The organism is Isoptericola sp. Y581 (assembly GCF_059445475.1).
On the sequence record NZ_JCAIUK010000012.1, the window covers coordinates 1 to 57,671 of the forward strand.

Sequence of the window (57,671 nt, forward strand, 5' to 3'; positions counted from 1 at the left end):
TGGTACTGCCCTCGAGAGGGGGTGGGAGAGTAGGACGCCGCCGGACATCTATTCACGAGAGGCCCACCCCTGACCCGGGGTGGGCCTTTCGCATGTCCGGAGTTCGGTACTGCGGTGGATGCGTTGGAGGAGATGAGCTACGCGCGGTCCGTGTGCGGAGGGACCGGCCGAGGCGCGGGCTGGCTCGCGTCCGGTAGTGCGTCCTCTCACACCGGTGACCGAGCACGACGCCGTCCTGGAGGACGGTGGCGTGGGAGAATACGGCTTGTGTCGGCGTCGGAAGGAACACCGTGAACGATTCACCACGGGACAAGAGCAAGGGCGGTACCGGCGATCGCTCGTCGTCGTCCCGTGGCGGGAATCCCCGTTCGGGAGCGCGCGACGGGAGCCGCGGTGCGTCGGGGTCTGCAGCGGGGGCCCGCCCCAGGAGCGGGGAGGCTCCGAAGGGGCGGGGCAGCGGGGTTGCCGGCCGACGGGATCAGGACGACCGGGCTCAGTCGCCCCGGGGCGGGCGGTCCGCGGAGCGGGGTCCCGCTCGGTCTGACCGGGGTCCTGCTCGGTCTGACCAGGGTGCTGCTCGCAGCGACCGGGGTCGCGGATCGGACGACCGGGCGCGGGAGTACCGCAGGCCTGATGAGCGGCAGCGCGACGACCATGGTCGCTCCGACTATCGCCGGCGGGACGACCAGGGTCGACCTGACGACCGCCGGCGGGACGACCAGGGTCGACCTGACGACCGGCGGCGGGACGACCGTGGACGTGCAGGCGGGGGACCGTCGACGTCTGGCGGGTACCGGGACGGTGGCCGGCGGCAGGACTCGTCGCGCGGATCCGGCTCGGCGTCCGGACGTCCGGAGGGCCGTGAAGCGAGGTACCGCGGCGGGCCCGAGGGCGGTCGTTCCGGTGAGCGCCGGCCCAGCGAAGGGCGCGTGGGGAACGACCGCCGCGATTCGCCGGACGGTCGACGCGACGCGGGCGACGGCCGCGACCGGTTCGAGGGGCAGCGGGACCGGCGCGACAGCCGGGAGCGGACGAGCGCCCCGCGCGACGACCGTCGTGACTCGCGGGAGCGGCCCGACGGCCGCAGCGACGGTTTCCGGGGTTCTGCACCTCGTGGGCCGCGCGGGGCGGAGAGCACGACGGCACGCCGGCCCGCGGGCGGCGGGGCCCGCGGTGGAGCCGCAGCGCGCGGGACGCAGTCCGCGCCGACGTCCGACCGTCGGCCGCGGGTCGCGGAGCCGGAGATCGACGAGGACGTGACGATGGGACAGCTCGGGCGCGACGTCCGCGGCCGTCTGCGCGGGCTGACCAAGGAGAACGCCGAGCGGATCGGGCTGCACCTGGTGATGGCCGGGCGGCTCCTCGACACCGACCCGGAGAAGGCCTACGAGCACGCGCAGGCTGCGGTGCGGCGAGGCGGGCGCGTGGACGTGGTGCGCGAGGCTGCCGGTATCGCGGCGTACCGCACGGCGCGGTTCGCGGAGGCGCTGCGCGAGCTGCGCACCGTACGCCGGCTGAACGGGTCGTCGGAGCACCTGCCGCTCATGGCCGACGCCGAGCGCGGGCTGGGCCGCCCGGAGCGTGCCCTTGCCCTGGCAGCGAGCGAGGAGGCGAGGACCCTCGACGCAGACGGGCGCACGGAGCTCGCGATCGTGGCGAGCGGCGCACGGGCTGACCTCGGCGAGTACGCCGCGGCACTGGCGGTCCTCGACCGCATCCCCGCGGCGGAGCGCCGCGGGGACCTGGGGCTGCGCGTGCTCCAGGCGCGCGCCTTCGCGTTGGAGGCCGCAGGGCGCACCGCCGAGGCGACCGAGATCCTGGCCGGGGTGGACCCTGCGGCGCTCGAGCGCGCGTCCGGCGTCCCCGAGGACGACGACGAGGTCGTGGTCTACGACACGTACGACGACGAGCTCGCGGAGGCCGAGACTCCCGAGGCGGGGGACGACGCCGGCAGCATGGACGACGCCGCGCCAGGGACGGGTGCCGGGGCCGAGCCCACGGCCGGTGAGGTTCCGGAGGACGCGGACACCGAGGAGGCATCGAGCACCGAGGAGGCATCGAGCACCGACGAGGCCACGGACGCGGTCGAGCCCGAGGGGGAGCCGGCCGACGAGGGGGCGAGCGTCTCCGACGATCGAGACGCGGTATGACGGCGACGCTCCAGGGCTGCTCCGGCCCGCTCGCGGCGGCACACGACCTCGCGCTGGTGGACCTGGACGGGGTCGCGTACCGCGGCCATCTGCCGATCCCGCACGCGTCGGAGAGCCTGGCCGCGGCGCGGGAGACAGGGATGCGCCTCGTCTTCGTCACGAACAACGCCTCCCGCGAGCCCGAGGAGGTGGCCGACCAGCTCACGGGTCTGGCCATCCCCACGGCTGCGGACGAGGTCATGACGGCTGCGCAGGCCTGCGCGGCGTTGCTGCGGACCCGCCTCGCACCCGGGGCGCGTGTCCTCGTGGTGGGCGGCGCGGGCCTGCGGACGGCGGTCGCCAGGGCCGGCCTGACCGTCGTGGACTCCGCAGACGACGACCCGGCGGCGGTAGCCCAGGGCTACGCCACGGGCCTCGCGTGGAGCGACCTGGCCGAGGCCGCATACGCGGTCGCGGGCGGCGCCTGGCACGTGGCGAGCAACCTGGACCTCTCACTCCCGACGGCGCGCGGGTTCGCGCCCGGGAACGGTGCCCTGGTGGGAGCCGTCGTGGCCGCGACGGGCGTGCAGCCCGACAGCGCGGGCAAGCCGTCGCCGACCATGTACCGGCTGGCGGTGGACCGGGCGGGCGCCGAGCACCCGCTGGTGATCGGCGACCGCCTCGACACCGACCTGGCGGGCGCGCGCTCGGGCGGGTACCCGGGGCTGCACGTGCTCACGGGCGTCTCATCGGCCCGCGACGCCGTGCTGGCGGAGCCCGCGCTGCGCCCGGACTTCCTGGGCGGCGACCTGCGTGCGCTGCTCGAGCCGCACCCCCTGCCCGTCCGTGACGGGGAGGGCTGGTGGACCTGCACGGACCGCGCGGCGCGGGTCACCGACGGGCGCCTGGAGCTGGACCGACAGGGACCGGCCGGGATCGACGTCGTCCGGTCCGCGTGCGCGGCCGCGTGGGCCGCCGCCGACACCGGTGCCTCCGTGGATCCTGACTCCGTCCCGGAGCTGCGGGCCTGACACCGGCCCCGCGGCCTGCGGGTCGGCTGTGGGTCGTGCGCGGTGACGTCGCCGGCAGCAGGTAGCGTGGACCCGGACCTCGGCCGGCGGCGTCCGCGTCGCCTGGACCGGCGGTCCCCGTGCATTTCGCACCGTGCGAACCCGCGACCCGCGAGCGACAGGGAGGGACGATGACGCAGGACTCGGCGCTGCCCGACGCGACGTCCGACCACCCCGAGGGTCCCGATGGCCCGGCCCACGACGAAGGTCTTGAGGGCCTCGAGGGGCTCGACGAGGTCCCCGTGAGCGAGCACGTGGCCCGGTTCACGCAGGTCCACGACGCCCTGCGCGCCCGCCTCGACGGGCAGCCGGACCAGGAGCCGGACCAGGAGCCGGGGAGCGGCGCCGGGCCGCACGCGGGATCGGCGCGTTGATGCCGGCTGTGCGCGTGGACACGGAGCTCGTCCGCCGTGGCCTGGCCCGGTCGCGACGGCAGGCCGCGGAGCTGATCGGCTCGGGCCGGGTGCGCCTCGGCGACCGGGCCGTCACCAAGGCATCCGTGCCGGTTCCTGCCGGGACGCTCGTGACAGTGCTCGACGACCCGAACGACGCGGGGTACGCCTCGCGCGCGGGAGGGAAGCTGGCCGGCGCCCTCGACGCACTCGATGCCGACCCGGAGGGCCGTGCGCTGGTGCGTGCGATCGACGGCGGGTGGTGCCTCGACGTCGGCGCGTCCACCGGCGGCTTCACCGACGTCCTCCTGCGGCGCGGCGCGCGCCGCGTGGTCGCGCTCGACGTCGGGCACGGGCAGCTGGTCCCGTCGCTGCGGGAGGACCCGCGGGTCACCGTGGTGGAGGGCTTCAACCTGCGCGACCTGACACCTGCGGACCTCGAGCACGCCCCGGACGTCGTCGTGGGCGACCTGTCGTTCATCTCGCTGGCGCTGGTGCTCGGGCCGCTCGCGGCGGTCCTCGCACCCGAGGGGCATGCGCTGCTGCTGGTCAAGCCCCAGTTCGAGGTGGGGCGCGAGCGGCTGGGCACCGGCGGCGTCGTGCGCGACCCGGGCCTGCACGTCGACGCCGTGCGCACGGTGGTGCAGGCGGCGGCGGGGCGCGGCCTCGTGGCACGCGCGGTGGTGCCGAGCCCGCTGCCCGGTCCCAGCGGCAACCGGGAGTACTTCTGCTGGTTCCGCCCGGCGGGTGCCGACCGGGACCGGCTCGCCCCGGGCGACGCCGCCACCCCCGCCGCGACCGAGGCGGTGGCCTGGCAACCCGCCGGACCGGACGCGCCGCCGTCGACCCCACCCGTCCTGCCGATCGGAGGAACATCGTGAGCCGCCGAGTCCTCATCGTCACCCACGGCGGCCGACCGGAGGCCGTGGCGGCGCTGTCCGAGGCCGTGCGCGAGCTCACGGCCGCGGGCTTCGAGGTGGCGCTGCACGACGACGACCTGGCCGAGTCCTTCGGGGACCACATGGCCGCGGCCCGGGCACGAGAAGGCGTCACCGAGTCCGAGGCCGTCATGGTGCTCGGGGGCGACGGCACCATCCTGCGCGCCGCCGAGCTCACGCACGGCACCGGGGTGCCGCTGCTGGGCGTCAACCTCGGTCACGTGGGTTTTCTCGCGGAGAGCGAGCGCGACGACCTGCGGCACGCGGTGCGTCGGCTCGCCGCGCGCGACTACGAGGTCGAGGAGCGCGCGGTCGTCGACGTCGCGGTCCACCTGCCGGGCGAGGACGCGCCCCGTACCGGGTGGGCGCTGAACGAGGCCACGGTCGAGAAGGCGCGGCGCGAGCGCATGATCGAGGTGGGCATCGCCGTCGACGGCCGCCCGCTCTCCTCGTTCGGGTGCGACGGAGTGGTGATGTCCACGGCCACCGGGTCGACGGCGCACGCCTTCTCGGCGGGCGGGCCGGTGATGTGGCCGGAGGTGGACGGGGTGCTCCTGGTGCCGCTCTCCGCCCACGCGCTGTTCGCGCGGCCGCTGGTCATCGGGCCGCGCTCCACGTACACGGTGAAGGTGCTGGAGCGCAGCCCGGTCGCGGGCGTCCTGACGTGCGACGGGCGACGACGGATCGACCTGCCGGTCGGGTCCAGGGTCGAGGTGCGGCGGGGCGCGCTGCCGCTGCGCTTCGCGCGGCTCTCGCCGGCGCCGTTCACCGAACGGCTGGTGTCCAAGTTCTCGCTGCCCGTGGTGGGCTGGCGGGAGCTGGCCGCCAAGCGGCCGGATCACCGTGGCCCGGACGAGACCGGCCCGGACAAGACCGGCCCGGACGAGACCGGCCCGGACGAGACTGGCCCGGACGTGCCCGGGCCGACGGGTGCGCCCGAGCACGAGAAGGAGGCATAGGTGCTCGAGGAGATCGCGATCGAGAACCTGGGCGTGATCCGCGCCGCCCGGGTGCCGCTGTCCGACGGCCTGACGGTGATCACCGGCGAGACCGGCGCCGGCAAGACGATGGTCCTCACCGGGCTGGGCCTGCTCATGGGTGGCAAGGCGGACGCCGCAGTCGTGCGGCCCGGTGCCGACGGCGCCGTCGTCGAGGGGCGGCTGCGCGTCGCCGCCCACCCCGCGGTGGTGCGGCGGGTCGACGAGGCGGGCGGCGAGGTCGACGACGACGGCACCGTGGTGGTGCTGCGCACCGTCGCGGCCGTCGGCCGCTCGCGGGCGCACCTCGGTGGCCGCGGCGTCCCGCAGGGCGTCCTGGCCGAGATCGCGGACGACCTCGTGACCGTGCACGGCCAGGCCGACCAGCTGCGCCTGCGCACGGCGGCGAAGCAGCGCGAGGCGTTGGACACCTTCGCGGGACCGGAGCACCAGGACCGGCTCGACGCGTACCGCGCCGCGTGGACGGAGCGGGCGGGCCTGCTGTCGGAGATCGCCGACCTCACGGCGCGCGGCGCCGAGCGGGCCCGCGAGGGGGAGCTGCTGCGCCTCGGCCTCGCCGAGGTGGAGCGGGTCGATCCCCGGCCCGGGGAGGACGCGGAGCTCACCGCGCTCGTCGGGAGGCTGGGCAACGCGGAGGGACTGCGCGTCGCCGCGCAGCAGGCGCACGACGCGGTTGCGGGCGACGACGTGGAGTCGGAGGGCAGCGCGGTCGAGGCGGTGGAGCGGGCGCGCCGTGCGCTCGAGGCGGCCGCGCACGACGACCCGGCGCTCGGGGGGCACGCGACGCGTCTGGCGGAGGCGGGCTACCTCCTCGCCGACGTCGCGACCGACCTGTCCGCCTACGTCGACGACCTGCAGGCCGACCCGGCCGGTCTCGAGACCACGCACGCGCGGCTGGCCGAGCTCAACACCCTCACCCGCAGTTACGGGGAGACCATCGACGACGTGCTCCAGTGGGCGAGCGACGCGGGCCTGCGTCTCCTCGACCTCGACGACGGCGGCGAGCGGCTGGCGTCCATGCGCGAGCGCACCGCCGAGCTCGACGCCGAGCTCGGCGCGGCGGGGGAGACCCTCTCGGCCGGGCGACGGTCCGCGGCCGAGGCGCTCGCGGAGGCGGTGACGCAGGAGCTGGCCGGCCTCGCGATGCGTGGCTCGCGGCTCGTCGTGGAGGTCGCGCCCGCCGAGGAGCCCGGCCCGTGGGGCGCCGACCAGGTGTCGTTCCAGCTCGAACCGCACCCCGGCGCCCCGGCCCGCCCGCTGGGCAAGGGCGCATCCGGCGGCGAGCTATCCCGCGTGATGCTGGCCGTCGAGGTGGCGCTCGCGACGGCGCGGCTGGACGCCGGCACCAACGGTCGGCCGGGCGCCCCGCTGCCCACGTTCGTCTTCGACGAGGTCGACGCCGGCGTGGGTGGACGTGCCGCGGTCGAGGTCGGCCGGCGGCTGGCGACGCTCGCCCGCAGCACCCAGGTCGTCGTCGTGACCCACCTCGCGCAGGTGGCGGCCTTCGCGGACACGCACCTGGTGGTCACGAAGTCGTCCACCGGCACCGGCACCGGCGTAGCCGGAGACGGTCCGGACGGAGGCGACGGGGTGACCGTGACCGGTGTGCAGGAGGTCACGAACGAGGGCCGCGTGCGCGAGCTCGCGCGGATGCTCTCGGGGCAGGAGGAGTCCGCGACCGCTCGCCAGCACGCGGTCGAGCTCCTGGAGTCCTCCACCGTGGGACGATAGGGGCGATGAGAATGATCCTGCGCAAGTCCGTGCGTGCGCCCGACGCCGGTGACGACGGACCCGAGGTGTCCGGGCTTGCCCGTGTGAGTACGCGGACCAAGGACCTGACCAAGAAGCTGCGGCCCGGCGACGTGGCCGTCATCGATCACGTGGACATCGACCGGGTCGCGGCCGACGCCCTGGTGAGGGTCAACCCCGCGGCGGTGCTGAACGCGTCCCGCTCGACGTCGGGCCGGTACCCCAACGCCGGGCCGGGCATCCTGGTCGACGCGGGGATCACCCTGGTGGACGACCTGGGACCGGCGGTGATGTCGCTGCCCGACGGCGCGTCCGTCACGATCGACGGCGGCGCGGTCCGCGTCGACGGCACGACCGTCGCCGAGGGCGTTCGCCAGACCCAGGCCACCGTCGCGGCCGACACGGCCGAGGCGCGCGAGGGCCTGTCCGCGGAGATCGAGAACTTCGCCGAGAACACCATGACGTACCTGCGCCGCGAGCGGGACCTCCTGCTCGACGGCGTGGGGGTGCCGGACGTGCGGACGCAGTTCGACGGCCGGCACGTCCTGATCGTCGTGCGCGGGTACCACTACCGCGAGGACCTGGCGATGCTGCGGTCGTACATCGCGGAGAACCGCCCCGTCCTCGTGGGCGTCGACGGCGGCGCCGACGCGATCATCGACGCGGGCTGGAAGCCCGACATGATCGTGGGTGACATGGACTCCGTCTCGGACCGCGCGCTGTCCTCCGGCGCGGAGATCGTGGTGCACGCCTACCGCGACGGGTCGGCACCGGGCCTCGAGCGCGTGGAGGCGCTCGGCGTCGAGCCGGTCGTCTTCCCGGCGACGGGCACCAGCGAGGACATCGCCATGCTGCTGGCCGACGACAAGGGCGCCGAGCTGATCGTCGCCGTCGGCACCCACGCCACCCTCGTGGAGTTCCTCGACAAGGGGCGCGCGGGGATGGCCAGCACCTTCCTCACCCGGCTGCGGGTGGGCGGCAAGCTCGTGGACGCCAAGGGCGTGTCCCGGCTGTACCGCACCCGCATCTCCAACCTGCAGCTCACGCTGCTGTCCCTGGCGGGCGTCGCTGCCGTCGTCGCCGCGCTGTTGTCCACCTCCGCCGGGCAGACGTTCTTCGGGCTCGTCGGTGCGCGGATCGACGACCTCGTCTCGTGGGTGGGTAGCCTCTTCGGCGGCTGACGCCGTTCCCGACCCCTCGGCACGCCGCCCGCCCGTCCCGTCCCGACCCGAAGGAACCTCCGCCGACCGTGATCGACTTCAGGTACCACCTCGTCTCGCTGATCTCCGTGTTCCTCGCCCTCGCGGTGGGCATCATCCTCGGTGCAGGCCCGCTGCAGGGTGCCATCGGCGACCAGCTCACCGACCAGGTCGACGCGCTGCGCACGGAGCGCAACACGCTGCGCGAGGAGCTCGGGGAGGCACAGATCATCGCCCAGGAGCAGCGCCGCTTCGTCGACAGCGCCGGCGACCAGCTCGTCGCCGGCTCGCTGGCCGGCAAGCGCGTCGCCGTCGTCGAGGTCGACGAGGTGAGCGACGGCGCCGAGCAGGCCGTGCTCGACCAGATCGAGGGCGCCGACGGGACGGTCGTCGCGCAGGAGCGGCTCACCGGGTCCTGGACGTCGGCGGAGGAGCTGTCGCTGCGCGAGACCGTCGCGGGCGGGCTGCGCGACCAGCTGCCGGCCGACCTCGTCGACGGGGTGATCGACGACGAGTCCGGGACCGCCGAGCTGCTCGCGGCATCGCTCTCGGTCGCGCTCACCGACGCCGACCCCACGCAGCCCGACGCGTTCAGCGAGGCGGCGACCGAGCAACAGCACCTGCTGGAGCAGGTCGGGCTCGTGGAGGCCATCGCGGAGCCCTCAGCCCCGGCCGACGCGATCCTGCTGCTCTCGGGCGGCGGCACCGGCGACGAGGAGGAGACCGGCGACGCCGATCCGGCCGAGACAGGGGTGGGCGCCCTCACGACGCTCGCGGGTACGTCCGCCGAGATCGTCGGGACCGCCGTGCTGGCCGGCCCGACGACGCAGGACGGCGACCTGGTGTCGGCGATCCGGTCCGACGACCGGCTGGCCGACCTGGTGAGCACCGTCAGCGGGGTGGAGCAGACGACCGGCCAGATCGTGGTGCCGCTCGCGATCGCGGCGCAGGAGGCCGGCACCGTGGACCAGTACGGCTTCGAGGACGGGGCCTCGGTGCTCCCGCCCGTGGTCGAGCAGGGCGAGACGCAGGGGGACGGCTGATGGGCGCGGGCCTCGGCGCGCTGCTGCGCGCCGCCGTCGTCGGGGCGGCCGGGACCACGCTGGCCCGCCGCGCCCTCGAGACCGACCCGCCCGGCGGCGCCGCCCGCTGGACGCGCACGAACCACCGCGGCGAACCGGTCAGCATGCTCGAGGGCCCTGCGGTCGCCGCCGGGCTGGTCGCGGGCACCCTCGCGGCGGGGGGCGGGCGCGAGCGTGCCGGCGCCGTCGTCGCCACGGCGGGTGCGGCGGCCTTCGGGCTCGTGGACGATCTCGCGGAAGACACGAGCACTCGGGTCAAGGGGCTGCGCGGCCACCTGGGCGCCCTCGCCGAGGGGCGGCTCACGACCGGCGGGCTCAAGGTGCTGGGCATCGGCGCCACCGCGCTGGTCGGCGCGGCGATCGGCACGCGGCGCCGTTCCGCCGGGCCCGGCGGCGCCGCGGGGCACCTGCTGGACGTCGCCGTGAACGGCGCGCTGATGGCCGGCACGGCCAACCTGCTCAACCTGCTCGACCTGAGGCCGGGTCGCGCCCTCAAGGCCTCCGCGGCGCTCAGCCTGCCCGTCTCGTGCGGGTCTGCGGGCGCGGCGAGCGGGGCGATCGCGGGGGCCGCGGCCGGCGCCGCCGCCGGGGACCTCGACGAGCGCGACATGCTGGGCGACGGCGGGGCGAACGCGTTGGGCGCGCTCGTCGGCGCGCAGTGGGCCTTCGGGGCCCCGCGCGCTGTCCGGGTCGCCGCCCTGGCGTCGGTCGTCGGGCTCACGCTGGCGTCCGAGCGGGTGAGCTTCTCGGCCGTCATCGACCGCACGCCGTGGCTGCGCCGCGCGGACTCGTGGGGGCGACGCCAGGACGCACCGACGGAGTCGTGACGGGCATGACGTCGCGCTCGGGCGGGCTGCGGGCCGCGACCCAGACGCTCGCGGGCGCCGCCGTGATGATCACCGTCGTCACGGTGGCGAGCCGGCTGGTCGGGTTCGCGCGGTCCCTGGTGCAATCGGGCGCGGTGGGCACCGAAGGCATCGGCGCGGCCTACCAGGCGGCCAACCTCCTGCCCAACGTGCTCTTCGAGGTGGCCGCCGGCGGGGCTCTCGCAGGTTCCGTGGTGCCTTTGCTCGCCGGTCCGATCGTGCGGCGCGCGGGGACGGAGGTCTCACGGATCGCGTCGGCCATGCTCGGCTGGACGCTCGCCGTCCTCGTTCCCCTCGGCGGCCTGCTCGCGCTCCTCGCGTACCCGATCGCGCTCGTCCTGTGGCCCGAGAACCCCGAGCTCGTCGACGTCACGGCCACGTTCGTGCGCGTGTTCGCGCTCCAGGTGCCGCTGTACGGGGTCGCGGTGGTGCTGGGCGGCGTGCTCCAGGCGCACAAGCGCTTCTTCTGGCAGGCGTTCTCGCCGCTGCTGTCCAGCCTCGCGGTCATCGCCGTGTTCCTCGTGTTCGCAAGATTCGCCGACGGCGACCAGGCGGACGTGGCCGCGCTGTCCGGCGAGGCGATCGCGTGGCTGGGCTGGGGGACCACCGCGGGCGTCGCGGTCCTCGCGCTGCCGCTCGTCTCCCCGGTGCTGCGCGCCGGCGTGCGGCTCCGCCCGACGTTGCGCTTCCCCGGCGGGGAGGGCACGCGCGCCCGGAAGCTCGCGTTCGCCGGCGTCGGTGCGCTCGTCGCCCAGCAGCTGTCGGTGCTCGCCATGCTCGGGGCGTCGTCGCGGTTCGGCCCGGAGTCGACCTTCGCGACCTACTGGTTCGCGCAGCAGGTGTACCTCCTGCCCTACGCGGTGCTCGCGTTCCCGCTCGCGACCAGCACGTTCCCCCGGCTCGCGGAGCACGTGGCGCACGATCGTCACGACGCCTTCCGGCGCCTCCTCGCCACCACGACGCGGACGCTCCTCGTCGTCGCCGGCGTGGGGGTCGCCGCCCTGGTGGCGGCGTCCGGGGCGGTCGAGGTGGTGTTCACCGGGATCGCGACTGGATCCGTCGCCGGGCTGGGCGTCGCGGTCGCCTGGATGGCTCCGGGGATCGTCGGCTTCTCGTTGATCCTGCACCTGTCGCGTGCGCTCTACACGATCGATCGGCAGCGCGCCGCGGTGGCCGTGACGGTGGCGGGCTGGGCCGTCGTGGCGGTGGCGGCGTTCGCCCTGCCCGCCCTGACCGGCGCCCGCGACCAGCCGGGCGTGCTCATGCTGCTGGGCCTGGCCACCTCGCTGGGCATGACGGTGGCGGGGGCGGGCCTGCTCCTGGCGGTCGGGAGGCTCGCCGGCCGGGAGGCGGTGCGGGGCGTGCCGCGCACGCTGGCGGTGATCGTCGCGGCGACCGCGCTCGGCGCCTGGGTGGGATCCCTGGTCTCGGGGGCGCTGCTGCCCCCGGACGCGGGGATCCCCGCGGCGCTCGGCGTCGGGGCCCTCGCCGCGCTCGTCGCCGGCGTCGTCGTGGTCGGAGGATCCCTGCTCGCCGATCGCTCCGCCGTGCTGGGGATCGTGCGACGGGGGAAGTAGACGGAGCGTCCGGCGACGTCCGCCGCACGGGACCGTTCGCATGCGAGACGTGAGAAGGCGCACCGTGCGGTTCGCGTGCCGTCGTCGGTGCCGCTGATAGCATGGAGTTCCGTGGCCGACACCGCGAACAGACCCCAGCCCCGTTCCTCCAGCCGCTCTGGTGCGACGCACCAGACCAGGCACATTTTCGTGACGGGTGGTGTGGCCTCGTCGCTCGGCAAGGGACTCACCGCCTCCTCGTTGGGGCGCCTGCTGCGCTCCCGAGGCCTGCGCGTCACCATGCAGAAGCTCGACCCGTACCTCAACGTGGACCCGGGCACCATGAACCCGTTCCAGCACGGCGAGGTGTTCGTCACCGAGGACGGTGCCGAGACCGACCTCGACATCGGCCACTACGAGCGCTTCCTCGACGTCGAGCTCCCGGCCTCCTCGAACGTCACCACCGGCCAGGTGTACTCCCGCGTCATCGCCAGGGAGCGCCGCGGCGAGTACCTGGGCGACACGGTGCAGGTGATCCCGCACATCACCGACGAGATCAAGTCGCGGATGCGCGACCAGGCGGGCCCCGACGTCGACGTGATCATCACCGAGATCGGCGGCACCGTCGGCGACATCGAGTCGCAGCCGTTCCTCGAGGCGGCACGCCAGGTGCGCCACGAGCTCGGGCGTGACGACTGCTTCTTCCTGCACGTCTCGCTCGTGCCGTACATCGGCCCGTCGGGCGAGCTGAAGACCAAGCCCACCCAGCACTCCGTCGCCGCGCTGCGCTCCATCGGCATCCAGCCCGACGCGATCGTGCTGCGTTCCGACCGCGAGGTGCCCGAGAGCATCAAGCGCAAGATCGCCCTCATGTGCGACGTCGACAACGAGGCCGTGATCAACTGCGCCGACGCGCCGTCGATCTACGACATCCCGCGAGTCATCCACACCGAGGGCCTCGACGCCTACGTGGTGCGCCGCCTCGACCTGCCGTTCCACGACGTCGACTGGGACGGCTGGAACCTGCTGCTCGAGCGCGTGCACGAGCCGGAGCACCACATCGAGATCGCGCTCGTGGGAAAGTACATCGACCTGCCGGACGCCTACCTCTCCGTGACCGAGGCCCTGCGGGCCGGCGGGTTCGACAACGACGCCAAGGTCGGGATCCGCTGGGTCGCGGCTGACGACTGCCGGACGCCGGAGGGCGCGCAGGAGGCGCTCGAGGGCGTCGACGCGGTGCTCGTCCCGGGCGGCTTCGGCGTGCGGGGCATCGACGGCAAGGTCGGCGCGCTGCGGTGGGCGAGGGAGAACCTCGTCCCGACGCTCGGCATCTGCCTCGGCCTGCAGTCGATGGTCATCGAATACGCCCGCAACGTGCTCGGCCTGGCCGACGCGTCGTCGACCGAGTTCGACCCGGACAGCGCCCACCCGGTCATCGCGACCATGGCGGAGCAGCTCGCCATCGTGGGCGGCCAGGGAGATCTGGGCGGCACCATGCGGCTCGGCGCCTACGACGCGCTCCTGGGCGCCGGCTCGGTCGTCGCGAAGACGTACGGGAGCGAGCACGCCTCGGAGCGCCACCGGCACCGGTACGAGGTCAACAACTCCTACCGTGCGCAGCTCGAGGAGGCGGGGCTGGTCATCTCGGGCACCTCGCCCGACGCGAAGCTGGTCGAGTTCGTCGAGCTGCCGGCCGACGTGCACCCGTACTACGTGAGCACGCAGGCACACCCGGAGTTCAAGTCGCGCCCGACCCGCTCGCACCCGCTGTTCTCGGGCCTGGTCGCGGCGGCGCTCGTCCGCCAGGGCGCGCAGGCGTGACGGGGCCGGTCCCCGAGCCCGCCGACCAGCTCGACGACCAGCTCGACGACCACGTCGACGACCAGCTCGACGACCAGCTCGACGACCACGTCGACGAGCTCGTCGCCGACGAGGTCGCACCGCGTCCCGTGCTGGGGCACGAGCTGCTGCACCACGGCCGGATCTTCGACCTGGTGCGCGACGACGTCGACCTCGGGGACGCGGGCACGGTGACGCGCGACTACCTCGTGCACCCGGGCGCCGTGGCGATCGTCGCGCTCGACGACGACGACCGCGTGCTCCTGCTGCGCCAGTACCGCCACCCCGTGCGGTCGCAGATGTGGGAGGTTCCGGCCGGGCTGCTCGACGTCGACGGCGAGCCCGCCGTCGACGCCGCGGCGCGCGAGCTCGCCGAGGAGGCAGACGCGACCGCCTCGCGGTGGGCCGTCCTCGCGGACTACACGACGTCCCCCGGCAGCAGCGACGAGGCGGTCCGCATCTTCCTGGCCCGCGGCCTGGGCGAGGTGTCGGCGGAGGCCCGCCACACCCGCACCGGTGAGGAGGCCGGGATCGAGCTGCGGCGCGTCCCGCTGGACGAGGCCGTGGCGCTGGTCCTGGACGGCAGCCTGCACAACCCGTCGGCGGTCGTGGGGATCCTTGCGGCGGCCGCGAGCCGCGCCGGCGGCTGGGAGTCGCTGCGCCCGGCCGCCGCCCCGTGGCCCTCGCGGCACGGCGGGTGACCTGCGGGTAGGCTCCACAGACGTGCGTGACGCCCGCCGGTCTCCCGGTCCTGACGACAGCGCCGTGAGCGACGCCGCGTCGACGTCGGCCGTGGCCGCGGTGCGGGTGCCGGCGGTGCGGGTGCTCGGCCCGGTGCGTGTCGCGGGGCCGGACGGCGCTGGGTCTGACGGCGCTGGGCCGGCCAATGCGGGGTCGGACCGTGCGGTGCGCGCGCCCCGGGGCGCGCGGTCGGCCGCGTTGGTGGTGCTGCTCGCGCTGGCCGGGCACTCCGGGGTCCCGACGACCGCGCTGGTCGAACGGCTCTGGCAGGGTACGCTGCCCGCCGACCCCCGGGCAGCGCTGCAGAACCTCGTCTCGCGGCTGCGCTCGGTGGCGGGTCGCGACGCCGTGCGCGCGACCGAGGCCGGGTATGCGTTGGGGGTCACCTCCGACCTGGACCTCGTGCGCGACCGATTGGCCGTCGCGCGCCGGGCGCTCGTCGCGGGGGACGCTCCCGCGGCGTCGGCCGCGGCCGACGAGGCCCTGGCGCAATGGTCGGGGGCGCCCGGGGGAGACCTCGAGGGCGGCGACCTCGAGGGCGTGGCCCGGGAGCTCCGGGCGGCGGCGGAGCGCTGGCACGCCGAGCTGCGGGTGGTGCGCCGGGACGCCGCCGAGGCGGCCGGCGAGCACGCCGTCGTCGCGGAGCTGGCCGGCGCGGACCTCGCCGCCGATCCCGTGGACGAGGACGCGGCCCGCGCGCTCATGGGCGCGCTCGACGGTCTGGGGCGCCGCGCGGAGGCGCTGCGCGTCTACACCCGGCTCCGGTCGGTGCTCGTGCGCGAGCTCGGCAGCGAGCCCGGCCCGGCGACGGCGGCACTCTACGAGTGCCTCGCCGCCGCCGGCGAGCACCCGGGCCCCGACGACGTGGCTCCCTCCGCGTCGAACCCGTCGCGCCCGGGACCCGATGCCGGCCGAGGTCGGCCGTCGACGCCCGGCGGTCTCGCCCGCGGCCTGCGGAGCTACACCACGGCTCTGCTCGGCCGGGAGGCCGACGTCCGCGCCGTGCGGGACGCGCTGGGCGCGGCCCGCCTGGTGACGATCCTGGGCCCGGGTGGCCTGGGCAAGACGCGGCTCGCGCAGGAGGTCGCCCGACGGGCCGTGGACGACACCGGGCTCGTGACCGTGGTGGAGCTGGTCGGGGTGCGCTCCGACGAGGACGTCGTCCTGGCGCTCGCGGACGCCCTGGGAGTCGCCCCGGGCGCTGGCACCCTGCGGCTTGCCGACCGGCTCCAGGCCGGAGACCTGGCGAGCCAGGTGGCCGCCAGGCTGCGGGACGCGGACGCGCTGGTGGTCCTGGACAACTGCGAGCACGTCGTGGAGGGCGCCGCCCGGTGGGCAGGGACGCTGCTGGGCGTGTCGCCGCGGCTGCGGGTGGTCGCCACCAGCCGGACCCCGCTGCTGCTCGACGAGGAGGCCACGTACGTGCCGGCCCCGCTGGGCTCCGACCCCGGCGACGAGGACGGCGGGCCAGCCGTGCGCCTGTTCGTCGAGCGGGCCCGTGCCGTGCGCCCCGACGCCCTGCTCGAGCGCGAGGCGGTGGCCAGGCTCTGCGAGCGGCTCGACGGCCTGCCGCTGGCGATCGAGCTCGCGGCGGCGCGCGTGCGCACCCTGAGCGTCGCGGAGGTCGAGGCCAGGCTCGTCGAGCGCTTCGCCCTCCTGAGGGTGCACGACCGCTCTGTGCCGGATCGGCATCGCACGCTCGAGGCGGTGCTCGACTGGAGCTGGAACCTGCTCACCACGGATCAGCAGACCCTGTGGCGCCGGGCCGCGGTGCTCCCGGACGGCTTCTCGGCGGACGCAGCGCGGGCCCTGCTACCGGACGTGCCCGGGTGGCAGGTGGACGACGACGTCGCCGCGCTCGTGCTGCAGTCCCTCGTGCGGGTCGAGGAGGCCGACGGCGCCGCGCGCTATCGCATGGTCGAGACCGTGCGTGAGTTCGGGCTGCTGCGCCTCGCGGCCGCCCGTGAGGAGACGGTCGCGGACGACGCGGTGCTCGGGTGGTCGTCGACCGTCGCGCGACGGTGCGCCTCGCGCATGTTGTCACCCGAGCAGCGCGAGGCCGTGGCCGAGCTCGGCCGCGAGCAGGAGAACCTCCTGTTCGCCGTGCGTCGCGCCATCGACCTGCGACGGCGGGACGTCGTCGTGCACGGCTTCGTCGCGCTCCTCGGCAGCTGGGCGGTCCGCGGGGCCGAGGATCGAGTGCTGGGCCTGGTCCCCGTGGTGCTGGACTCGCTCGTCGGCTGGGAGGTCCAGGACCAGGACGCGGACGCCACGGCGATCGCGCTCGAGGTGATCGCCGCGTCGTCGATCTTCGGGCTCCCCGGCGCGGCGGCCCGGCCGCTGGGGCGCCTGCGCCGGCTCCTGCGGACGAGCCGCGCCGTCGGGTCGCGCACCCGTGCGCTCTCCGGCCTCGTCCTCGCACGGTCACCAGAGGAGGCCGCCGGCGTCCTCACGCGGCTGCAGGGGTCCGACGACGGGTACACCGCACTGATCGGGTACATGTTCGAGGCTCAGCAGCGGGAGAACGACGGCGAGCTCGCCCGGGGCGTCGAGCTCGCCGTCGCGGCGCACGAGGTCGCGCTGCGCCTCGACGACGTCGCGGCCACCGCGATGACCGCGATGGTGGTCGCGTCGTTCGTCGCCGAGTGCGGGGATGCTGCGGACGCGTTGCGCTGGGTGGCGGCGGCGAGGGACAGGGTGGGCGCGATCGGCGCCGAGGAGATACTGCGGCAGGTCGAGTGGATCGAGCTGAGCGCGTCGCTGACGCTCGGGGATGCCCGGACCGCCGAGGGCGTCCTGGCGTCCATGGCCGCCTCGCTCGGCGGGCGGCAGGGGTCGAGGCCGTCCGAGACGGCCGCGGTGGTCGAGCTCGGGCGGGGCGAGCTGGCGTGGTCGCGGGGGGACCGCGACGTGGCGCTCGCACACCTGACGCAGGCGGTCGAGTCGTTCGGCCCCGGCCAGCCGCGAGGAGACGCCGCGCCGTGGTTCCTGATGCTGGCGTCGTCCACGCTCGTGCGACGGGTGCTGGCCGGCGTCGACGGCGACGGCGGACTCGTGCGCCGCATCGTCGACGTGGGCCGCGGCGTGCGGGGCGCGGGGCGCGGATACGTCGACCGCCCGGTGATGGCGACCTCGTCGGTCGGCGTCGCGTTCTGGGCGTGCATGGCCGTCGGGCCGGCGGGCATCGTCGCGGCCGGGCGCGTCGCGGCCGGGGCGGAGCTCCTGGCACTCGCGGACCGGCTCGGCGCGCGTCAGGACCTGCCGTCCCTGCGGCGGGGACCACTGCGGGACGCCGTGACGGCGTCGGGCGCCGACGCTGCCGACGCCCTGGCGGACGCGGACCGCCGGGTCGCGGCCCTGGCACCCGACGAGCTGGTCGGGCGCGCGGACGTGCTCCTGGCCCGCCTCGCGCAGGAGGCCGACCAGGAGCACGGCGGGACGGACGGGCCGGTTCAGGCCTTCTTCATGTAGCTGCGCACGGCCAGCGGGGCGAAGATCGCCACCACCGCGGCGCAGCTGAGCAGCGCGATCCCGACCTGGCCGGTCACGGAGCCGGTGCCGGCCAGGTCTCGCACGGCGGTCACCAGGTGCGACACCGGGTTGACGTTGACGAAGCCCTGCAGCCAGCCGGGCATCGTGTCGACGGGCACGAAGGCGTTGGACAGGAAGGTCAGCGGAAAGAGGATCAGGAACGAGATGCCCTGCACCGACGACGCGGACCGCCCGATGACGCCGAAGAACGCGAAGATCCAGCTCAGCGACCAGGCGCAGACGATGACGAGCAGGCCGGCGAGCAGCACGCCGCCCACCCCGCCGCCCGGGCGCCAGCCCATGACCAGGCCCATGACGATCGTCAGGGTCGTGGCGATGAGGTAGCGGATCAGGTCGGCGACGAGGGCGCCGGCGAGCGGGGCGATGCGGGCGATGGGCAGGGACCGGAACCGGTCGAACACGCCCTTGTCCATGTCCTCGCGCAGCTGGGTGCCGGTGACGGCCGACGCCGTGATGACGGTCTGCACGAGGATGCCGGGGATGATGACCGGCAGGTAGGCCGCGATGCTGCCGGAGATGGCGCCGCCGAAGATGTACGTGAACATCAGCGTGAAGATGATCGGCTGGATCGTGACGTCGATGAGCTGCTCGGGGGTGCGCCGGATCTTGATGAGCCCGCGCCGTGCCATGGCCAGCGAGTCGGAGACGGCCTGCCCGAGGCCGACGCGGTTGCGGAGCGTGCGTTCGGCACCGGGGACGATGCGCCCGCCGGGCGGGGTGGGCGCCGTGGGGACGGAGGTGAGCGTGGTCATGCGGAGATCTCCTCGAGCTCGGGGGAGCCGGCGGCGGCCCGGTCGGTCGTGGACTGGTCGGTCGCGTTGTGGCCGGTCAGGGTCAGGAACACCTCGTCGAGGGTCGGCTTGTCCATCGACAGTCCGTCGAGGTCGACGCCGGCGGTGCGCAGGTGGACCAACAGGTCCGTGACGCGGGCCGGGTCGGCGACGGGCACGGTGAGCCGGCGCGCCTCCGAGGACGGGGTGGCGGGGACACCGAGGACGTCCCGGACGGCCTCGAGGGCGGTGGGGGAGTCCTCGGGGCGTACGAGGGTGAGCTGCAGGGACTGCTGGCCCACGGACGACTTGAGCTCGTCGCCCGTGCCCTCGGCGACCACCCGTCCGCGGTCGATCACGGCGATGCGGTCGGCGAGCTGGTCGGCCTCGTCGAGGTACTGCGTGGTGAGCAGGACGGTGGAGCCCGTCGCGACCAGGCGGCGGATGGTCTCCCACATCTGCGCGCGGGTGCGCGGGTCGAGGCCCGTGGTGGGCTCGTCCAGGAACAGCAGGGGCGGCTGGGCGATGAGGCTTGCCGCCAGGTCGAGCCGGCGGCGCATGCCCCCGGAGAAGTTCTTCAGCGGCCGCGACGCGGCGTCGGTGAGGTTGAACTCCTCGAGCAGGTCGCGGGTGCGGCGTGTGGCGGCCGCACCGCGCACCCCGTTGAGGCGGCAGAACAGCACGAGGTTCTCGGTCGCGCTGAGCGTCTCGTCCACGGAGGCGTACTGGCCGGTCACGCCGATGAGCTGGCGCACGACGAACGGCTCGCGCGAGACGTCGTGGCCGAAGATCGTGGCCGTGCCGGCGTCGGGGCGCAGCAGCGTCGCAAGCATGCTGATCGTGGTGGTCTTCCCGGCGCCGTTGGGGCCGAGGACGCCGTAGACGGTGCCGGTGGCGACGGAGAGGTCGACACCGTCCACGGCGCGGTTGTCGCCGAAGGTCTTGACGAGGCCGTGGGCCTCGATCGCGGTGGTGGTCATGACCTCACCGTGCGCGTCGCCGCTCCCAGCCGGCTGTCACGGCGCTGTCACACGCTCGCCCGCCACCGTCACGGTGCCGGGACCCCCGCTGCGCCTCACGGAGAGGACCCCCCGGGGCCGATTCCGGCATCATCCGTCAACCAGGGTTGACGCGGCAGCGACGTCAACCTAAGTTGACTGCATGACTTCTCCTGCTCGACCCGATGAGACCGATGTCGTCGTCGTGGGTGCTGGGCCGACCGGCCTCTTCCTTGCCGCCGACCTTGCCGAGCGCGGCGTGGGCGTCGTCGTGCTCGAGTCGCGCGACGAGCCCGACGACCTGCCGCGCGCCAACGGGATCGTGGGGCGGTCCGTCCGGTTGCTGGCGGACCGCGGCCTGTACCGCGACCTCGCCCGCGGAGACGGCACATGGGGAGGTTGGTGGCGTCGAGCGGGCACGGGGAACCTGGGCCACAGGCCCCGGCCCGCACCGTCCTTCGGCTACGCCGGCTTCCGGCTCCCGCTGCGCAGGCTCGCCGACAACCCCGTCTACGTGCTGCCCGTCCCGCAGCGGCGCCTCGAGATCGTGCTCGGGGCCAGCGCGACGCGTCACGGTGCCGAGGTCCGGCGAGGAGTCACCGTCACGCACCTGGACGAGGGCGCGGACGGGGTGATGGTGCACCTGCAGGAGGGCGGTGCGTCTTCCGCGCTCCGCGCTGCCTACGTGGTGGGGTGCGACGGCGCGCACAGCACGGTTCGCAAGGCCGCCGGCATCGGGTTCTCCGGCGCCACACGGGGCGACGTCGTCACCCGGCACGGGCACGTGGTCGTCCCGCGCGAGACCCTCACGTCGACGGGTCGCCTGCGCGTCCCCGCCGGCTCGGGGCACCACGTCGACGGGAGCCGTTCCCTGCGTCCGTTCCTGACCCATCGCACCCCGGGCGGCGTCGTCACCTTCGGCGCCTTCGGCCGGGGGCCGCACGTCGTCAGCACCCAGGAGTGGGATCCGCCGGAGGTCGACGGCGACGCCCCGATGACGATCGCCGAGCTGCGGGAGAGCGTGGCCCGCGTCCTGGGCTTCGAGGTGGGCCTCACGGCGCCGGCCGGCCCCGGTCCATACCAGCTGCGCCGCACGCTGAGCCGCAACGCACGGGTGGCCGATACCTTCCGTCGCGGCCGCGTCGTGCTCGCCGGAGATGCCGCGCACGTCTTCACCGGGTACGGCGCCCTGGCGCTGAACGCCGGGCTCCTCGACGTCGGCGAGCTCGGTCCCCTGCTCGCCGACGTCGTCGGCGAGCAGGGGACCGAGAGCGTGCTCGACGACTGGGCCACGCGCCGTGCAGGTGCGGCGCGACGCACCGTGTCGTTCAGCTCCGCTCAGGAGAACCTGTTGGCCCCTGGGCCCGAGGTCACCCGCCGCCGCGCCGACGTCGAGCGGCGCCTGCGCGACCCCCGCCTCCTCGCCGAGCTCGCTCCGGGGATCGCCGGGTTCTGACGATCGTGCCGACCGCGGGTCCGAAGGGGAGCCGGGCCTAGACCGGGTCCCAGGGCAGGGCTGCCACCCGGCGGCGGATCGCGTCGACGTGGGCGGCGGCGTCGGGCAGGGCCGCTCCGTCGACCGACGCGACCGCCACGATCCCGATCGAGTTCACGAGGAAGGCGCCGGCGAACCCGGTCACGTCGCGGAGGTGGACCGGCCGCGTCCGGCTCGTCGTCGTCTCCTCGACCAGCGCCAGGCCGGTGCCGCGCAGGTGCGGGGCGGCGGGCCACACGACGCCGCCGTCCGGGTCGACGAACCCGATGTTCGCGATCGACGACTCGGCCACGGCGCCGTCGTGGCCGGTGAGGAGGGCGTCGTCGTACCCCTCCCGCTCCACGCACCGCGCCCACTGGACCTGGGCGAAGCCGCCCAGGTGCTTGAGGTGTGCGAACGGTCGCAGGTACGGCACGGAGCGTAGGCGCTGCGCCGCGGCGGGCGGGCGGTGCAGGTCGTCGACCTGGACGGCGACGCGGACCGGGTCCCGCAGCACGACCCGCCGGATGCGTCGGCCTGCCCGGCGAGCGCGTGCCGCACGAGCCGGCGCACGCGGTCGTCGTCGAGCGTGGCGTCGAAGATCTCGCGGTGCGCGGCGTCGAGCCTCCGCAGGTGGTGCTCCAGGCCCTGCACGCCGCCGCCGCGGACCTGCATGGCGGTGAAGTGCCCGTAGGTGGTCGCGACCTGCTGGGCCGTCGCGGGGCGGCCGTCGACCTCGATACGCATGCCAGCACGCTAGCGCGGCGCTGCGTGGCGGCGGCGCCGCTCAGCGGGTGCGCAGGCGCAGCACGGCGTTCGCGGTGGCCCAGGTGAGGCATCCCGCGCCGACCAGGTGGGCCCCCACGAGGATCTCGGGCAGGCCGGTGAAGTACTGCACGTAGCCGATGAGCCCCTGCGCGAGGGCGACCCCGAGCAGCAGCCAGGCGCCGCGCCGGGCGCGCAGGATCCGGTCGTCGCCCCGGGCGCGATACAGGAGCACCAGGAGCACCAGGAGCGTGATCAGGAACAGCCAGACCGTCGCCGAGTGCGCGCGGGTGACGGTCAGCGGGTCGAGCGCCAGCCGATAGCCGACCTCGGTGTCACCCGAGTGCGGCCCGGCACCCGTGACGAGCACCCCCAGCGTGACGACGGGGATCAGCAGCAGGCCGAGCAGGGCTCCCACGGTGCTCACCGAACGGGGGCCGACCGGCGCGGGCGGTGCGTCCCCCTCGCCGTGCCGGTTCAGCAGGTAGGCGCTGAACCACACGAGCGCGGCGGAGACGCCGAAGTGCAGCGAGACCCAGCCGGGGTGCAGGTCGAGCAGGACGACGACGCCGCCGATCACCGCCTGGGCCACGACGCCGACCAGCGGTACGACCCCGAGCGCACGGTACGACCGGGTCCGGCTCCGGTCGGTGCACACGAGCAGGAGGACCAGGAGGCCGATGATGCCGAGCACGAACGCCAGGGTGCGGTTCCCGAACTCGATGTACGGGTGGATGGTCGACGCCTGGTGGAACGCGGGGGTGAACTGTCCGGGCTCGCAGTTCGGCCAGGTCGAGCAGCCGAGGCCGGAGTCGGTGAGGCGCACGGCGCCGCCGGTGCCGATGATGAGGATCTGGCCGATGACGTTCGCCAGCAACGCGCCGCGGGTCCAGGGACGGAACCGGGCGAGGCGATCGGTCGTGGCGCCCGGGGCGGCGTCGTTGGCGGGGCGCACGGCAGGACTCGGCGAGGTCACGGGCTCTACGTTATCGCCCCGTTCCAGGCCCCCCTGCCGCTCCCGGGCACCCTGGAGTGTGACCTTGGCCCGGGTCCGCGGCCGGGCCGAGCCGTCGTCACTGCCAGCGGAAGAACCGGGCTGCGGCCCATGCCAGCAGCGCCGTCCAGGCGGCGAGCACCACGACGGCGAGCACGGGCACGCCCGTGCCGAGCAGCGCGCCGCGCATCGCCTCGCCCAGCGCGCCCGACGGTAGGAACGTCGCGAGGTGCGCGAGCGCACCGGGCAGCTGGTCGGGCGGCACGAGCAAGCCGCCGCCGACCACGAGGAGCACGAGCACGAGGTTCGCGACGGCGAGCACGCCCTCGGCGCGGAGCGTGCCGGCCAGCAGCAGCGCGAGCGCGGTGAAGGCCGCCGTCCCGAGGAGCCCGACGCCGATCGCGGGAAGGATCCCCGCCGCCGCGGGCTGCCAGCCGAGCGACAGGGCGACCGCGCCGACCACCACGACCTGCACGAACTCGACGGCCAGCACGCCCAGGAGCTTGCCGGCGAGCAGGCCGCCGCGGCCCAGCGGGGTGGTTGCGAGGAGGCGCAGCACGCCGTTGCGGCGGTCGAACGCGGTCGCGATCGCCTGCGAGGTGAAGGCCGTGGACACGCACGCGAGCGCGAGGACCCCGGGCGTCACGAAGTCGATCCGGTCCAGGCCGCCGGTGTCGATCCCGATGACGCTCGTGCGGGTCAGCCCGAGCAGGACCAGTACCGGCAGCACGATCGTCACCAGAAGCTGCTCGCCGTTGCGCAGGATCGCGCGGGTCTCGAAGCCGGCCTGCGCGAGCACGCGGCTCCGGGCGGGGGCGGCCAAGGGCGCGCCGGGCGGGCGGGCGGACGCGGCGGGGTCGGCGGCGGGGGAGGTGGTCATCGCAGGTGGCGTCCCGTCAGGTCGAGGAAGACGTCCTCCAGCGTGCGGCGCCCCACGGTGAGGCGGCTCGCGAGGACGTCGTGGTCGGCGAGCCAGGCCGCGAGCGCCGCGACCGCCCGCGGCCCGGCAGGGCCCGTGGCGACGTAGGAGCCGGGCTGCGGCTCCGTCACGACCCATGCGTCACTCGGCCCGCTCGGCCCGCTCGGCCCGCTCGGCCCGCCGGCCCCGGCCAGCGCGGCCGCGATCGCGGCCCGGTCCAGGTCCGCGACGGCGTCGAACCGCAGGGTGCGGTCGCCCTGCGCGTCGGTCGCGAGCAGCTCGGGGACGCTGCCCGACGCGATGACGTGCCCCTTGTCGACCACGTGGACGCGGTCGGCCAGGTCCTCCGCCTCGTCCATGAGGTGCGTGGTCAGGACCACGGCCGCGCCCTCGTCGCGGAGCTCCCGCACCAGCTCCCAGACGGCGTGGCGGCTCTGCGGGTCCATCCCGGCGGTGGGCTCGTCGAGGAACACGACCTTCGGGCGCCCGACCACCGCGGCCGCGAGGGCGAGGCGCTGGCGCTGGCCGCCGGACAGGCGGCGCACGGTCGTGCGTGTGAAGGAGCCGATGCCGAGCCGCTCGCCCAGCTCGTCGACGTCGCGGGGGGCGGCGTACATCGCGGCGACGTGCCGCAGCACCTCGCCCGCGCGGGCGCCCGTGGGCAGGCCGCCGTCCTGCAGCATGACGCCCACCCGCGGGCGCAGCGCGCGGGCGTCCGCGACCGGGTCGAGTCCGAGGACCCGCACGGTGCCGCCGTCCGGCACCCGCAGCCCCTCGCAGCACTCCACGGCGGTGGTCTTGCCCGCGCCGTTCGGCCCGAGCACGGCCGTCACGGCGCCGGCGTCCGCGGTGAGGTCCAGACCTGCGACGACGTCGCGCCCGCCGTACCGTTTGACGAGACCGTGCACGTGGACGGCCGCGTCGGCGCCGCCGGCGCGCAGGTCCTCGGCAGGGCGGGCGGGCGACGCGGCGCCGTCCGCACCGGATGGCGCGATCGAGGTGGGCACCGGAAGATTCTACGGACCCGCCGGCCGGCAGGAAGCACCGGCACGAAGATCAGGAGCAGCCATGACGTACAACGTGTTCGCCACGCCCGACGCCGCCGCCCTCGCGCGCCGGCTCTGGTACTGGCCGTTCGTGCGTGGCGTGCTGACCCTGCTCTTCGGCCTGCTCGCGATCCTCCTGCCCGACAAGACCCCGGGCCTGCTGGTGCAGGTGTTCGGCATCTTCGTCGTCGTGGACGGGCTGATCAGCATCGTCGACGGGCTGCGCCGCCGGGGCAGCCAGGCGGGGTCGGCGAACCTGGGCATCGGCATCGTGGCGCTCGTCTTCGGCGCCGTCCTGCTCTTCCTGCCGCAGCTCGCGCTGGGCGTGGTGCTGGTGCTGGTGGCCGTGTGGGCGCTCGCCTTCGGCCTGCTGCAGCTGTTCGTGGTGCCCGCGCTGCGTCGGCGCGGGGGAGCGACGTGGGTGTGGAGCCTGATCACGGGGCTGCTCCTGGTGGCGCTGGCGGTCGTCTGCTTCACCAACCCGGGCGGCACCATCGCCGCGATGTCGGTGATCATCGGCGCCTTCGCGGTGGCCATCGGCATCGCGCTGATCGTGCTCGGGCTGCGGATGCGGAAGTTCGGGTCGGGCGCTCGCGGGCCCCGCCCGGGCGAGGTGATCGAGGGGCGGGTCGTCGACGACACCGAATGACCGACGTCTCCGACGTGACGTTGGCGACAGCCGGCCCGCGAGAGGCCCGTCAAGCGAGCCGGGTGAGGCATGCCTTGCTTGACATCCTGGATTACGCAACAAGGATGTTACCTATATCGACGACGTCGCCGGGGAGAGTTGTGCCCCCGGTTGATCCAGGAGCCGGACGGGGGTGAGCGCATGTCGACCAGCACCGTATCCAGCACGGAGCACGGCACGGAGCGTCGAGTGCCCGGGCGTCCTGACACGCGCACGCTCGACGGGACCTCCGACCACGACGGCACCACGCGGCGCCGCGTGCTGGAGCTCGTCGCCGGCCAGGGCCCTGTGACCGCGGGCGAGCTCGCCGACCGTCTCGGCCTCACCTCCGCCGCGGTGCGCCGCCACCTGGCCTGCCTCGAGGACGACGACACCATCGCGGTACACGACGGCGGACCGGCGTCGGGCCGCCGCGGCCGCCCGGCCCGGCGGTACGTCGTCAGCGCTCGCGGCCAGTCGGACCTGTCGGGCGGCTACTCCGAGCTGGCGGCGCAGGTCATGCGCTACCTCCGCGACGCCGGCGGCCCGGACGCGGTGGCGCGGTTCGCGTCCGACCGGTACGACGCGGTAGTGCGGCGGTACGCCCCGCGCCTCACCGCCACCGACCCGCAGGAGCGTGCCGGCCAGCTTGCCGGCCTGCTGTCCGCCGACGGCTACGCGGCCTCGGTGCGACCGGTCGCCGGGCCGCTGCTCCCGACCGTCCAGCTGTGCCAGGGCCACTGCCCGGTGCAGCACGTCGCCGAGGAGTTCTCCGAGCTCTGCGAGGCCGAGGCCAAGGCGTTCTCCGAGCTTCTCGGCACCCATGTCCAGCGCCTCGCGACGATCGCCGGCGGAGCCCACGCGTGCGTGACCAACGTGCCCGTGGGACAGCCGGCCACGCCCGGCCCGGGCACCCCGACCATCCCGTCGATCATTCCCTCGACCATCCACGGACTCCCCACCCCCGCGGTCCGCCGCGGCGGCCCGCAGGAAGGAACACGATGAGCGCTCCCACCCAGGACGCCGCCCAGACGGCACCGGATCAGAGCACCGACAAGCGGTCCGATGAAGAGATCATCGACTCGATCGGTGCGTACCAGTTCGGCTGGCACGACGACGACGCCGCCGGCGAGGCCGCGCAGCGCGGCCTGAACGAGGACGTCGTCAAGAACATCTCGGAGCTGAAGGACGAGCCCGAGTGGATGCGGAAGCTGCGCCTCAAGGCGCTGCGCCTGTTCGGCAAGAAGCCGATGCCGAACTGGGGCGCGGACCTCACCGGGATCGACTTCGACCGGATCAAGTACTTCGTGCGCTCCACGGAGAAGCAGGCCACGTCCTGGGATGACCTGCCCGAGGACATCAAGGAGACGTACGACAGGCTCGGCATCCCCGAGGCGGAGAAGCAGCGCCTCGTCGCCGGTGTCGCCGCGCAGTACGAGTCCGAGGTCGTCTACCACCAGATCAACGAGGAGCTCGAGAAGCAGGGCGTCATCTTCCTCGACACCGACACCGCGCTGCGCGAGCACCCTGAGCTGTTCCAGGAGTACTTCGGCACGGTGATCCCGGCCGGTGACAACAAGTTCGCCGCGCTGAACTCGGCCGTCTGGTCCGGCGGGTCGTTCGTCTACGTGCCGCCGGGCGTGCACGTGGAGATCCCGCTGCAGGCCTACTTCCGGATCAACACCGAGAACATGGGCCAGTTCGAGCGGACGCTGATCATCGCGGACGAGGGCTCCTACGTGCACTACGTGGAGGGCTGCACCGCCCCGATCTACTCCTCCGACTCGTTGCACTCGGCCGTCGTCGAGATCATCGTGAAGAAGAACGCCCGCGTGCGCTACACGACCATCCAGAACTGGTCGAACAACGTGTACAACCTGGTGACCAAGCGCGCCACGGCCGCCGAGGGCGCCACCATGGAGTGGGTCGACGGCAACATCGGCTCCAAGGTCACGATGAAGTACCCGGCGATCTACCTGCTGGGCGAGCACGCCAAGGGCGAGACGCTGTCCATCGCCTTCGCGGGCGAGGGCCAGCACCAGGACGCGGGCGCCAAGATGGTGCACGCCGCGCCCCGCACGTCGAGCTCCATCGTGAGCAAGTCGGTGGCCCGCGCCGGCGGCCGTACGTCGTACCGCGGCCTGGTGCAGGTGCTCGAGGGCGCCGAGCACTCGGCGTCGACGGTGCTGTGCGACGCGCTGCTGGTCGACCAGATCTCCCGGTCCGACACCTACCCGTACGTCGACGTCCGCGAGGACGACGTGTCCATGGGGCACGAGGCGACGGTCTCGCGGGTGAGCGAGGACCAGCTGTTCTACCTCATGTCCCGAGGCATGGAGGAGACCGAGGCGATGGCCATGATCGTGCGCGGGTTCGTCGAGCCCATCGCGCGCGAGCTGCCCATGGAGTACGCCCTCGAGCTCAACCGCCTCATCGAGCTGCAGATGGAAGGGTCCGTCGGCTAAATGACTGCACAGCCCATCACTACTGACCACTCGCGTGCCGTTGCCGACGGCGCCCACTCCCACGCCTTCGGGCAGGGTGTCGTGCCGCAGGGCTCGCGCGCCGAGCGCGTGACCTCGTTCGACCTCGCCGACATCCCCGTGCCCTCAGGGCGCGAGGAGGAATGGCGCTTCTCGCCCGTCGCGCGGTTGCGGCCGCTGTTCGCCGAGGACCTGGGCGCCGGCGGCGTCCTGACCACGGTCGTCGAGGCGCCCGAGGTCAAGGTCGAGATCGTCGCGCACGACGACGCCCGCCTGGGCACCGCCGGGAAGCCGGGGGACCGCACCGCGGTCACGGCGTGGAACTCGGCCGCAGAGGCGACCGTCATCACCATCCCGGCGGAGGCCGTCGCGACCGACGTGACGTCCGTGCGCATCGAGGGCGTCACCAAGGACGCCACCGCGCAGCACCTCCTGGTCCACGCGGAGCACCACGCCGAAGGCGTCGTCGTCATCGACCACCGCGGCGACGCGACGCTCACCCAGACCGTCGAGGTCGTCGTCGACGACGGCGCGCACCTTACGCTCGTCACCGTGCAGGACTGGGCCGACGGGGCGGTGCACGCCTCCAGCCACCGGGCCCGCATCGGCCGCGACGCAAAGCTCAAGCACGTCGTCGTGACGTTCGGCGGCGACGTCGTGCGACTCACGCCGGACGCGACGTTCACCGGCGAGGGTGGCGAGGTCGAGATGGTCGGGCTGTACTTCGCCGACGCCGACCAGCACCAGGAGCACCGGCTCTTCGTCGACCACGCCGTGCCGAACTGCAAGTCGCGCGTCGCCTACAAGGGCGCCCTGCAGGGTGCCGGAGCCCACGTGGTGTGGGTCGGGGACGTGCTGATCCAGGCCGAGGCGGCCGGCACCGACACCTACGAGCTGAACCGCAACCTCGTGCTCACGGACGGCGCCCGCGCCGACTCGGTGCCGAACCTGGAGATCGAGACCGGCGAGATCGCCGGCGCGGGCCACGCGTCCGCCACCGGCCGGTTCGACGACGAGCAGCTCTTCTACCTCATGGCGCGTGGCATCCCGGAGGTCGACGCCCGTCGGCTCGTGGTGCGCGGCTTCTTCGCAGAGCTGATCGAGCAGATCGGTGTCGCGTCGGTCGAGGAGCGGCTGCTCGCCTCGATCGAGGCCGAGCTGGAGAAGTCGATGAGCGCCATCACCGGCGTCGCGCCGACTGAGCCGACTGAGCCGACAGCGCCGGCGGTGCCGGCAGAGGCGGTGTGACCCTGCGATGACCTCCCAGCTTGCCTGCATGGCCGACGACCTCGCCCCCGAGGAGGCCATGCTCGTGGAGCTCGACGGCGCGGACGGGGGGCCGGTCCCGGTCGCCGTCGTCCGCGACGCCGACGGCGGCTGGCACGCCATCTCCGACATCTGCTCGCACGGACAGGTCTCCCTGTCCGACGGGGAGGTCGAGGGCTGCCTCGTCGAGTGCTGGCTGCACGGCTCGCAGTTCGACCTGCGCTCCGGCAAGCCGGTGCAGCTCCCCGCGACGCAGCCCGTGCCGGTCTACCCGGTGACCGTGGACGGCGACCGCATCCTGGTCGACGTCGACGAGCCGCTCGCCGTCGCGTCGTGACCACCTCGGCAACCCCCATTCTTCGCAACACAGACCTGGAGACACTCAACATGTCCACCCTGGAGATCCGCGACCTGCACGTCAGCGTCGAGACCAAGGAAGGCGCCAAGCCGATCCTGCGCGGCGTCGACCTCACCATCAAGAGCGGCGAGACGCACGCCATCATGGGGCCCAACGGCTCCGGCAAGTCCACGCTCGCCTCCGCCCTCGCGGGCCACCCGAAGTACCAGGTGACCTCGGGCACCGTGACGCTCGACGGCGAGGACCTCCTCGCGATGACCGTCGACGCCCGCGCCCGCGCCGGCCTGTTCCTCGCGATGCAGTATCCGGTCGAGGTGCCGGGCGTGTCCGTGGCGAACTTCCTGCGCACCGCCAAGACCGCCATCGACGGCGAGGCGCCCGCCCTGCGTACGTGGGGCAAGGAGGTCAAGGGTGCGATGGAGAACCTCCGCATCGACTCGACCTTCGCCGAGCGCTCCCTCAACGAGGGCTTCTCCGGCGGCGAGAAGAAGCGCCACGAGATCCTGCAGATGGAGCTCTTCAAGCCGCGCTTCGCCGTCCTCGACGAGACCGATTCCGGCCTGGACGTCGACGCCCTGCGCGTCGTGTCCGAGGGCGTGAACCGCGCCAAGGCGGACACCGACGTCGGCGTGCTGCTCATCACGCACTACACGCGCATCCTGCGCTACATCAAGCCCGACTTCGTGCACGTCTTCGTCGACGGCAACATCGCCGAGGAGGGCGGCCCCGAGCTCGCGGAGCAGCTCGAGGAGAACGGGTACGACAAGTACGTCGGCACCGGCGCGACGATGGCCTGAGTCACCGTCACCAGCGCCGTCACCAGCGCCGTCACCCAGGAGGACGAGATGACCACCGACACCGTGCGCCCGTCCGGGGCCGCCGGAGGCCGCGAGCCCGGCGTCCTCGGCGCGGCGGAGCTCGCCGCCGTGCGGGCGGACTTCCCGCTGCTCGAGCGCACGGTGCGCGGTCGGCCGCTCGTCTACCTGGACTCGGCCGCGACATCGCAGAAGCCGAACGTGGTGCTCGAGGCCGAGGTCGACTTCTACGAGCAGCGCAACGCGGCCGTGCACCGCGGCGCGCACCAGCTCGCCGAGGAGGCGACGGAGGCGTTCGAGGATGCCCGGGCCGCCGTGGCCGGGTTCGTCGGCGCGGACGAGGGCGAGATCGTCTGGACCCCCGGCGCGACGGCGGCGCTCAACCTCGTGGCCTACGCGCTGGCGAACGCGACCGCCGGGCGCGGGGGAGCGGCCGCGGAGCGGTTCCGCCTCGCGCCGGGCGACGAGATCGTCGTCACGGAGGCGGAGCACCACTCGAACCTCGTGCCGTGGCAGGAGCTGTGCGCCCGCACCGGCGCCGTCCTGCGCTGGTTCGGGGTGGACCCTTCGACGGGCTCAGGGCAGGCGGGCCGGCTCGACCTGTCCGACATCGGCCGCGTGATCACCGACCGCACCCGCGTGGTGGCGTTCGGGCACGTGTCGAATGTGACCGGTGCGATCGCGCCCGTCGCCGAGCTGGTGGCGGCCGCGCGGCGCGTCGGCGCCCTCACCGTGCTCGACGCCTGCCAGTCGGTGCCCCACCTGCCCGTGGACGTGCACGCGCTGGGCGTGGACTTCGCGGCGTTCAGCGCGCACAAGATGCTCGGCCCCACCGGCGTGGGCGTGCTGTACGGGCGGCGCGAGCTGCTGGAGGCCATGCCGCCCGTCACCACGGGCGGGTCCATGGTCGAGGTCGTCACGATGGCCGAGACCACCTACGCCCCGCCGCCGCAGCGCTTCGAGGCCGGCACGCAGATGGTCGCCCAGGCGGTGGGCATGGGGGTCGCGGCGCAGTGGCTCGGCGAGCTGGGGATGGACCGGGTGGCCCGGCACGAGCGCGAGCTCACGGCCGAGCTGGTGCGGATCGGGGAGATCCCGGGCGTGCGGATCGTCGGCCCGACGGACACCCGCGACCGGCTCGCGGTCGTGTCCTTCGTCGTCGACGGCGTGCACGCGCACGACGTCGGGCAGGTGCTGGACGACCGGGGGATCGCGGTGCGGGTGGGGCACCACTGCGCGCAGCCGCTGCACCGCCGGTTCGGCGTGGCCGCCACCGCGCGGGCCTCCGCCTCGGTGTACACCACCACCGAGGAGATCGCGGCGTTCCGGGAAGCATTGGGGGGCGTGCGTGCGTTCTTCGGTGTGGACTGACGACAGGCGGGAAGGACGGCAGTGAGCTCTCTGGAGCAGATGTACCAGCAGGTGATCCTGGACCACGCGAAGCGCCCGCACGGCCGGGGCCTCGTGGAGGCGCCCGGCGACCACCGGTCGGGGGAGTCGCACCAGGTCAACCCGACCTGCGGCGACGAGATCACGCTGCGCGTGGACGTCCGGGACGACGAGTCCGGCGCCACCGTGGCCGGCGTCTCTTGGGAAGGCCAGGGCTGCTCGATCTCGCAGGCCTCGGCGTCCGTGATGACCGAGCTCGTCACGGGCCAGGACCTGGCGGAGGTCGCGCGGCTGGACGCCGTCTTCCATGCGCTGATGGGCTCGCGGGGCAAGGGGCTCGACGACGAGGACGCGCTCGACGCGCTCGGCGACGCGAGCGCGTTCACCGGCGTCTCGCAGTACCCCGCCCGTATCAAGTGCGCGCTGCTCGGCTGGGCGGCGCTCAAGGACTCGCTCGCCCGCAGCGGCGCGCTGGCGGACTGACACCCGGGGCCGCACGCCGGCCCGGACACCGGAGGAGACCATGACCGAGAACACGACCGACGCGGGCCCTGCCCCCGTCGACGCACCCGTCGCGGCGCCCACACCGACCACGGCCGCCGACGTCGAGGAGGCGATGCGCGACGTCATCGACCCCGAGCTGGGCATCAACGTGGTGGACCTCGGCCTGGTCTACGGCGTCCAGGTGGACCAGAACAACCACGTGACGATCGACATGACCCTGACGTCGGCGGCGTGCCCGCTGACGGACGTCATCGAGGACCAGTCCTCGCAGGCGCTCGAGGGGCTCGTCGACGGCTTCCGCGTGAACTGGGTCTGGATGCCGCCGTGGGGCCCGGAGAAGATCACCGACGAGGGCCGCGAGCAGCTGCGGATGCTGGGCTTCAACGTCTGACCGAAAAGTCAGATATGTCGGATTAACGGCGATCTCATCCTGGGCGGGACAGAATCCGTCGTGTCTCGTGGGCTCCACCGGGTCGAGGCTGATGAAGGCGGGCTGGTCCCATCGCAGTCCTGCAGCAAGTTGGTCGTGACCCGGCGCCGATCACGTGGTGCGGAGTCGCTGGTTTGAAGCGGGTATTGCCACCCGTGAGAAGAGGCCCCCTGACCAGCGGAAACGCCAGTCAGGGGGCCTTCTTCGTGTGTGCTGCGTGACCAGGCGCAACTCTCTGACCTGCGCTGATGTTGGTCCCACAGATTCGAGTTCTGAGTTCCAGCGTTGTCCAACGCGCTGACCTGCGTGTCGAGGTTTCGACGTATGGCGCCGCGGATGGTCGCAGAAGGGCCGCAAAGCCCTGGCCGTGCCCCAGAGTTGGCGCATCTGTCCATTCCTGAGGGCCTGCCGTGAACGCTCTCTGCTCGAAGGTTCTTGTGTCGTGTCAGGTGGTCGGTGCAGGTCAGTGATGGGTGCGTCGCGGCGGTGGTGGTGAGAGCAGTGGGTCAGTGGCGTTCCGAAGAGGTCGGGCGGCTGTCTTGTAGGACATCCAAGCCGCGACCGGAAGTCAGATGGCCCCAGGCGTGCAGCAGTTCCTTCCGGGCCGTGGGCCTTGGGGTCGTTTGGGACGGCGGGAGGCTCGGGGAGAACTCCGTCCTGGCGTCCCGATCCTGCTCACGTGGCGAGCGGTTTCACCCGGGAATGTCCATTGTCGTCGCGTGAGGCAACGGTAGCCTCGCGGGATGGAGGTCGTCGTCCCGATCCTGGTTGCATTCGTGCTCTTCTGGCTCGCAGGGAGGGCGTCTCGCCGGCGGCGCGACCAGGCGCCATCTGCCTCGGCGCCGTCCCCCTCAGCGACACCTACATCGGCCCCGGGTACCCCAAGCTCGAGCGGAGCGACGTCCAAGTCGAGTCCACCGATGCCAGCCCCAGGCTGCGAGACCCTGACGCTGCGGTGGTTCGAGATTTGGGCTCGTCGACACAGCCGCCGACGTAACTCCCGTAGGACCCCGCCGCAGTTGAGGCGTGGGGCCTTCGGGAGCGAGAAGGACGGTCCACGGACGCGTCGCGGGCAGTTCAGCCCACGCCGTGTGGGAGGACTACGAGATGATCCGACCGTGACGACGCTGCTCAGGGGTCTGCACCGTGAAGGGGAACGCCCTCACGCCACCGACCCAGTGCCGGTCTCGCGGCCCAGCTCGAGGGTGGGCGCTCATGACGACATCTGACGTGCCCGTCGGCTCGTCCATGGCACCTGCCCCCGCCGATCCGACGCCTGGCCAGTCGGAGGAGTTCGCGCGAACCAGCAACCGACTGTCGGTCCACGACTACCTGCCCCGGACCTTCCACGATGGCGCCGCCGGAGCAGGCAAGGTCGAGTGGACCTCCCACGTCTCAGTGAACCTCACCCCCGAAGAGACCGGCGCGCTCGCCTGGGTGATGATCGAGGCGATCATGCAGGCTCGCTTCGGTCCTGCCACCCAGCTGTACGACGCCTGGCGACAGCACACGCTCGCGAGCACGAAGATCCCCTCGCCGACCAACCGCACCATTGCGTCGTTCATTGAGCCGGTGTTCGGCTTGCCTGGCGCCGAGAAGAGCCAGGATCACCTCCACGGCCACATCGGCGAGTGGCTCTGGCATCAGCTCACGAAGGACAGCCCCGCGGTGCGGGTACAGTCCGACCCGAAGGGCGATGTCACCGACGCCGGGGGTGACGGCTTCTCAATCTACGAGAACGGCATGGGTGCACTTCGGTTTCGGCTCTGGGAGAGTAAGAAGAACACTGGCTCCGGGTCGCTTTCTACCAGCCTCAACGAGGCGTACAACCAGCTGGCCGAGTCTGGTCAGCGGTACGTCGCCAAGATCGTCGGCACTTTCATACAGGTCTCGAACGACATCTCCGACGAGATGGTGGCCTTCATCACCGAAGTTCCCGCCGCATGGACGCAGGGCGACGAACTGGTGGGCGCTGGGGTGACGCTCGCGACGCACCAGGCACTGCCCGAGGCGCCGTTTAGGAGGATGTCGGCCAAGTTGCCGCTGCTCGACAAGCCGGGTCAACTCCGCGGCCTCGTCACCAGCGTCAGCTGCTACGACAAACTCGCCAAGACGGTGCGGAGGTACGCGTGGACCGCGCTCTAGCCGCTGAGCATCTCAACGCCGCCTTCGGCGATGACCAGCTCAGCGAGCTCCCGACCGTCGCGGAACTCACCATCCTGATCGCCGAGCTCGAGATCGAGCTGGTACGCGGCCTCACCGAGACCGGGTTCCGCGCCGACCTCTCACCGCTGCGACGCACTGCGTGGTACCTGCACGGGATCGCCTCGACCGCCGAGGCGTCTAGGTACCCACTTGAACAGCGGCACCGCGCGTTCGCCGTCAGCGCTCACGTCCTCGACCTCCTCCTCGAAGATTCTGCCGAGGTCGGCCGGATCAGACTGACCACCGCGTTCGCCGCGCAGGTGGGCTACCATCGCGCCGACGAGAGCCCGAACGCCGGCGCGGTCCACCGCAAGATGCGTGAAGTCCTGAGCGAGCCGCCCGAGTTCGCAGACGGCGCAGACATCGCCCTTCACGCCGGGATCATGTTCCTCGGCCTGGACATGACGACGCTCAACCGAAGTTTGCGCACGTGGGCGACCACCGCGGCCGCGCTGACACGCGGGGCCCAGCTCGACAGCCTGGACGGCACGATGTTCGGCCCCACGCAGCGGCTCCTGCGCGGCATCTCCGACCTCGTTAGGTACCTGCGGGAAGGCAACGCCGACGCGCTCCAAGTCGCCCGCGGCCACCTGCGGCTCGTCGCCAAGGGGGAGGTCGGCCTGAGTGACCTAGATACCCGCTGGGTCGCCGCGCACCTACTCGTATTGGCGGACGGGCTCGGCGAGAGCAGCGTCTGGGCGGTACTGCCGCCGGACGTTCCTGCTGCCGTGAAGCAGGCGTTCACCCTGGACCGGCAGCCCGTTCTGACGCTCTGGCCACCCCAGCGGAGCCTCGTTGCGCACCCGACGATGAGTCCGCTTGACCAGGCGACGTCGAGGCTGCTCGTTTCCGTCCCAACGAGTGCCGGCAAGACACTGCTGGCGCAGTTGATCATCTGCGCGCACACGGCACAGGACGACCTGGATGTCTGCTACGTGACACCACTGAGAAGCCTCGGCCGAGAGATGCGCCAAGCGCTTCGGTCTCGGCTGAGGTACCTCGACCGACGGCTCGGCGCAGACCTTCCTGACGGCTTCGGAGCGCAAGACCTCATCAGCGCGGGCCTGATGGACACCGACGAGGACTCCGGCCAGCTGCCGCAGGTCGAGGTGATGACGCCTGAGCGCCTCATGAATGCATTGCGGCAGTCGCCGCAGGACGTGCTGAGCCGGTTCAGCCTGTTCATCATCGACGAGGTGCACCTGATCGCGCAGTCCGGAGGCCGCGGACTGCTGCTCGAAGGGCTGCTGTCGTTGCTGGACGCTAGCGGCGCGCGTCTGATGCTGCTCTCAGGCGTGATGGGCAATGCCGCCTCCCTCGCCGCGTGGACATCGGCCGGGCAATCGGACGTGCTGTTCACCGACGACTGGCGCGCGCCCCGTCGGTTGCACGTGCTGACGGCCACAGACAAGATCGAGGAGAGTCGGACGGTAATGCCAGGTAGACGTGGTGCGCCGGAGAAGATCCGGTACGACCTACGTGCCCGTCTCGCCGTCCGCCCGACGAGCGACACCCTGCGACACCTTGTTACCGGCAACGACACTCCGATCGGCCAACTCGTCGTCGGCCCAGACAACAAGCGCAGGACAGGCAAAGGCAACACTTCGCCCGCGTACGTGACGACGGCCAGGACAGCAACGCTGCTGCTCCGCGCCGGCAGCCTGCTCATGGTCGTGTCTCAACGCGCCACCGCTCGCGAGGCAGCTAAGGTCATGGCGGCCGAGCTAGAGGACGACCCACGTGCGCAGGGCCTCGCTGATGCTCTTGCCATACGTCTCGGTGCCGATCACCCCTTGATCGGCACCGTCCGCAAGGGCGTCGCGTACCACCACGCCGGTCTGCCCGTCGAAGTGCAGGAAGCGGTCGAGGACGCGATCCGCAGCGAGACGATCCGGGCCGTGGTCGCCACGAGCACCCTCACCGACGGTGTCAACCTTCCAGTCCGAACCGTAGTCATCGCAACGACCGAGTACGAGGGCCAGGATCCCGGTCAACGGATGTCCGCCGCGCAGCTGCTCAACGCAGTCGGCCGTGCTGGCCGAGCCGGCAAGGAGTCCGAGGGCTGGATCGTGCTCGCCCTGCAGAAGTCTCTGGCCAACAGCGACTTTGATCGGCTGACGCCCGCGCCGACCGAGTTGGAGGTCCGTTCGACCTTAGCCCAAGGAAGTGCCCTCGACGCCCTTGCGGAAGCAGAGGCGCTAGTCGCCCAAACGCACGACGCGATCATGCAGCTACCCCCCGATCGGGAGGCCGGCGGTTTCGTCAACTATGTCTGGTTCATCCTTCACGCACTCGATCTCGTCCCAGACCTCGCCAACACCCGGACCTGGCGAGAGGTCGTCTCGCGACTGTTCGCTTTCACACAGCTCTCCGACGACCTAAGGGCGCGGTGGCTGGAACTCGCCGACGTAGTGGCCGCGCGGTATGCGCAGACTCCGGAAGCCTCCCGTCGTCGGTGGGCACAGGCTGGCACGAGCTTGGGATCAGCGGCTGTCATCGAGTCGATCGCCACCTCACTAGCCGACCAGGCACAGCTCGTTGAAGGTCTGGATGTCCGTACGCTCGACGAGACCCTCGACCTCCTCGCCCAGCAGGACGTGTACGCCCAACTCCTCCGGTTGCCTGAGGGGGCCAAGCACTGGCGCTTCCGAATCACGCCGAAGGGCGCACCTGTCGAGGTGGCCGCTGAGGCAGTCGTTCGCGACTGGATCGGTGGCCGTGACCTCACCGAGCTCGCCGACACGCACCTGTCCACGGTGCCAGAGCCAGCGTTCCGCCTTGAACAGATGGTCGACGGCATCAGCGAAGGGGTACAGCACTTTCTTTCTTGGACCATCGGTCTCGTCTTCGCGCAGGCGAACGACATACTGATGTCACGTTTGAGCCCAGTTCAGCTGTTCCCAAACACCGCCGCGCACCTCCGGTACGGCGTCGACACGCCCCTCGCCATAAATCTCCTCGTCCGAGATGTGAAGTCCCGGACCCTAGCCCGCGATCTCGGCCGAATCGCACGCGACAACGATCTCGACGAGGCGGGGTTGCGTGACTACCTGAGCGAGCAGCACATCCGCGGCTGGCGCACTCAACTCGGAGCGACGCCGACCGACGTGCTCGATCTCCTGCAGTACGTGCAAGGGCGAGACCGACACAAGCTCGGCGAGATGATGGCCACCGGTTCGGTCACGGCACAATGCCTCCTCAGCAGCGACGGGGCCGATGGACTCAGGTCGGTGACTATTGTCGCCTCAGACGAAGGGGATGAGCTCAACATCGTGGGCGTGAACGGCTCAATCTTGGGTTCGATCGTCGCACGGGATCACGCCGGCGTCGCGGCAGTCCTCGATAGCGGCCTGCTTCTTGACTTCCACCTACAGGGCACTACGGTGACTATGACACGCGCAGTCGAAGGTCAATTCAGCTTCACCTAAGCCCACAGCCGTTAGGAGTCCTCGACCAGTCCACAAGGCGCGGCTCTAGTGGACGGGGACTGCTGCACGGATTAGGTGACAGCGGTTCTCAGACGGCGAGTGCGACCTGAATGGTCACGATGGCTTCGTACTCGATGGGGGTCAAGTGGCCGAGGCGGGTCGGGCGGCGGTGCCGGTGGACGCGCCCTGGGTGCGGCAGATGGCTGAGTCTGTCCGTGCCGAGGGTGGGGGAGGCGATTACCGCACCGAATCGGGCGGGTACGACCAGCTCGGGTTCGGCACGCTGATGCACTACCGCTAGACCCACCGGCCGTTCGCCCCATAAGCCCCGCTTCCGGAGCGTTGGGGCGAACGGCCCGCGCAGTACCGGGCCGTGGCGAGAATGTAGGGTCGGCGCGCGGTCGGGCATTGTGCCTGATCGTGGCCGGGCCGGCCTAGACGGGGGAATTGTGGTCACGGTGAACGACGTCGCGCGTGCTGCCGGCGGGCGCTCGATGCGCCGGTCGTCGAACTCAGGTTGCTACGCCTCGAATCCGAGTCGACGGCGCAGGGCGTCGTCGCGCATGCCTGCAGCGGACCACAGCACTTGGCGAACCCTCTGGATCAGCAACTCGTCGAGCTGGCCTCCGTAGTAGTGGGCTGCGTGGCTGGCCGCAACGCTCGCCGACTCGACCGACGTGGCGAGCCAGACAAACGAGTACGAGTCGCCGTGTACTCCAGGGTTGACCGGCCCCAGACCCAGCGCGAAACGAAGCACCTCGCGCTCTTGACCGTGGGTCACAGAGGACAAGGCGCGCCATGCGAACTCGACGTCGCCCAAGTACGCGCCCCGCACCTTCCGGGGATCGATGCGCGGGGCGATCATGTTTTTATCCGGCACGAGGTTTCCGGCCTTGTTCCGCTTCGTGGCGAACTCAAAGCCGTCCGCCTCGGCTGCCGCACGTAGCTCGGCTTGCCGTGCCAGCAAGCCTGTCGAGTCGTCTCCGTCGGCGATTTCCTCGCGGATCGCGTCCATCAGGAAGTTGAATGCGCGCCGGGTGCGCTCTCGGCTATCGAGGTCGGGCTCCAGCAGGTACGCCGCGCGCGTCGAAACGTCCAGGAGTGTCCGCGCGAGCACGAGTAGGGAACGCCTCGACCCTTCTACAGCTGCAAGCGAGCCGATTCCGGCAAGGTGGTCCCGCGTCGCAGTGACGTAACCGTCTGCGACTTCGTTGGTGAGTTTGCCGTTGGGGTTGAGGTACAGCGTCCCCGAGACGTCGCCCGGCGAGAAGGGTGCGGGTCGAGCGGGTGCATGCCGAACCGCTCCGTGTCGCGCCCGCCCCATAGCGCTTCGACCAGTTCCTCCTCGAGCGCGAGGAGATGTTGAGCGACGTCCCGCAGGCTGGGGCGCGCTGCAGCCAACTCGCGGCCTTGTGCGGCGCCCTCCCTGAGCCAGCGCAGGAAGGCATCGGGGTCTGTCGCTGGGTCGGGGAAGTCATGGGCCACGGTCTGATCCTGGCACGCGCGTGACGCCTTGGGTCACGCGCGTGGCCATCACGCGGGGTGAACTCGGGGAGGCCTGCCGAATGCTGATGCTCGGCCGGGAACATTCGTGATCTATGGCTCATGGAAGTGCCATCGATGGGCCACCCTGGAAAGAGTATGAACGCCGTGGTGAAGAGTTCAGTGCCCTGAAACTGATCTGCCATCGACGCGTTAAGAATCGCCGCTTTCGTTTGGCTCGTCATCGACGAGGTTGAGGATTCGTTGGACCTCCTGGGTCAGGTCCAATGGTGCCGTAATGGGCACGTTGAGTTCGCCGGTGTAGACATCGTGGTGGTCGCGTGCCGTGATCTCCCAGGTGCCGTGTACGGACGCCATCTCGGGGTCCTTGACGACGAGGACGTACTCGGTTTCGTACTCGAAGGGCTTCCGGGGGCGTAGGTCCCCAATATCCAGTGTGAGGTCGATAGAGCCAGAGTTGCGCAAGTCGAGGGGAGACGGGGGTGTCAGGACGGGCGCGTAAGTCGAGTTCGGGAAGGTATACCCGCCTGGCATCTGAAGCCAGCTTGCTTTCTTCGGCCCCCAGATCTCAGGCAGCTCGGGAAGCTGCAGTTTTCTCCGGGAGATGCGCTTGGTGCCGGTCCAGTCGATGCCGAAGACGTCGCCCGCGAGGTGAATCTTGAGCTCGACGCCCTCGAAGTAGGTCTTCTCGCGATTCACCACGCGGATCGCGAACGGTGCCAAGTAGATTCCCGCCATGTGGTCCAAAGCATTCGGCCACGCACCTTCGAACTGGTCGATCCACTCGTCGATCTCGGCTCGGTACTGCTCCTCGGAGCGCTTGTCTGGTTCCGTGAAACCGCTCAGGGCGCCGAGCATCTTCGTGGAGTCGAGCATCTTCATGATGTCCCGCGCAGCGGGCTCTGGCTGCGGGAGGGCGCGCAGCAGCCGGCGCTGAACAACCGAGACGTACTCGTGGAGTGTCGCCCGGTCGTCCACGACGATCTGGGTCGCCTCGCCCTCGATCAAGACCTCGAGGTCGACCGCCAGTCGGGCGCCGGTCGCAGCACGACGTTGCAGCTCCTTGATCTCTCCCGACTTCGCCTTGCGCGTCTCACCGTCCGTCCTGACGTAGATGTCGCCGTCAAAGATCCCGTCGCCGTCCCTCTGGCACGGGTACGCGTCACGCCCCCACTCGGGCGGGTCAACGACGAGGAGTAGCACCTGCTTGTCCGTTCCGGCTACTGGCACCCGCATGAGATCCCAGCCTGGACCGTCAGCCCCGATGAATGGTGCGACGGCCTTCTCGATATCGAGGGTCTCGATGAACGGAAGACCGACCAACGTGTGATCCACGACCCCGATCACCATGATGGCATGGCCCTCGAACGCCGCCGCAGCCTTGTCGGGCATTCGGTTTGCGGCGCCCAGGATGAACTTGATCAGTTTTGCCTTGTCCTTGGAGCTCCGCAGGTCGAGGTCACCCTTGATCTCCAAGTAGTGCCGCTCGAGTCGGTCATCCCCAGCAACTACTGCTTCCACGAGCGAGCGGGCCGCGCGCTCGCCCAGAGGTGCGCGTGAGGTGTCGATGGACGGAACTACCGTCGGGTCTACTCTCTCGCTGGCTGACACGCCCGCGCCCCTCTCGTCGTGCTGCTGACCTGCCGTAACAGTAGGGGTCGCTACCGACATCGCCGGAGGCCGTGCGTCCGAGAATCGGCCTCGCGCACGTGAGCTCCGACGTACCGGATGAGTACGTCGACCCCGCCGCCGGCTGGGCCGCCGTACATGCCACGTCACGCCGGGGGCGCGCCCCGTCCGAGACGGGGCCGAAGGGCTCCACAGAACAACGACGTCGCTGTCGGGCCGTCAGATCTGAACCGACACCACATCGCGGTCGGGCGGGACCGTCTTGGGCAGGGTCGCCGTAGACTCGTAGCGAGACACCGGCTTGGTCGAGATCAACGCCCCGCTCGCTCGTGCATCGACGGGCACGCGGGGCACTTACGGGGCGAAAACTCTCGGCTCGGTTCGGCTCGGCGAGGCTCGGTCGGTCTCAAGAAGTGAACACCCAGGTCATCGGCCCTGTTCGGGTTGCATCGGTCGCTTCTGGTTCGGTCCGGCTCGGAGCCGGAGAGGCCAGAGGGTCGCTGGTTCGTATCCACCGCCCAACCCAACCCGGGCCGCCCGCAGGCAACGGTTTCGTGCAGTGAGCCCGACCGTCGTGACCGAAGGGTGCGAATACTCGGCTCGGCCAACAGGCCTAGCATGGCTGGCCGCTGTCGCCACAACGTAGTGGTGATCGACGTGAGCGCGATCTTTCCTATCGACGCGCGTGTGGCGCGTTCCCAATCGCGATGCTCAGCGGTCCGATCGAGGCCCGCTCGCCTAGTCGCCGACCGCTTCGCTCCGGCCGCGGACGCTGGGGGCAGCGGGCTGATGGCCCAGTCGGTTTCGGTCGTCGGTAGGCTTGTGTCGTGGCTTCGTGGCCGCACAACAGATCTCGACGACAGTCCCGTCGGGGTACCGCAACCTTGCACTCGCGGGGGCGCGCGCTCCTTCCCCCATGGTTCCCCCACAGCCTCGCAGCTCACGGTGAAACCGCAGGTGGATGAAGGTTGTATCGTTCAACGTCTGACCGACACGCGCGCGATGTCGCGCACGCGCAGGCCTCGCTCTCCTGGAGAGCGAGGCCTGCGGCGCGTCCGCGGGCGCCGGGCGCCGGTGATGGCAGCCTCGAGGTCGATCTCGTTCCGCCCGTCGTCTGCCTGATCCGCCCACGAACGGAGCCCCATGGCCAGCGCCCGGCGGCGCCGGCGTGGCCGCGCCGCCGCGACCGCCGTCCTCGTCGCGGGCGCGGCGCTGCTCGGTGGCTGCGGGCCGGGCGGACCCGAGTCCATCGGGCCCTTCCTCGACGACGCCCTGCCGGAGGGATCGAGCGGCACGCTGGTGGCCGCCGTCGGGGACGACCTGGTGCGCTGCGAGGGCTGGGGCGAGTCCGACCGCGAGCAGGGCGTCGCGGCCGGCTGCGACACCGTCTACGACATCATGTCGATGACGAAGCAGTTCACGGCGGCTGCGGTGCTGGCGCTCCAGGATCAGGGCGCCCTCGACCTGGGCGACCCGATCTCGCGCCACCTGGACGGCGTCCCCGCCGACAAGCGCGCCGTCACCCTCGAGCAGCTGCTCACCCACACCGGCGGCTTCGTCGACTCGCTGGGCGAGGACGACGAGCCGCTGACGAAGCCGGAGTTCCTCCGCCGGGCGCTCTCGTCCGAGCTGCAGTCGGAGCCGGGCTCGGCGTACCTCTACTCCAACGTCGGCTACAGCCTGCTCGCGGCGGTCATCGAGTCGGCGTCGGGCGCGTCGTACGAGCGGTACCTGGCGGACCGGCTCTTCGCCCCCGCCGGCATGGACGCCACGGGGTATGTGCTGCCGGCATGGGATTCGGCCGACGTGGCGGTCGAGTACGACGCCTCGGGCGACGCCCAGGGGAGGCCGCAGGAGCATGCCTGGGCCGACGACGGGCCGTACTGGAACCTCCGCGGCAACGGTGGCCTGCTGTCCACCGCGCGCGACATCTACCGGTGGCACCTGGCGCTCGAGGGCGAGCGGGTCCTCGACGACGCCGCGAAGGCGCAGCTGTTCGAGCCCCGGGTCCTCGAGGAGCCCGGCGGCGACACGTTCTCCGGCTACGGCTGGGTGGTGCGCAAGTCCGATGACGGCCTGGTGACCTGGCACAACGGCGCCAACGACTGGTCGTACGGCGAGATCGAGCGCGTGCCCGAGCAGGGCACCCTGGTCTTCTGGATCACCAACCAGGCCCGCAGCGACGACGGGGGCTGGGATCTCGAGGACCTCGGCCCGGACGTCACGGACGGTGTCACCGCGCGGCTGCTGGCGGGTGGCTGACGACGCACCGGCTGCACGGGCGGCGGACCCGGGGCGTAGGCTCGCCGCATGCGCGGCAACCAGGTCACGACGACGCCGGACACCTCCGGCGCCCGCTGACCGCTGCACGCACCAGCACCCAGGCCCCGGAGCTCGCTCCGGGGCCTTCGTCGTGCCCGGTGCGGCTCCCCTCTCGAAGGAGCACTGTCATGAGCCCCGTCATGAGCACCCCCTCCGCCCCGGAGTCCGCTGGACCCGCGGGGCCCGTGGGGCCCGCGGGGCCCGATCATCGGGATCTCGCCCGCGCCATGGGGATCTTCACCACCAGCCCGCTCGTCGGGCCCGGCCCGCCGCTGTGGCAGCCGGCCGGCGCCGTCGTCCGCCGGGAGCTCGAGCAGCTCGGCGAGGACATCGCGCTGGCGGGCGGCTGCGAGCCGGTCTACACCCCCGTGCTGGGCAAGCGATCCCTTTTCGAACGCTCGGGGCACTGGGCCAAGTTCGCCGACGACATGTTCCCCGCGCTCGACGACGGCAGCGACGACCCGCTCGTCCTGCGGCCGGCCAACTGCCCGCACCACGCGCAGCTCTACGCGTCCGAGCCGCGCAGCCACCGGGACCTGCCGGTGCGGTACCACGAGGTCGGGGCGATGTTCCGCGCCGAGCGCTCGGGCGTGCTCAGCGGGCTGTCGCGGGTGCGGCAGATCAACCTCGACGACACCCACGTGTTCTGCCGCCCGGACCAGGTGGACGACGAGGTCGGCGCCGCGCTCGACGCGGCCGTGCGCGTGTTCGGCATCCTCGGCGTCGAGATCGACCACGTCCGCCTCTCGCGGCGCGACGGCTCCGGGCGATGGCTCGGCAGCCCGGACCGCTGGGCGGACGCGGAGGAGCGGCTGAGGGCGGTCCTCGGGTCCGCGGGGCTGCCCTGGGCGGACGGGCCCGGCGAGGCGGCCTTCTACGGGCCGAAGCTCGACGTGCAGGTCCGCGACGCCCGCGGGCACGAGGAGACCGTCGCCACCGTGCAGGTCGACTTCAACCAGCCGGAGCGCTTCGACCTGGGCTACACCGCGGCGGACGGGTCGCGGCAGCGGGTCGTGATGATCCATCGCGGCACCGTCGGCTCGATGGAGCGGATGGTCGCGTTCCTGCTCGAGCAGCACGGCGGACGCCTGCCGCACTGGCTGGCGCCGGTCCAGGTGTGCGTGCTCCCGGTGGGCGGCGCCGACGCCGGCGGCGTCGTGGACGAGCTCCGCCGGGCGGGGGTGCGGGTGCGGCTGGAGGCCGAGGGATCGCTGGGAAACCGGATCCGGCTCTCCCGCGACCGGCGCGATGCGCTGCTCGCCGTCCTGGGCCCGCGCGAGGCGGCGGCGGGCGACGTCGCCGTGCAGGACCCGGCGACCGGGGCACGTGCGACCCTGCCGGTGGCGGAGCTGGCGCGCCGGGCGGCGGCGGCCTCCGCTCGGCGGGAGGGGCACGTGCCTCTCGCGGCCGCCGCGTCGGCCCGGGGGGATGCCGCTCAGGGCTGATCTACTCGGTCGCCTGCTGCCCAATGTGGTGGTCGCCGACGGCGGCGGCCGCTAGGGTCCCGGTCATGATCGGTACGGTGCTCGCCCTCGGTGGCGGCGGCTTCTCGATGTCCGACGACGGCACGTCCGCCCTCGACGACCATCTCCTCGACCTCACCGGCAGGTCCAACCCCAGGGTGTGCTTCGTGCCGACGGCGAGCGGCGACGCCGACGTCTACTCCCGGCGCTTCGAGGACGCCTTCGCCGGCCGCGCCCGGACCTCGGTGCTGTCGCTGTTCTGCCACGAGCCCTGGGGCTACGTGAGTCCGGAGATGCTGCTCGAGCAGGACGTCGTGTACGTCGGCGGCGGGTCGACGGCGAACCTGCTCGCAGTGTGGCGGCTGCACGGCCTGCCGGACCTGCTGGCGAAGGCCGCGGCGAACGGCACGATCCTCGCCGGGATCAGCGCCGGGATGAACTGCTGGTTCGCCGGCTCGTCGACCGACTCCTTCGGCCCGCTCGCCCCGCTGGACGACGGGCTCGGGTTCGTCGCGGGGAGCGCGTGCCCGCACTACCTGGGCGAGCCCGAGCGCCGGGACGCGTATCTCGGCTGGGTCGGCGCCGGGGTGCTCGACGGCGGGTACGCGGTCGACGAGTACGCGGCCGTGCGGTTCCAGGACGGCCAGCTCGTCGAGGCGGTGTGCGAACGGCCGGGACGCCCGGCCTACCGGGTGGAGCGGGACGGTGACCGCGCGACGGAGACCGCGATCCCGGTGCGGTACCTCGGCGCGGGGTGAGGTCCGCAGCCGTCGGTCCTCGTTGGTCCGCTTCGGTCCTCGTCGGTCCTCGTCAGTACTCGGTCGGGGTCTCCACCGACTGCCAGTGCCACGGCTCCGGGAGGCGGCCGTCCGGCTCGGCCCAGTCGGGGTGCGCCCAGCCGAACGGCTCGGCGTGCTTCTTCAGCCAGGCGTACCGCGCGCCGTCGAAACCCTCCGGGCCGACGCTGATGTCGACGGCGGTGCCCAGGCCGTGGTTCGAGCAGCCGGGGGGCGCGGCCAGCGGGTTGGGGTCGTCCGGGTTGTACACCTCGACCTGCTGGTCGTAGCTGCGGTACGCGGAGTTGACGGTGAGGTGCCGGCCGAACTCGGCGCGATAGGCGTCGTCGAGCGCGACGAGCCCGTCCAGCACGTCGGCACGCACCGAGTACTGCGGCGCCCACGGGATCGGCGCGAGCTTCTTCTGGGCGAGATTCCCGGCCTCCGGGAACCAGACCTGGTCGGGTTCGGGGCAGACGACGGCGTCCTGGGCGGTCATCAGTTTCGTGGTGGCGCTCTCGACCTTGCCGGCCTGCGCCGCCAGGCTCGCGGCGGTCGCCTCCACCTCCGCGAGGCCCGCCGCGTCGAGGCGGTCGTCCCCGGCCGTGGCGACCACGTCGTCGGCCGCCTCGAGGGCCGTGCGCAGCGCGGACCTGACGGCCTCGTCCGCGCCGCGGCCGTCGTCGTCGAGCTTGTCGGCCGCGGTCAGCACCTGCTCGGCGCGGCCGGTCGTCGGCGTGAGGGCGTCGCGCGACTCGACCGCCTCGGCGCGCGCGAACGTCAGGCGCGACTCGTCCACGCCCGCGACGTCCCGCTCGAGCCGCTCGCGCGCCGCCGTGGCGTGCCCCGGCAGCCGGTCGAGGAGCGGCCTGGAGGCCAGCACGGCCCCGGCGTGGTCGATCGCGGCGGCGAGCTCGGTCCGGACGGCCTCGTCGGCGACCCGGTCGGCGGAGTCGTCGAGCGCGGCCTGCGCGACGGTGACCTGCGCGGTCAGGTCGCTCGACTCGGCCCGCACGGACCAGGCGACGCCGCCGCCCGCCACGACCAGCGCGGCGACCAGCACGAACGGCACCGCGATCAGCACGCCCCGCCGGCGGCCCCGCACGCGCACGTGGCGCAGCGACCGGTCGACCGTGCGCGCTCCCGGAGCGGCGAGGGCGAGCAGCAACCCACCCGCGGCTGCGCCGAGCGCGTACCACGCCAGGTCCTGCGCGCCGAACGTCGTGCCGAGCACGAACCGCGCGAGGGGAAAGCGGTCCAGCACCATCGTCGGGACGTCGCTGAGGTGCGACAGCGCGATGGCCGCGCACACGACGAGGGCGAGGCCGGCGGCCACCACCGGCCTCGTGCGCGGGCGCACCAGCGCCACGAGGAGGACGAGGAGCGTGGCGTAGAGGGAGTCCCCGAGCGGGCCCCCGACGGTCTCGGGCAGCACTTCCCGGCCGCCGAGGCCGACGAGGACCACGACGACGGCGAGGATCGCCGCCGTCGTGCGGGGGACGCGGGGCGCCGGGGTGGTCACGGGGCGGATCTTATCGACCGAGGGTGTGTGGATCCTGGGGGTGTGACCTATGTCGTCGTCGGATCACCCGGGGCGGACTAGACTTGCCTGTGCCTCCCACCCTCTTTTGAAGGACACCCCTGCCTTGATCACCGCCCACGGCGTCGAGCTGCGCTTCGGCGCCCGCACCCTGCTGCACGACGCCACGTTCCGCATCGCCCCGGGCGACCGCATCGGCCTGATCGGCCGTAACGGAGCGGGCAAGACGACGCTCACCAAGACGCTGGCGGGCGAGTCCCAGCCCACGAGCGGGCAGATCACCCGGGGCACGGACATCGGCTACCTGCCGCAGGACCCGCGCACGGGCGACCTCGACGTCGTCGCGATGGACCGCGTGCTCAGCGCGCGCGGGCTGGACCGCATCGTCGCGCAGATGCGCGAGACCGAGGGCCTCATGGCGTCGGCCGACGCCGGGACGCAGGAGGCGGCGCTGGAGCGCTACCCGAAGCTCGAGGCTCGCTTCGTCGCCGCCGGCGGGTACTCCGCCGAGTCCGAGGCGCACCGCATCACCAGCAACCTGGGCCTCGACGACCACATCCTGGCCCAGCCGCTGCACACGCTCTCCGGCGGCCAGCGCCGCCGCATCGAGCTCGCCCGGATCCTCTTCTCCGGCGTGGACACGCTGCTCCTCGACGAGCCCACCAACCACCTCGACGCCGACTCGATCCTGTGGCTGCGCGACTACCTCAAGTCGTACAGCGGCGGGTTCGTCGTGATCAGCCACGACGTGGACCTGCTGCGGGCCACGGTGAACAAGGTCTTCCACCTGGACGCGAACCGCGGCGAGCTCGACCAGTACAACCTGGGGTGGGACGCGTACCTGAACCAGCGCGAGCAGGACGAGCGGCGCCGGCGCCGCGAGCGCGCCAACGCCGAGAAGAAGGCTGGTGCCCTCTTCGCGCAGGCCGACAAGATGCGCGCCAAGGCGACCAAGGCCACCGCCGCGCAGAACATGATGAAGCGGGCCGAGCGGATGATGTCGGGCCTCGAGGGGGAGCGGCGCGCCGACAAGATCGCGCACCTGCGGTTCCCGAAGCCGGCCCCCTGCGGCCGCACCCCGCTCACCGCGGAGGAGCTGTCCAAGAGCTACGGCTCGCAGGAGGTCTTCGCCGGCGTGGACCTGGCGATCGACCGCGGGTCGCGGGTCGTCATCCTCGGGTTCAACGGCGCAGGCAAGACGACGCTGCTGCGCATCCTCGCCGGGGTGGAGAGCTCCGACACGGGGCGGGTGGTGCCGGGGCACGGGCTCAAGGTCGGCTACTACGCCCAGGAGCACGACACCCTCGACATGGACGTCACCGTGGTCGAGAACCTGCGCCACGCCGCCCCGGACCTCACGGACACGCAGGTGCGCTCCGTGCTCGGGTCGTTCCTGTTCAGCGGGGACGACGCCTACAAGCCGACCCACGTGCTCTCCGGCGGGGAGAAGACCCGCCTGGCGCTCGCCACCCTCGTGGTCTCCAGCGCCAACGTGCTGCTGCTCGACGAGCCGACCAACAACCTGGACCCCGCGTCGCGCGCGGAGATCCTCGGCGCGCTGAACACCTACGAGGGCGCCGTGGTCATGGTCACGCACGACGACGGTGCGGTCGAGGCGCTCGAGCCCGACCGCGTGCTGCTCCTGCCGGACGGCGACGAGGACCTGTGGTCGGCCGACTACGCGGAGCTCGTGTCCCTGGCCTGATCGGCCCGATCGGCCTGATCGGCGGCGGCGTCCAGGAGGGCATCCTCGTACTCCTCGTCGACCCGTCGGCGCCGCGGGCGGTGGGGGCGCACGGCTGAACCGCTCGTGCTCCCCGTGCCCTCCTCGCCGTCCGGACGGTCGGGGTCCCCACCCTGCGCGGCGAGCAGGTCGCCCGCGGTGACGCGCACCGGCTGGCTCTCGCGGCGCCACAGCAGCAGGTAGCCGCCCAGCGCGCCGAGCGCGAAGATGCACCACTGCACGGTGTAGCTCAGGTGCGAGCCGGGGTCCGTGTCCGGCTCGGGCAGCGCGCCGGGGGTCGTCGCGGCGGCCGGGTCCTCGCTGCGTAGCTGCCCGTACGCGCCGACGGTGGCGCCCTGCGCCCAGCTGGCGCCCTGGTCTCCGGCGGCGAGCACCTGGCCGGTGTTGATGGCCTGCACCTGGCCGGCCGGAGTGCCCCGGTCCGACACCGGCTCGTCGGCCCGCATCGTGAGGGTGACCTCGACCGGACCGCTCGGGGGGTCGGGGACCGACGACGGGCTGCTCGCGTCCTCGTCGAGCAGCACGAACCCGCGGTCGACGACGAGCACCAGCGGCGTCCCGTCGTCGGCGGTCGTCTCGAGCGGGACGAGCACGTGGAAGCCGGGCTGCCCGCCGACGGGGCGGTTGCGCAGCAGCACCGTGTCCTCGGGGCGGTAGGTGCCGGTGACCACGGCGGGCTGCCAGACGTCGTCGTCCGCGAGCGTCGCACCAGGGGCTGGCAGGAGCTCGTCGAGGGCGACCGCCTCGCCGGAATAGTTCGCCTTGACCAGGTCGATCTGCGCCTCACGGTCGGTGTAGCGATGCCACTGCCAGACGGCGGCGAGGATGCACAGCGCGGCGAGCAGCACGACGCCGAGTCCGAGGGTGATCCACTGGCGGCGCGTGCGGGGCGCGGCGGGCCCGGCAGGCTCTGTGTCCTGCGGGGGCGCGGGGGAGGGCGACGTGGTCACGCGCGGTCGGGCCCGTGGTCGAGTGCGGCGACCGGGACGGTCTGCTTCCAGAACGAGCGCGACCCGAGGAACTGCTCGAGGTGCTCGCGGTGGGCGTCGCACGCGAGCCACACCTTGCGCCGCTCGGGGGTGTGCAGCTTGGGGTTGTTCCAGAGCAGCCCCCAGCTCGCCTCCTCACGGCAGCCCTTGGCGGAGCAGATCAGCTCGCCGGCGACCGGGTCGGCGCCGATCCCGAGCACGTCCATCAGCGGTTCTCTTCCTTGTCGTCGGGGTGGTCGTCGGCTTCGTCGTCGGCGTTGTCGTCGGGCTTGTCGTCGGGCTTGTCGTCGGGCTTGTCGTCGGCCTCGTTGTCGACGATGCGGTGCACGACGCCGTCGCCGTCCTCGCCCGCGGAGACGGTCGGGGCGGCGGCGAGGGCGTCCGGCGCGACGCCGGTGACGGGCGAGGTGTCGTAGGAGACGCGGTCGCGCCCGGCGTTGGCGAAGAGCACCGCCGAGTAGGGCAGGACGACGGCCGCGGCCACGAGCACCAGGCGGATCCAGGTCTCTTCCACGAGGACCGCGCCGATGAAGCAGAGGATTCGGATCCCCATCTGCACGAGGTAGCGCCGGGTGCGGCGCGCCTGGTCCTCGGCCAGCGACTCCGGCGCGCTGGTGATCGAGGGGACCACAGCGGGGTGGTCCGCCGGGCGGTGCCGGTCCCCGGACGGGCGCGGACCGGGAGGGGTCGCGCGGGTGTCGCTCACCCGGCCAGTCTACGGCGGCGGTGAACCCGCCAGATCCCTGGGCGCGGCCCCGCGTTGTAGGGATCCGACAAACCGCCGTGACGACGTGTGACGCACCGCGACCCCGTGCGCGGCCCCCGGCGGGGTAGCGTCACGTCAGCCATCGACCGCCACCGCCGAGGAGATCCCTTGACCGCCGCACCCGCCACCGAGCCCACCGCGGAGCCCACCGCCGGGACCACCGCCGGTCCCGACCGGAGCGGCAGGGTCGTCGTCGTCACCGGTGCGGCCCGGGGTATCGGCCGCACCATCGCCGAGCGCTTCGTGGCGGCCGGGGACACGGTCGCCACCCTGTATCGGAGCGGCGACCTGCCCGCCGGCGTGCACGGCGTCGTCGCCGACATCACCGACACGGCGGCCGTCGACGCGGCGTTCGCCGAGATCGAGAAGACCCTCGGCCCGGTCGAGGTGCTCGTGGCCAACGCGGGCGTCACCCGCGACCAGCTCCTCATGCGCATGAGCGACGAGGAGTTCGAGACCGTCGTGGACGTCAACCTCACCGGCACGTTCCGCTGCGTGCGGCGCGCGTCCAAGGGCATGATCCGGGCGCGCAAGGGCCGCATCGTGCTCGTCGGCTCGGTCATCGGCCTCTACGGCGGGCCGGGGCAGGTCAACTACTCGTCGTCCAAGGCGGCCCTCGTCGGCATGGCCCGGTCGATCACCCGTGAGCTCGGCGGCCGGGGCATCACGGCGAACGTCGTCGCGCCGGGCTTCGTCGAGACGGACATGACCGCGGCGCTGCCCGAGGCCACCCAGAAGCAGTACAAGGCGTCGATCCCCGCCGGGCGCTTTGCCGCGACCGAGGAGGTCGCGGGCGTCGTCGAGTTCCTGGCGTCCGACGCGGCGGCCTACGTCTCGGGCGCCGTCATCCCGGTCGACGGCGGCCTCGGCATGGGTCACTGACAAGCACAGGTCACTAGCAAGCACCGACACCGGCACGCCGCCACTCGTTACGCTCGTTCACCAGCACAACCGGAAGGTCATCATGGCTCTGCTCGACGGCAAGAAGCTCCTCATCACCGGCGTCCTGACGGACAGCTCGATCGCGTTCCACGCCGCCCGCCTCGCCCAGGAGCAGGGGGCCGAGGTCGTCCTCACGTCCTTCGGCCGCCAGATGAAGCTCACCCAGGCGTTCGCCAAGCGGCTGCCCACGACGGCCCCCGTGGTCGAGCTCGACGTGACCAGCGAGGAGGACCTCGCCGCCCTTCCCGAGCGCGTCAAGGAGCACACCGACGGGCTGGACGGTGTCGTGCACTCCATCGGGTTCGCCCCGCAGTCCGTCATGGGCGGCAACTTCCTGTCGGCCGAGTGGGGCGATGTCGCCACGGCGCTGCAGGTCTCCACCTACTCCTACAAGTCGCTCATCGAGGCGGCCCGTCCGCTCATGTCCGGCGGGGCCTACGTGGGGCTCACCTTCGACGCGACGTTCGCCTGGCCCGTATACGACTGGATGGGCGTTGCGAAGGCCGGGCTGGAGTCCGCCAACCGGTACCTGGCCCGCGATCTCGGGCCCCACGGCATCCGGTGTAACCTCGTCTCGGCCGGGCCCATCCGCACCACGGCCGCGAAGTCCATCCCGGGGTTCGCGACCATGGAGGACGCCTGGCCGCAGCGGGCCCCGCTCGGCTGGGACCAGACCACCGCGGAGCCGGCTGCGCGCGCCGTCGTGGCACTCCTCTCGGACTGGTTCCCCGCCACGACCGGTGAGATCGTCCACGTCGACGGTGGTGTGCACGCGATGGGTCAGTGACCGGGCGACGCCGGCCACGGCCACGGACAGACCTGTGGGACGGAGCGCATGAGAGCGGTATCGCAGGCCGACGGCGACACGCCGACGTGGCGGCTGGTGCTGCTGCGGCACGCCAAGGCGGAGTCGGCCAAGACCGTCCTGACCGACGACCGTCGGCCCCTGGCGCTGAACGGGCGTAAGCAGGCGAGCCGCGTCGGCACGGCGCTCACCGCGGCCGGGCTCGTGCCCCGGGTCGCGCTCGTGTCCTCCGCGCTCCGCACGCGCCAGACGTGGGAGCTGGCGTCCGTCCACCTCGACGGCTCCGCCGCGACCAAGGTCGAGGTGCGCGACGAGCTCTACGAGGCCACCGTGCGCGACGTCCTCGGCCTCCTGCGCGAGGTCGAAGAGTCCGCGCGCACGGTGCTCGTCATCGGGCACGAGCCGACCATGGCAGCGACGGCGGCCTACCTCGCCGCCGACGACTCCGAGCCCGCGGCGCTCGCGCAGGTTCGCGTCGGGGTCCCGACGGCCACCTACTCCGTGCTGGAGTCCGCCGTGCACCCGTGGTCGGAGTGGGGCCACGGCACCGCCCGCCTGGTGCACGTCGGCCGGCCGTCTTGATCGGTCATACCGCGCCGCGGCCCTCGAGGCTCGCGAGCACGTCGTCCACCGTCGTGACCTCCACGAGCGGCGCATAGAGGCGCATCGCGTCCAGCGCGCGGTCGTGGTCCCGGTCGCTGGCCCCGGCGCATGCGTCGGCCACCACCCGCACCCGCCGTCCCGCGTCCGCGGCGGCGAGCACGGTGGACAGCACGCAGCAGTCGGTCGAGACGCCCGCCACCACGAGCTCCGCGGCGCCACGCGTGGCCGCGGAGAGGCCGGGCCCCCACTTGCCGAACGTCGTGGCGGTGACGACGGGCGCCCCCGCGGGGTCGAGCCCGTCGGCGAACCCGTACAGCGGGTCGTCCGGGGGCACCAGCGCGAACGGCCACAGGTCGAAGTACTCCCGCCACGCGCCCTCCGGGTCGGCGGGTGCCACGTACCGCGTCCAGACGGCGCGTCCGGCGAACGCGGGCAGCAGGCGCCGCAGCCCGGCGGCGGCGGCGGCGAAGCCGGGTGCCGCCCACGGGCTGCCGGGCCGGGCGAAGATCACCTGCATGTCCACCACGACGAGCGCGGCCCCGCCCTCCCCGACGGTCACGCCGTCGCCTCCTGCCGCCGGACGGCGCGCGCCGAGAGCGCGAACGTGACGAGCAGGCCGAGGGCGAGGGCGACGAGCACGCCGAGATTGGCCCCCGCCCACTGCCCGTCCCGGCCGCCCAGCCCGAGCGGCCCCAGCAGGTAGCCCTGCCAACCGAGCCATCCGGCGTAGGTGTTGGTGACGAGGCCCCACCCGATGCCGGTGGCGGCCACGACGAGCAGCACCGCGGACCAGCGCACGCTCCCGTACCGCCCGCGCCGGTCGGCCAGCTCGGCGTCCGCGTAGTCGCGACGTCGGAGGGCGATGTCCGCGAGCAGCACCCCGCACCAGGCGGCGATCGGCACGCCGAGGGTGATGAGGAAGCCCTGGAAGGGGCCGAAGAACTCGTCGGCGACGAAGACCACGTAGGCGGCGCCGAGCACCATGAGGACGCCGTCGATCGCGGCGGCGACCCAGCGCGGGGCCGGCAGGCCGAGGGAGAGCAGCGCCAGCCCGGACGAGTAGATGTCGAGGGCGGCGCCGCCGATCAGCCCGGCCAGGGCGACGATCATGAACGGGATCAGGAACCACGAGGGCAGCAGGGTGGCGAGCGCGCCGATCGGGTCGGCGCCGATCGCGTCGGCGAGGGCGGGGTCGGAGCCGGCGAGCAGCAGCCCGGCGACCAGCAGCAGCACCGGGGGCAGCGACGCGCCGAACGCCGTCCAGCCGACGACGCCGGGCCCGGACGCCGAGCGGGGCAGGTAGCGCGAGTAGTCCGCGGCCATGTTCACCCAGCCCAGCCCGAACCCGGTCATCATGAAGACCAGGCCGCCGATCACCTGCGGCGCCTGCCCTGGCGGGATCGCGGCGACGGTCGCCCAGTCGACGTGGCCGGCGACGAGCACCACGTACACCACGGTCAGCACGGCCGTCAGCACCGTGATGACCTGCTGCAGCCGCATCACGAGCTGGAAGCCGAAGATCCCGGCGGCGACCACGACGAGGGACACGACCGCCAGCGTCACGACCTGCGTCACGGTGCCGCCGCCCCATCCGAGCTCGCCGAGCACGGTGGCGGTCGCGAGCGTCGCGAGCGACACCAGCACCGTCTCCCACCCGACGGTGAGGATCCACGAGAGCAGCGACGGCAGCCGGTTGCCGTCGACGCCGAACGCCGCGCGGCTCAGCACCATCGTGGGCGCCGACCCCCGCCGCCCGGCCAGCGAGATGAACCCGCAGCACAGGAACGACAGGACGATCCCGACGACGCCCACCACGACGGCCTGCCAGAACGACACGTCGAACGCGAGCAGGTAGGAGCCGTAGCCGAGGCCGAGCACGGAGACGTTCGCCGCGAACCAGGGCCAGAACAGGTCGCGCGGGCGCCCGTGCCGTTCGGACTCGTCGATCGTGTTGAGCGCGTTGGTCTCGACCGTGGTCGCCATGGCCCGATCCTCGCCCCGGGAGGGCGCCTCCCGCCAGGGGTTTCTCCGGATCCGCCCGGGCGGGGTCAGCCGTCCGCGGCGCGCCCGGCGGCGGCGTCCACCTCGTCGATCACCTGGAGCACGGCGTCGAGGCGCGGGCCGTCGACGCTGAAGGGCGCCTGGGCCCGGACGACCGGCTTGGCGGCGAAGGCGATGCCGATGCCGGCGACGTCGATCATGTCGAGGTCGTTCGCGCCGTCGCCGACCGCGACGGTGTCGACCATCTCGAGACCGCACTCGTGCGCCCACCGGCGCAGGGTCGCGGCCTTGTCGGCGCGGTCCACGACGGGGCCGACCGTGCGGCCGGTGAGGACGCCGTCGGCGATCTCGAGCCGGTTGGCGCGCCAGCGAGGGATGCCGAGCGACGTGGCGATCGGCTCCAGGATCTCCGCGAAGCCTCCGGACACGAGGCCGAACTCCCAGCCGCGGCGGGAGACCTCGGACACGAGGTCCGCGGCCCCAGGCATGAGCACGACGGCGTCCCGCACGGCGGCGAGCGCCTCGACGGGCACGCCCGCGAGCGTGGCGACGCGCTCGCGCAGCGAGCCGGCGAAGTCGAGCTCGCCACGCATGGCGCGCTCGGTGACGGCGGCGACCTGCGCGCGGGTGCCGGCGTGGTCGGCGAGCAGCTCGATCACCTCGGCGGTGATGAACGTCGAGTCGACGTCGGTCACGACGAGGCGTCGGGGCCGGGTGCCGCGCGCGGCGGCGTCGGACGGGGCGTCAGGGGAGCCGGCGGGGGAGGGAGCGGGATCAAGCAACGACTGTGCCCTTCGGGACGACGGTGATCCCCGACGCGGAGACGGTGAACCCGCGGGCCCGGTCCTCCTCGTGGTCGACGCCGACGCGGGCACGCGCGCTCACCACCACGTTCTTGTCGAGGATGGCGCGGTGGACCTGGGCGTGGCGCTCCACCTGGACGTCGTCCATCACGACGGCGTCGGTGACGGTGGCCCAGGAATGCAGGTGCGTGCCCGGGGACAGGATGGACCCCGCGACGGTGGCGCCGGAGATGAGGACACCAGGCGAGACGATCGAGTCGGCGGCGTGGCCGAGCCGGCCCGCCCCGGCGTGCACGAACTTGGCGGGCGGCAGCCCGGTGTACCCGGTGTGCAGCGGCCAGTCCTGGTTGTAGAGGTTGAACACGGGCTGCACCGCGATGAGGTCGGTGTTGGCCTCGAAGAAGGCGTCGATCGTCCCGACGTCGCGCCAGTAGTCCCGGTCGCGGTCCGTGGAGCCGGGGATCTCGTTGCGGATGAAGTCGTACACGCCTGCCGTGCCCTCGGCGACGAACGCCGGGATGATGTCGCCGCCCATGTCGTGCCGGGAGTCCGGGTCGGAGGAGTCCTTCGTGACGGCCTCGACGAGCGCGTCCGCGTCGAACACGTAGTTGCCCATGGACGCGAGCACCTCGGTGGGGGAGTCGGGCAGGCCGACCGGGCTCTCGGGCTTCTCGAGGAACTCGGTGATCCGCCTCGGGTCGTCGCGGTCGACCTCGAGGACGCCGAACTGGTCCGCCATGGCGATCGGCTGCCGGATCGCGGCCACCGTGGCGCGTGCCCCCGAGTCCACGTGCGACTCGACCATCTGGGAGAAGTCCATCCGGTACACGTGGTCGGCCCCGACGACGACGACGATGTCGGGACGCTCGTCGTCGATGATGTTGAGGCACTGATAGATCGCGTCGGCCGAGCCGAGGTACCAGTGCTTCCCCACCCGCTGCTGCGCCGGCACCGACGACACGTAGTTGCCCAGCAGCGCGGACATGCGCCACGTCTTGGAGATGTGGCGGTCCAGGGAGTGTGACTTGTACTGCGTCAGAACGACGACGTGCAGGTAGTGCGAGTTGATGATGTTCGACAGCGCGAAGTCGACGAGCCGGTAGATGCCGCCGAACGGGACGGCCGGTTTGGCCCGGTGCGCGGTGAGCGGCATGAGGCGCTTC

General features: G+C 72.6%; 48 protein-coding genes (1 of these 48 running past the window's edge). 32 read left to right on the forward strand and 16 right to left on the reverse strand.

Translation table 11 applies throughout. The features are described 5' to 3' along the window. Positions 1–1,262 precede the first annotated feature (1,262 nt). From AC1C2W_RS18765 to AC1C2W_RS18825, 13 genes are all read left to right on the forward strand, one after another. Positions 1,263–2,150, forward strand: a complete 888-nt coding sequence (locus AC1C2W_RS18765; protein WP_495413981.1) for a hypothetical protein — start codon at positions 1,263–1,265, stop codon at positions 2,148–2,150. Continuing rightward, on the forward strand, positions 2,147–3,160 hold the full coding sequence (locus tag AC1C2W_RS18770) for an HAD-IIA family hydrolase (protein ID WP_495391192.1): 1,014 nt from the start codon (positions 2,147–2,149) through the stop codon (positions 3,158–3,160). The genes AC1C2W_RS18765 and AC1C2W_RS18770 overlap by 4 nt, the downstream gene beginning before the upstream one ends. Before the next feature lie 170 nt (positions 3,161–3,330). Then, a complete protein-coding gene (locus AC1C2W_RS18775; RefSeq protein WP_495413982.1) occupies positions 3,331–3,573 on the forward strand; it encodes a hypothetical protein in 243 nt (80 codons plus the stop codon). Positions 3,574–3,587: 14 nt separating this feature from the next. Then, complete coding sequence (locus AC1C2W_RS18780; RefSeq protein WP_495413983.1) at positions 3,588–4,472, forward strand: TlyA family RNA methyltransferase; 885 nt, start codon at positions 3,588–3,590, stop codon at positions 4,470–4,472. Further along, positions 4,469–5,488, forward strand: coding sequence for an NAD kinase (locus AC1C2W_RS18785; protein ID WP_495391195.1), 1,020 nt, complete (start codon positions 4,469–4,471; stop codon positions 5,486–5,488). Before AC1C2W_RS18780 ends, AC1C2W_RS18785 begins: the two co-directional genes overlap by 4 nt. Then, positions 5,489–7,258: a DNA repair protein RecN gene (recN, locus tag AC1C2W_RS18790; protein WP_495391196.1), complete on the forward strand. Its 1,770-nt coding sequence runs from the start codon at positions 5,489–5,491 to the stop codon at positions 7,256–7,258. 5 nt (positions 7,259–7,263) lie between these two features. Further along, the gene (gene steA, locus AC1C2W_RS18795) at positions 7,264–8,457 is read left to right on the forward strand and encodes a putative cytokinetic ring protein SteA (protein WP_495391197.1); all 1,194 of its coding nucleotides are present in this window, start codon (positions 7,264–7,266) and stop codon (positions 8,455–8,457) included. A gap of 68 nt (positions 8,458–8,525) precedes the next feature. Continuing rightward, positions 8,526–9,518 carry a copper transporter gene (locus AC1C2W_RS18800; protein WP_495413984.1) on the forward strand — a complete coding sequence of 331 codons (993 nt, stop codon included), beginning with the start codon at positions 8,526–8,528 and terminating at the stop codon, positions 9,516–9,518. Continuing rightward, a complete protein-coding gene (locus tag AC1C2W_RS18805) occupies positions 9,518–10,384 on the forward strand; it encodes a hypothetical protein (protein WP_495391199.1) in 867 nt (288 codons plus the stop codon). Before AC1C2W_RS18800 ends, AC1C2W_RS18805 begins: the two co-directional genes overlap by 1 nt. A gap of 5 nt (positions 10,385–10,389) precedes the next feature. Next, complete coding sequence (gene murJ / locus AC1C2W_RS18810) at positions 10,390–12,000, forward strand: murein biosynthesis integral membrane protein MurJ (RefSeq protein ID WP_495391262.1); 1,611 nt, start codon at positions 10,390–10,392, stop codon at positions 11,998–12,000. 111 nt (positions 12,001–12,111) lie between these two features. After that, positions 12,112–13,800 carry a CTP synthase gene (gene pyrG, locus AC1C2W_RS18815; RefSeq protein WP_495391200.1) on the forward strand — a complete coding sequence of 563 codons (1,689 nt, stop codon included), beginning with the start codon at positions 12,112–12,114 and terminating at the stop codon, positions 13,798–13,800. Between the two features lie 128 nt (positions 13,801–13,928). Continuing rightward, the gene (locus tag AC1C2W_RS18820) at positions 13,929–14,519 is read left to right on the forward strand and encodes an NUDIX domain-containing protein (RefSeq protein ID WP_495414023.1); all 591 of its coding nucleotides are present in this window, start codon (positions 13,929–13,931) and stop codon (positions 14,517–14,519) included. Between the two features lie 64 nt (positions 14,520–14,583). Further along, positions 14,584–18,030, forward strand: coding sequence for an ATP-binding protein (locus AC1C2W_RS18825; protein WP_495413985.1), 3,447 nt, complete (start codon positions 14,584–14,586; stop codon positions 18,028–18,030). Here AC1C2W_RS18825 and AC1C2W_RS18830 read toward each other — a convergent pair. Both AC1C2W_RS18830 and AC1C2W_RS18835 read right to left on the reverse strand, forming a co-directional pair. Continuing rightward, positions 18,012–18,863 carry an ABC transporter permease gene (locus tag AC1C2W_RS18830; RefSeq protein WP_495413986.1) on the reverse strand — a complete coding sequence of 284 codons (852 nt, stop codon included), beginning with the start codon at positions 18,861–18,863 and terminating at the stop codon, positions 18,012–18,014. The two genes, AC1C2W_RS18825 and AC1C2W_RS18830, sit on opposite strands and share 19 nt — an antisense overlap. Further along, a complete protein-coding gene (locus AC1C2W_RS18835) occupies positions 18,860–19,861 on the reverse strand; it encodes an ATP-binding cassette domain-containing protein (protein WP_495413987.1) in 1,002 nt (333 codons plus the stop codon). Before AC1C2W_RS18835 ends, AC1C2W_RS18830 begins: the two co-directional genes overlap by 4 nt. Positions 19,862–20,042: 181 nt before the next feature. Here AC1C2W_RS18835 and AC1C2W_RS18840 point away from each other — a divergent pair, with 181 nt between their 5' ends. Continuing rightward, a complete protein-coding gene (locus tag AC1C2W_RS18840; protein ID WP_495413988.1) occupies positions 20,043–21,335 on the forward strand; it encodes an FAD-dependent oxidoreductase in 1,293 nt (430 codons plus the stop codon). 37 nt (positions 21,336–21,372) lie between these two features. Here the strand turns inward: AC1C2W_RS18840 and AC1C2W_RS18845 are convergent, their stop codons facing one another. From AC1C2W_RS18845 to AC1C2W_RS18860, 4 genes are all read right to left on the reverse strand, one after another. Beyond that, positions 21,373–21,870: an aminotransferase class IV gene (locus AC1C2W_RS18845; RefSeq protein ID WP_495413989.1), complete on the reverse strand. Its 498-nt coding sequence runs from the start codon at positions 21,868–21,870 to the stop codon at positions 21,373–21,375. A 270-nt stretch (positions 21,871–22,140) separates the two neighbouring features. Continuing rightward, positions 22,141–23,094, reverse strand: a complete 954-nt coding sequence (locus AC1C2W_RS18850) for a COX15/CtaA family protein (protein WP_495391207.1) — start codon at positions 23,092–23,094, stop codon at positions 22,141–22,143. 97 nt (positions 23,095–23,191) lie between these two features. Next, positions 23,192–23,992 carry an ABC transporter permease gene (locus AC1C2W_RS18855; protein ID WP_495413990.1) on the reverse strand — a complete coding sequence of 267 codons (801 nt, stop codon included), beginning with the start codon at positions 23,990–23,992 and terminating at the stop codon, positions 23,192–23,194. Beyond that, positions 23,989–25,038: an ABC transporter ATP-binding protein gene (locus tag AC1C2W_RS18860; protein WP_495413991.1), complete on the reverse strand. Its 1,050-nt coding sequence runs from the start codon at positions 25,036–25,038 to the stop codon at positions 23,989–23,991. The genes AC1C2W_RS18855 and AC1C2W_RS18860 overlap by 4 nt, the downstream gene beginning before the upstream one ends. Positions 25,039–25,099: 61 nt before the next feature. Here AC1C2W_RS18860 and AC1C2W_RS18865 point away from each other — a divergent pair, with 61 nt between their 5' ends. From AC1C2W_RS18865 to AC1C2W_RS18915, 11 genes are all read left to right on the forward strand, one after another. Next, complete coding sequence (locus AC1C2W_RS18865) at positions 25,100–25,726, forward strand: HdeD family acid-resistance protein (protein ID WP_495413992.1); 627 nt, start codon at positions 25,100–25,102, stop codon at positions 25,724–25,726. Positions 25,727–25,906: 180 nt separating this feature from the next. Further along, on the forward strand, positions 25,907–26,749 hold the full coding sequence (locus tag AC1C2W_RS18870) for a helix-turn-helix transcriptional regulator (RefSeq protein WP_495413993.1): 843 nt from the start codon (positions 25,907–25,909) through the stop codon (positions 26,747–26,749). After that, positions 26,746–28,209: a Fe-S cluster assembly protein SufB gene (gene sufB, locus AC1C2W_RS18875; protein WP_495413994.1), complete on the forward strand. Its 1,464-nt coding sequence runs from the start codon at positions 26,746–26,748 to the stop codon at positions 28,207–28,209. Before AC1C2W_RS18870 ends, sufB begins: the two co-directional genes overlap by 4 nt. Continuing rightward, the gene (sufD, locus tag AC1C2W_RS18880; protein WP_495391213.1) at positions 28,210–29,475 is read left to right on the forward strand and encodes a Fe-S cluster assembly protein SufD; all 1,266 of its coding nucleotides are present in this window, start codon (positions 28,210–28,212) and stop codon (positions 29,473–29,475) included. Between the two features lie 7 nt (positions 29,476–29,482). Continuing rightward, the gene (locus AC1C2W_RS18885; protein WP_495391214.1) at positions 29,483–29,830 is read left to right on the forward strand and encodes a non-heme iron oxygenase ferredoxin subunit; all 348 of its coding nucleotides are present in this window, start codon (positions 29,483–29,485) and stop codon (positions 29,828–29,830) included. Positions 29,831–29,880: 50 nt separating this feature from the next. After that, complete coding sequence (gene sufC / locus AC1C2W_RS18890) at positions 29,881–30,648, forward strand: Fe-S cluster assembly ATPase SufC (RefSeq protein WP_495391215.1); 768 nt, start codon at positions 29,881–29,883, stop codon at positions 30,646–30,648. A gap of 48 nt (positions 30,649–30,696) precedes the next feature. Next, positions 30,697–32,037: a cysteine desulfurase gene (locus AC1C2W_RS18895; RefSeq protein ID WP_495413995.1), complete on the forward strand. Its 1,341-nt coding sequence runs from the start codon at positions 30,697–30,699 to the stop codon at positions 32,035–32,037. Positions 32,038–32,058: 21 nt separating this feature from the next. Further along, on the forward strand, positions 32,059–32,538 hold the full coding sequence (gene sufU, locus AC1C2W_RS18900; protein WP_495413996.1) for a Fe-S cluster assembly sulfur transfer protein SufU: 480 nt from the start codon (positions 32,059–32,061) through the stop codon (positions 32,536–32,538). A gap of 40 nt (positions 32,539–32,578) precedes the next feature. Beyond that, positions 32,579–32,950: a metal-sulfur cluster assembly factor gene (locus AC1C2W_RS18905; RefSeq protein WP_495413997.1), complete on the forward strand. Its 372-nt coding sequence runs from the start codon at positions 32,579–32,581 to the stop codon at positions 32,948–32,950. A gap of 1,254 nt (positions 32,951–34,204) precedes the next feature. After that, positions 34,205–35,134 carry a hypothetical protein gene (locus AC1C2W_RS18910; RefSeq protein ID WP_495413998.1) on the forward strand — a complete coding sequence of 310 codons (930 nt, stop codon included), beginning with the start codon at positions 34,205–34,207 and terminating at the stop codon, positions 35,132–35,134. Next, the gene (locus tag AC1C2W_RS18915) at positions 35,119–38,622 is read left to right on the forward strand and encodes a DEAD/DEAH box helicase (protein ID WP_495413999.1); all 3,504 of its coding nucleotides are present in this window, start codon (positions 35,119–35,121) and stop codon (positions 38,620–38,622) included. Before AC1C2W_RS18910 ends, AC1C2W_RS18915 begins: the two co-directional genes overlap by 16 nt. Before the next feature lie 520 nt (positions 38,623–39,142). On the opposite strand, the gene AC1C2W_RS18920 is transcribed toward AC1C2W_RS18915, so the two are convergent. Both AC1C2W_RS18920 and AC1C2W_RS18925 read right to left on the reverse strand, forming a co-directional pair. Further along, positions 39,143–39,739: a hypothetical protein gene (locus AC1C2W_RS18920; protein WP_495414000.1), complete on the reverse strand. Its 597-nt coding sequence runs from the start codon at positions 39,737–39,739 to the stop codon at positions 39,143–39,145. Between the two features lie 578 nt (positions 39,740–40,317). Beyond that, positions 40,318–41,736, reverse strand: coding sequence for a hypothetical protein (locus AC1C2W_RS18925; protein WP_495414001.1), 1,419 nt, complete (start codon positions 41,734–41,736; stop codon positions 40,318–40,320). A gap of 1,161 nt (positions 41,737–42,897) precedes the next feature. On the opposite strand from AC1C2W_RS18925, the gene AC1C2W_RS18930 reads away from it, so the two are divergent. The 3 genes from AC1C2W_RS18930 to AC1C2W_RS18940 all read left to right on the forward strand — a co-directional run bounded on the left by AC1C2W_RS18930 (position 42,898) and on the right by AC1C2W_RS18940 (position 46,297). Continuing rightward, entirely contained in the window at positions 42,898–44,016 is a 1,119-nt protein-coding gene (locus AC1C2W_RS18930) for a serine hydrolase domain-containing protein (protein ID WP_495414002.1), read from the forward strand. A 200-nt stretch (positions 44,017–44,216) separates the two neighbouring features. After that, entirely contained in the window at positions 44,217–45,521 is a 1,305-nt protein-coding gene (locus AC1C2W_RS18935; RefSeq protein ID WP_495414003.1) for an aminoacyl--tRNA ligase-related protein, read from the forward strand. Positions 45,522–45,586: 65 nt separating this feature from the next. Further along, positions 45,587–46,297, forward strand: coding sequence for a Type 1 glutamine amidotransferase-like domain-containing protein (locus AC1C2W_RS18940; RefSeq protein ID WP_495414004.1), 711 nt, complete (start codon positions 45,587–45,589; stop codon positions 46,295–46,297). A gap of 52 nt (positions 46,298–46,349) precedes the next feature. On the opposite strand, the gene AC1C2W_RS18945 is transcribed toward AC1C2W_RS18940, so the two are convergent. Beyond that, on the reverse strand, positions 46,350–47,837 hold the full coding sequence (locus tag AC1C2W_RS18945; protein WP_495414005.1) for a DUF2809 domain-containing protein: 1,488 nt from the start codon (positions 47,835–47,837) through the stop codon (positions 46,350–46,352). Positions 47,838–47,961: 124 nt separating this feature from the next. Between AC1C2W_RS18945 and AC1C2W_RS18950 the strand changes: the two genes are divergently transcribed. Further along, a complete protein-coding gene (locus tag AC1C2W_RS18950) occupies positions 47,962–49,560 on the forward strand; it encodes an ABC-F family ATP-binding cassette domain-containing protein (RefSeq protein WP_495391226.1) in 1,599 nt (532 codons plus the stop codon). Here the strand turns inward: AC1C2W_RS18950 and AC1C2W_RS18955 are convergent. Genes AC1C2W_RS18955 through AC1C2W_RS18965 form a run of 3 tightly spaced genes read right to left on the reverse strand, consistent with a single transcriptional unit; the run spans position 49,533 to position 51,294 of the window. Next, complete coding sequence (locus AC1C2W_RS18955) at positions 49,533–50,549, reverse strand: SURF1 family cytochrome oxidase biogenesis protein (protein ID WP_495414006.1); 1,017 nt, start codon at positions 50,547–50,549, stop codon at positions 49,533–49,535. The genes AC1C2W_RS18950 and AC1C2W_RS18955 overlap by 28 nt on opposite strands. Next, positions 50,546–50,794: a hypothetical protein gene (locus AC1C2W_RS18960; protein WP_495391228.1), complete on the reverse strand. Its 249-nt coding sequence runs from the start codon at positions 50,792–50,794 to the stop codon at positions 50,546–50,548. The genes AC1C2W_RS18955 and AC1C2W_RS18960 overlap by 4 nt, the downstream gene beginning before the upstream one ends. Beyond that, positions 50,794–51,294, reverse strand: a complete 501-nt coding sequence (locus AC1C2W_RS18965; RefSeq protein ID WP_495414007.1) for a DUF3099 domain-containing protein — start codon at positions 51,292–51,294, stop codon at positions 50,794–50,796. The genes AC1C2W_RS18960 and AC1C2W_RS18965 overlap by 1 nt, the downstream gene beginning before the upstream one ends. Before the next feature lie 168 nt (positions 51,295–51,462). Between AC1C2W_RS18965 and fabG the strand changes: the two genes are divergently transcribed. The 3 genes from fabG to AC1C2W_RS18980 all read left to right on the forward strand — a co-directional run bounded on the left by fabG (position 51,463) and on the right by AC1C2W_RS18980 (position 53,683). Beyond that, complete coding sequence (gene fabG / locus AC1C2W_RS18970) at positions 51,463–52,236, forward strand: 3-oxoacyl-ACP reductase FabG (protein ID WP_495391230.1); 774 nt, start codon at positions 51,463–51,465, stop codon at positions 52,234–52,236. Between the two features lie 82 nt (positions 52,237–52,318). Continuing rightward, on the forward strand, positions 52,319–53,083 hold the full coding sequence (gene fabI, locus AC1C2W_RS18975; RefSeq protein ID WP_495391231.1) for an enoyl-ACP reductase FabI: 765 nt from the start codon (positions 52,319–52,321) through the stop codon (positions 53,081–53,083). A gap of 48 nt (positions 53,084–53,131) precedes the next feature. Next, positions 53,132–53,683 (forward strand): SixA phosphatase family protein, encoded by a 552-nt coding sequence (locus AC1C2W_RS18980; protein ID WP_495391232.1) that lies wholly within the window; start codon positions 53,132–53,134, stop codon positions 53,681–53,683. 4 nt (positions 53,684–53,687) lie between these two features. Here AC1C2W_RS18980 and AC1C2W_RS18985 read toward each other — a convergent pair whose 3' ends face one another. The 4 genes from AC1C2W_RS18985 to glgC all read right to left on the reverse strand — a co-directional run. Next, complete coding sequence (locus AC1C2W_RS18985) at positions 53,688–54,263, reverse strand: cysteine hydrolase family protein (RefSeq protein ID WP_495414008.1); 576 nt, start codon at positions 54,261–54,263, stop codon at positions 53,688–53,690. After that, positions 54,260–55,687, reverse strand: coding sequence for a purine-cytosine permease family protein (locus AC1C2W_RS18990; RefSeq protein WP_495391234.1), 1,428 nt, complete (start codon positions 55,685–55,687; stop codon positions 54,260–54,262). The genes AC1C2W_RS18985 and AC1C2W_RS18990 overlap by 4 nt, the downstream gene beginning before the upstream one ends. Before the next feature lie 65 nt (positions 55,688–55,752). Next, positions 55,753–56,487: a phosphoserine phosphatase SerB gene (serB, locus tag AC1C2W_RS18995; protein WP_495414009.1), complete on the reverse strand. Its 735-nt coding sequence runs from the start codon at positions 56,485–56,487 to the stop codon at positions 55,753–55,755. Beyond that, positions 56,480–57,671 carry the 3' portion of a glucose-1-phosphate adenylyltransferase gene (gene glgC, locus AC1C2W_RS19000; RefSeq protein ID WP_495391236.1) on the reverse strand. Its footprint extends 53 nt past the window's final position, so 1,192 of the gene's 1,245 nt are visible here — the last part of the coding sequence; its start codon lies off the right edge, out of view — the gene reads right to left on this strand; it ends in the stop codon at positions 56,480–56,482. Before glgC ends, serB begins: the two co-directional genes overlap by 8 nt.

Bases quoted from the DNA above. Each gene is read 5' to 3' on its own strand.
- AC1C2W_RS18765 (WP_495413981.1), top strand. From the start codon at position 1,263: ATGGGACAGCTCGGGCGCGACGTCCGCGGCCGTCTGCGCGGGCTGACC.
- AC1C2W_RS18770 (WP_495391192.1), top strand. From the start codon at position 2,147: ATGACGGCGACGCTCCAGGGCTGCTCCGGCCCGCTCGCGGCGGCACAC.
- AC1C2W_RS18775 (WP_495413982.1), top strand. From the start codon at position 3,331: ATGACGCAGGACTCGGCGCTGCCCGACGCGACGTCCGACCACCCCGAG.
- steA (WP_495391197.1), top strand. From the start codon at position 7,264: ATGAGAATGATCCTGCGCAAGTCCGTGCGTGCGCCCGACGCCGGTGAC.
- AC1C2W_RS18805 (WP_495391199.1), top strand. From the start codon at position 9,518: ATGGGCGCGGGCCTCGGCGCGCTGCTGCGCGCCGCCGTCGTCGGGGCG.
- murJ (WP_495391262.1), top strand. From the start codon at position 10,390: ATGACGTCGCGCTCGGGCGGGCTGCGGGCCGCGACCCAGACGCTCGCG.
- AC1C2W_RS18830 (WP_495413986.1), bottom strand. From the start codon at position 18,863: ATGACCACGCTCACCTCCGTCCCCACGGCGCCCACCCCGCCCGGCGGG.
- AC1C2W_RS18835 (WP_495413987.1), bottom strand. From the start codon at position 19,861: ATGACCACCACCGCGATCGAGGCCCACGGCCTCGTCAAGACCTTCGGC.
- AC1C2W_RS18840 (WP_495413988.1), top strand. From the start codon at position 20,043: ATGACTTCTCCTGCTCGACCCGATGAGACCGATGTCGTCGTCGTGGGT.
- AC1C2W_RS18855 (WP_495413990.1), bottom strand. From the start codon at position 23,992: ATGACCACCTCCCCCGCCGCCGACCCCGCCGCGTCCGCCCGCCCGCCC.
- AC1C2W_RS18865 (WP_495413992.1), top strand. From the start codon at position 25,100: ATGACGTACAACGTGTTCGCCACGCCCGACGCCGCCGCCCTCGCGCGC.
- AC1C2W_RS18870 (WP_495413993.1), top strand. From the start codon at position 25,907: ATGTCGACCAGCACCGTATCCAGCACGGAGCACGGCACGGAGCGTCGA.
- sufB (WP_495413994.1), top strand. From the start codon at position 26,746: ATGAGCGCTCCCACCCAGGACGCCGCCCAGACGGCACCGGATCAGAGC.
- sufD (WP_495391213.1), top strand. From the start codon at position 28,210: ATGACTGCACAGCCCATCACTACTGACCACTCGCGTGCCGTTGCCGAC.
- AC1C2W_RS18885 (WP_495391214.1), top strand. From the start codon at position 29,483: ATGACCTCCCAGCTTGCCTGCATGGCCGACGACCTCGCCCCCGAGGAG.
- sufC (WP_495391215.1), top strand. From the start codon at position 29,881: ATGTCCACCCTGGAGATCCGCGACCTGCACGTCAGCGTCGAGACCAAG.
- AC1C2W_RS18895 (WP_495413995.1), top strand. From the start codon at position 30,697: ATGACCACCGACACCGTGCGCCCGTCCGGGGCCGCCGGAGGCCGCGAG.
- AC1C2W_RS18905 (WP_495413997.1), top strand. From the start codon at position 32,579: ATGACCGAGAACACGACCGACGCGGGCCCTGCCCCCGTCGACGCACCC.
- AC1C2W_RS18910 (WP_495413998.1), top strand. From the start codon at position 34,205: ATGACGACATCTGACGTGCCCGTCGGCTCGTCCATGGCACCTGCCCCC.
- AC1C2W_RS18930 (WP_495414002.1), top strand. From the start codon at position 42,898: ATGGCCAGCGCCCGGCGGCGCCGGCGTGGCCGCGCCGCCGCGACCGCC.
- AC1C2W_RS18935 (WP_495414003.1), top strand. From the start codon at position 44,217: ATGAGCACCCCCTCCGCCCCGGAGTCCGCTGGACCCGCGGGGCCCGTG.
- AC1C2W_RS18940 (WP_495414004.1), top strand. From the start codon at position 45,587: ATGATCGGTACGGTGCTCGCCCTCGGTGGCGGCGGCTTCTCGATGTCC.
- AC1C2W_RS18960 (WP_495391228.1), bottom strand. From the start codon at position 50,794: ATGGACGTGCTCGGGATCGGCGCCGACCCGGTCGCCGGCGAGCTGATC.
- fabI (WP_495391231.1), top strand. From the start codon at position 52,319: ATGGCTCTGCTCGACGGCAAGAAGCTCCTCATCACCGGCGTCCTGACG.
- AC1C2W_RS18980 (WP_495391232.1), top strand. From the start codon at position 53,132: ATGAGAGCGGTATCGCAGGCCGACGGCGACACGCCGACGTGGCGGCTG.
- AC1C2W_RS18990 (WP_495391234.1), bottom strand. From the start codon at position 55,687: ATGGCGACCACGGTCGAGACCAACGCGCTCAACACGATCGACGAGTCC.